We start from the raw sequence: 56,472 nt of genomic DNA on the forward strand, positions 1-56,472 counted from the left end.
ACCGGGTGCGGGTGTCCCGCAAGGCACAGGAGGACGAATGAGCCAGGCTGGTGGTGGGCTCGTGGAGTCCGACCGGGTGCGGGTGTCCCGCAAGGCACAGGAGGACGAATGAGCCAGGCTGGTGGTGGGCTCGTGGAGTCCGACCGGGTTGGGCCCCCGCTGCGGCACACTGGGCTGCCGCAGCAGGGGAGGGTGTCCCGCAAGGCACAGGAGGACGAATGAGCCAGGCGAGGTTCCTCTCGACTCCCTCCCAGACGGTCGGTCCGTACCTGTCCATCGGGCTGCCGTGGGAGGACGGCCCGACGGTGGTGCCGGAGGGCACGGCGGGCGCGGTGTGGCTGCGTGGTGTGGTCACCGACGGCGACGGTGCGCTGGTGCCGGATGCCTTGATCGAGACCTGGCAGGCGGACCCGGAGGGCCGGTTCGATCATCCAGGCGATCCCAGGGGTGCCCGGCCGGGTTTCCGCGGGTTCGGCCGCTGTCCCACGAACGGCGACGGCGAGTACGCGATCCGCACGCTGCTGCCCGGGGCTGTGCCGGGCCAGGCGCCGCACATCGACATGTCGGTGTTCGCGCGCGGGCTGCTGCACCGGGTGGTGACGCGCGTGTACTTCCCGGACTTCGCCGAGGCGAACGCGGCCGACCCGGTGCTGGCGTCGGTGCCGGAGCGGCGCCGCCACACGCTGCTCGCCCGCCGCGCCGACGACGGCTACCGCTTCGACGTGCGCTTGCAGGGCGACGGCGAGACAGTGTTCTTCGATGTCTGAGCCGCCGTCCGAGCCGCACCCCGAACCGGTCCGCGCGTCGGCGCTGTTCGACCCGCTGGTGGCCGCGGGGCCGGTGGCGCGGCAGGTGGGCGACGACACGTGGCTGCGGGGCATGCTCGACTTCGAGTCGGCGCTCGCGGCGGCGCAGGCCGACGTGGGACTGCTGCCCTGGCACCACGCGCGGCACATCGCCCTGTCCTGCGAGGACGACTACGACCTCGCCGAACTGGGAGCCGCCGCCGCGAAGTCCGGCAATCCGGCCGCGCCGCTGGTGCGGGCGCTGACCGAGCGGGTCGCCGGTCGTGACCGCGAGGCCGCCCGGCACGTACACCGGGGCGCGACGAGCCAGGACGTGATGGACACCGCCGCGATGCTGGTGTCGGCGCGGGCGAGGGACCCGCTGCTCGGCGAGCTGCGGGCCACTGCCGACCGGCTCGCGGTGCTGGCCGCCGAACACGCGGCGACGGTCCAGGTGGGACGGACGTTGTCGCAGTACGCGCTGCCCGTCACGTTCGGGGTGACGGCCGCCGGGTGGCTCACGTCGCTGGACGCGGCGGCGGAGGAACTGGCCGCGCTCCGGTTCCCGGTGCAGCTCGGGGGAGCGGCGGGCACGCTCGCGTCCCTGGGCGAGCACGGCACGGCGGTGCTGAGCGCGCTCGCCGCACGGCTGGGGCTGGCCGAGCCCGCGTTGCCGTGGCACTCGGACCGCACGCCGGTGCTGCGGCTCGTGGGTGCCCTGGGCGAGGTCGCGGGCGCGATCTCGGGTGTGGCGCGCTCGGTCGTCGCGCTCGCGCAGAGCGACGTCGGTGAGCTCCGCGAGGAGGGCCCGGCCGGAAGCGGCGGCTCGTCTACCATGCCGCACAAGCGCAACCCGGTGGCGGCGGTGTCGGCGCTGGCGTGTGCCAAGCAGGCGCCGGGGCTGGTGGCCGACCTGTTCGCCGCGGCGGAACACGAGAACCAGCGCGCGGCGGGGGCGTGGCATGCCGAGTGGTGGCCGCTGATCCAGCTGTGGCGGGTGTGCGGTTCGGCCGCGCACTGGTTGCGCACCGGCGTCGACCGGCTCGCGGTCGACGCGGGCCGGATGCGCGAGAACCTCGACCGGGGTGGCGGGGTGCTGCTGGCCGAGCGGGTCACCACCGAACTCGCGCCCGTGCTGGGGCGGCTCGCGGCCCACGACGCGGTCACGGCGTGCTGTCATCGCGCGCTGGAGCACGGGACGCCGCTGGCCGAGGAACTCGCCGCCGACCGGGTGGTGGGTGCCCACCTGTCGCGGGAGGCGGCGCAGCGGCTGCTCGATCCGGCCGGGTATCTGGGCAGCGCGACCGTGTTCGTGCAGCGGGCACTCGCCCGGCACCGGAGCCGGGAGGACGACCAGTGCGGGTGAACCACGTGCTCGACGGCCCCGCCGAGGGCGAGGTGGTGGTGCTGTCCGGCTCCATCGGCAGCGACCTCGGCATGTGGGAGCCGCAGGTGGAGCCGTTGACGTCCCGGGGATTCCGGGTGGTGCGCTACGACCACCGCGGCCACGGCGGGACACCGGTGCCCCCCGAGCCGTGTTCGCTGGCCGAACTCGGCGGCGACGTCGTGGAACTGCTGGACGAGCTGGGCGTGGAGCGGGCTCACGTCGTCGGGCTCTCCCTCGGCGGGATGACGGGGTTGTGGCTGGCGGCCCACCGGCCGGACCGCGTGCGCAGCCTGGTGGCGTGCTGCACGTCCGCCCGGCTCGGCACACCGGACATGTGGCGGCAGCGCGCGCACACCGCGCGCACCGAGGGGATGGCCGCCATCGCCGACGGCAGCGTGCGGCGCTGGTTCACCCCGGGCTGGCTGGCGGCCCACCCGGGGCGGGCCCGCGCGTACCACCGGATGACGGCCTCGGTGCCGCCCGAGGGATACGCGGCGTGCTGCGCGGCCATCGGATCGATGGACCTGCGCCCGGACCTGCCCGCCATCACCGCGCCGACCCTGGTCGTCGCGGGTGCCGACGACCCGGCCACGCCGCCGGCCGAGCACGGCAGGCCGCTGGCCGACGCCATCCCTGCAGCCCGGTTCGAGGTCGTCGCCGACGCCGCCCATCTCGGCACCGTGGAACAACCCGAGCGGTTCTGCGCGCTCATTCTCGACCACCTCACGGGAGGCGAACGTGACCGGCACGATTGACGGCCCCGATCCCTACGAGTCCGGCATGCGGGTGCGCCGCGAGGTGCTGGGCGACGAGCACGTCGACCGCGCGGCGGCGGGCACCACGGAGTTCACCCGGCCGTTCCAGGACTACATCACGCGCTCGGCCTGGGGCGCGGTGTGGACGAGGGAGGGGCTGGACCGCAGGACCCGCAGCTGTGTCACGCTCGCCGTGCTCACCGCGTCGCGGGCCCACAACGAGATCGCCATGCACGTGCGTGCCGCCGTGGGCAACGGCCTCACCCCGGACGAGATCGCCGAGGTGCTCCTGCACACCGGCGTGTACGCGGGAGTGCCCGCCGCCAACGAGGCGTTCGCCATCGCCCAGCGCACGCTGGCCGAGATGGGCGAGATCTGATCACCACGCACTAGGAGCCCCTAACACATTGGTCTGTTCGGCTCGCGACGCCCAGACGACGCCTCGCCGCGCTGGAGGAGGAGCCCACGTACTTCCAGTACGCGGACGCCCCTCCGCCTTGCGACGCACCGCCTGGCCGCCGCTCCCTGATCGAACGCCAATGTGTTAGAGGCTCTAGGTTGGACGGTCATGGAAGCAGGCAGCGAACGTCCCGCGCACCACGTGCAGTCGCTCGAACGCGGGCTCGCGGTGATCAAGGCGTTCGGCTCCGGTGCCGCCCGGCTGACGCTCAGTGACGTGGCGAAGTCGACCGGGCTGACCCGCGCCGCGGCCCGGCGGTTCCTGCTCACGCTGGCCGACCTCGGCTACGTCCGTTCCGACGGGCGGTACTTCACGCTCACCGCCAGGGTGCTGGAACTGGGCTACGCCTACCTGTCGAGCCTGTCGCTGTCGGAGGTCGTGCAGCCGCACCTGGAACGGCTGTCGGCGGAGGTCCACGAGTCGTGCTCGGTGTCGGTGCTCGACGGGACCGACATCGTGTACGTGGCGCGGGTGGCGGTCTCGCGCATCATGACGGTGAGCATCAACGTGGGCACCCGGTTCCCCGCGCACGCCACCTCGATGGGTCACATCCTGCTGGCGGGCCTCGACGAGCCCGCGCTGGAGGCCTACCTGCGCGACGCGGAGTTCGAGCGCCTCACCTCCCACACGCTCACCGCGCCCGAGGCGCTGCGCACCGAACTCGCCGCCGTCCGAGGGCAGGGGTGGGCACTGGTGGACCAGGAGCTGGAGGAGGGCCTGCGGTCGGTGGCCGCTCCGATCCGCGATCCGCACGGGACTGTGGTGGCGGCCGTGAACATCTCCACCCAGGCCCACCGCACCGGTCAGGACGCGGTGCGGACCTCCCTGCTGCCGTCGCTGCTGGCGACCGCCGAGCGGATCGAGGCCGATCTGGCGGTCGCACCCTCGGCCCGGGTCTCGTGAGCACGGCGGGCCTGCTGCTGGCCGCGGGTGCGGGGCGGCGGTTCGGCAGGCCGAAGGCACTGGTCGAGCTCGGCGGGCAGCCGCTGGCGACCCGCGCGGTGCGCGCGCTGTCCGACGGCGGGTGTGAGCCCGTGCTCGTGGTGCTGGGTGCGCGGGCCGACGACGTGCGCACCCTGCTGCCCGGGCGGGTCGGCACGGTGGTGGCGCCGGACTGGGAGCAGGGCATGAGCGCGTCGTTGCGGGCGGGACTGCACGCGCTCACCGAGCGCTCGCCCGTCCCCGACGCGGTGCTGATCCACCTGGTGGATCTGCCGGGTGTCGGGCCCGAGGTCGTGCGGCGCCTGCGCTCGCGGACCGGCGTCGACGCGGTGGCGCGAGCGACCTACGGCGGGATGCCGGGGCATCCGGTCCTGCTCGGCCGCCGGTGGTGGGGCGAGGTCGCCGCCGCCGCGCACGGCGACCGGGGCGCCCGGGAGTGGTTGCGGGGCCGCGACGACGTACGCCTGGTGGAGTGCGGAGACCTCGCCGAGGGCACCGATGTCGACACACCCGCCGACCTGCCCGGCGACGACTCCCGGCCCTGACAGGGGGACCGCGGTGGCCGTCGCGGGCCAGTACCCTCGGCCGTGTGAGCGCCGACAGCACCGTGAACACCGGCCCCTCCGCCGAGGCGCCGTCACCGGACTCGCCCGACGAACTGGCCAAGGTCCTGGAACGCGTGGGCTACCTCGCCGACGAGGGAGTGGCCACGGCCGCCTTCCTCGCGCTGCGCATGCGGCGTCCGCTGTTCTGCGAGGGCGAACCGGGCACGGGCAAGACGGCGCTGGCCGTCGCCCTCGCCGAGGCGCTGGAGCTGCCGCTGATCCGGTTGCAGTGTCACGAGGGCATCGACGCCGGGCAGGCGCTGTACGAGTGGGACTTCCCGCGCCAGCTGCTGCACCTGCGGGCGCTGGAGGCCGCCGAGGGCGGGCGGCTGGACGTGGACACCGCCGAGCAGTCGCTCTACACCGACCGGTTCCTGCTCGCCCGGCCGCTGTTGCGGGCGCTCACTTCGGCACCCTGTGTCCTGCTCGTCGACGAGATCGACCGGGCCGACGACGAGTTCGAGGCGTTCCTGCTCCAGTTGCTCGACGAGAACGCCGTGGCCATCCCCGAGTACGGCGAGGTGCGGGCGCCGACGCCACCGCTGGTGGTGCTCACCTCCAACCGCACCCGCGAGGTCCACGACGCGCTGAAGCGGCGCTGCCTCTACCACTGGGTCGAGCATCCCGGGCTGGACCGCGAGATCGCGATCCTGCACCGCAGGGTGCCCGGCATCGGAGACCGGCTCGCTCGCCAGGTGGCCGAGGCGGTGCAGCGGCTGCGCGCCAGGGAGCTGCTCAAACCACCCGGTGTCGCGGAGGCCCTCGACTGGGCACGGGCGCTGCTGGCGCTGGGCCGCGACGAGCTGGACACGGCCGCTGCCGCGGCGACGCTCGGGGCGGTGCTGAAGTACAGCGAGGACACCGACCGCGTGCGGGCGACGCTCGACTCGCTACTGTCCTGAGCGCGCACGGCGCACAATGGGGATATGAGCACGTCGTCGGTTCTCGATCCGGTGCCCGGCTTCGCCGGGTTCGCCGCCGCGCTGCGGGCCGCCGGGCTGCGGGCCGACGCGCACCGCGTGCAGGCCTACCTCGCCGCCGTGGAGTGCGTGGACGTCGGCGATCCGGGCCAGCTCTACTGGGCGGGCCGGATCGCGCTGTGCTCCGAGCCCGACGACCTGCCGCGCTACGACGAGGCGTTCGCCGCGTGGTTCTCGGGTGAGCCCCCGGTGCGGCGGCGCGACGCCGTGTCGGTGCCCGTCCAGCCGAGGATCGCGGCGCTGGTGTCCTCGCGGGATGCGAGTGAGGGCGCGGGCGGTGACGAGCCGCTCAGCGTCGCCGCCAGTGACGCGGAGATCCTTCGCCACCGCGACCTCGCGGAGCTGACGCCTGCCGAGCGCAGGCACCTGCGGGAGCTGTTCGACACGCTGCGGCCCGTTCCCGCGCCCCGGCCGTCCGCGCGCTACCACGCCGCACGCCGGGGCAGGCTCGACGCCCGGCGCACCCTGCGCGCCATGCTGGCCGACGGCGGGGAGCCGGGCAGGCTCGTGCGCGTCCGCCGCCGCACCCGGCCGAGGCGGACGGTACTGCTGGTGGACGTGTCGGGGTCGATGAAGCCCTACGCCGACGCCCTGCTGCGGTTCGCGCACGTCGTGGTGCGGGGCGCGCCCGGCACGGTGGAGGTGTTCACCCTCGGCACCCGGCTCACGCGCGTCACCCGGCAGCTGCGGCAGCGGGATCCCGAGCGCGCGATGCTCGACGCGGGCGGGGCGGTGGCCGACTTCGCTGGTGGCACGCGGCTGGGCGAGACCCTGCGGGTGTTTCTCGACCGCTGGGGACAACGCGGACTGGCACGGCGGTCGACCGTCGTGGTCTTCTCCGACGGCTGGGAACGGGGCGACGCGACCCTGCTCGGCGAGCAGTCCGCGCGGATGCGCAGGCTCGCTCATCGCGTGTTCTGGGTGAACCCCCACGCGGGCCACGAGGGCTACCAGCCGGTGCAGTCCGGTATCGCCGCGGTGCTGCCGCACGTGGATCACCTGCTCGCGGGACACAGCCTGGCGACGCTGGAACGACTGCTGAGGGAGATGGCGGATGCGTGACGTGCTGGACGAACTCCACCGTCGCTGGCAGGCGGGGGAGACGGTCGGGGTCGGAACCGTGGTGGCCACGTTCTCGTCGGCGCCGCGCGCGCCGGGTGCGGCGATGCTCGTCGGCCCGGACGGTGATGTGGTCGGCAGCGTCTCCGGCGGCTGTGTCGAGGGCGCGGTCTACGAGCTGGCCCAGCAGGTCGTGGCCACCGAGACACCGGTGTTGCAGCGCTACGGGGTCAGCGACGACGACGCCTTCGCCGTGGGGCTGACCTGCGGTGGGCTCATCGACATCTTCGTGGAGCGGGTGGACCGGGAGTCGATGCCCGAGCTGCCCGACCTCGTCGCCTCGGTGCGCGAGGGCAGGCCCGTGGCCGTGGCGACGGTGGTCGAGCATCCCGACACCGCCGTGCTCGGCAGGCGCCTGCTCGTGTGGCGGGACCACACGCGGGGCGGGCTCGGTTCACGGCGCCTCGACGACGCCGTCGCCGACGACGCGCGGGGCCTGCTCGCGGGTGGCCGGTCGGGGACCTTGCACTACGGGCCCGAGGGCCAGCGGCGCGGTGAGGGCATGGCGGTGTTCGTCAACGCGTTCGAGCCGCCGCCGAGGATGCTCGTGTTCGGTGCCATCGACTTCGCCGCCGCGATGGCCCGGCTGGGCGGCTACCTGGGCTACGAGGTGACGGTGTGCGACGCGCGGCCCGTGTTCGCCACCGCGAGCCGTTTCCCGGACGCCGACGAGGTGATCGTGGACTGGCCGCACCGGTACCTGCGCGCGGAGGCCGAGGCGGGCCGGATCGACGGCAGGACGGTCGTCACCGTGCTCACGCACGACCCGAAGTTCGACGTGCCGGTGCTGGAGGTGGCGCTGCGGCTCGATGTGGCCTATGTCGGGGCGATGGGGTCGCGACGGACCCACGACGACCGGTCGCGGCGACTACGCGAGGCGGGGCTCACGGAGGCGGAGCTGAAACGGCTCGCGTCCCCGATCGGGCTCGATCTCGGGGCCCGCACGCCGGAGGAGACGGCGGTGTCGATCGCGGCCGAGATCATCGCGCTGCGCTGGGGTGGCGGCGGGCGGCGACTGTCCGACACCGACGGCCGCATCCACACGGACACGCATCGCTAGAGTCCCGGCGCGATGCGTCACCCGTCCAGGTGAGAGCGACCGCGCATCGTGTCGCACCGCCGGAATCGGGTGCTCGATCGAGCGAGAGCGGCGGTGCGCGGGGGCGCAGGGGTTGTCGCGATCGCGCGGACGTAGCAGGGTTAGCTGTGAGGCCGATCACTCGGGTGATCGGCTACGGCCGTTCCACACGGCCCGCCCCGGCGGGCCGAGCCAGCACAGGAGGCCCCATGCGCATCACCGTCACCGTCGACGGAACCCGCTACACCGACGAGGTCGAGCCGCGCACCCTGCTCGTCCACCACCTGCGCGAGCGGCTGGGCAAGGTCGGCACCGTGGTGGGGTGCGACACCAGCAACTGTGGTGCCTGCACGGTGCATCTGGACGGGCAGAGCGTCAAGGCGTGCTCGGTGCTCGCCGTCCAGGCCGACGGCAGCGAGGTCACCACCATCGAAGGGCTCGCCCGCGACGGCGAACTGCACCCGGTGCAGCGCGCGTTCCAGGACAACCACGCGCTGCAGTGCGGGTTCTGCACGCCCGGGATGATCATGCAGTCGCTCGATCTGCTGTCCGACAACCCCGACCCGGACGACGAGGCCGTCCGGGAGGGCCTGGAGGGCAACCTCTGCCGCTGCACCGGGTACCAGAACATCGTCCGCGCAGTCCGTGAGGCCGCCCAGCACATGCGGCCCGGCGCGGGCCCGAAGGCCGAGCAGCGCGGTGAGAGCACCGCCGCCACGGCGACAGCGCCCTCGCCGAGCACGGCGGGAGGTGTCGAATGACCGCCACGGCCGAACCGGAGATCGGCAGGGCTCGCCGCCGCAAGGAGGACGCCCGCCTGATCACCGGCCGCACCCGCTGGACCGACAACATCACGCTGCCCGGGATGCTGCACCTCGCCGTCCTGCGCAGCCCCGTCGCGCACGCGCGGATCACCGGCATCGACACCTCGGCGGCCAAGGAAATGCCGGGCGTGGTCGACGTGTTCACCGCCGAGGACCTCGACCCCGAGGGCGCCATCGGCATGCCGTGCGCCTGGCCCATCACCCCGGACATGAAGTGGCCCCGCAGGCCCGTTCTCGCCCAGGGGACCGTGAACTACGCGGGCGAGGGACTCGCCGTGGTGGTCGCCCGCAGCGCGGCGGAGGCCGAGGACGCGCTGGCCGAGATCGACGTCGACTTCGACGAACTGCCGGTCGTGCTGGGGCTGGACAACGCGCTGGCCGACGACGCCCCGCTGGTACACGACGACCTCGGCACCAATCGCAGTGCCGTGTGGACGTTCGACTCGGCCGAGGCCGGTACCGGTGAGGACGTCGAGCGGGCCATCACCGGATCGGAGGTCGTCCTGCGCCGCCGGTTCCGGCAGCAGCGGCTCGTGCCCGGGTTCATGGAACCGCGGTCGGTCGTCGTGGACCCGACCGCCCCGCAGCTCACCATGTGGTCGGCCACCCAGATCCCGCACATCCTCAAGACGATGTCCGCGCTCACACTCGGCATCCCGGAGCACCAGCTCCGCGTCATCGCCCCGGACGTCGGGGGAGGGTTCGGCGGCAAGCTCGCGGTCGTTCCCGAGGAGTTCGCCGCCCTGCTGGTGGCCCGCAGGCTCGGCAGGCCGGTGAAGTGGACCGAGTCCCGCTCGGACACCATGGTCGCGGCCCACCACGGGCGCGACCAGGTTCAGGACATCACCATCTGCGCCACCCGGGACGGCACCGTGACCGGGCTCAAGGTCGAGCTGCTCGCCGACATGGGTGCCTACCTGAGCCTCGTGGGGCCGGGGGTGCCCATCCTCGGCGCGTTCATGTTCAACGCGATCTACAAGTTCCCGGCCTACCACTTCACCTGCACCAACGTGTTCACCAACACCACCGTCACCGACGCCTACCGGGGTGCGGGACGGCCCGAGGCGACGTTCGCCATCGAGCGGATCATGGACGAGCTCGCGGCCGAGCTCGGGATGGATCCGATGGCGCTGCGGGAGAAGAACTGGATCTCCCACGACGAGTTCCCCTTCACCACGGTCGCGACGCTGACCTACGACTCGGGCAACTATGAGGCGGCCACCGAGAAGGCCATGCAGCTGTTCGACTACGACGGGCTGCGCCGCGAGCAGGCCGAACGCCGGGAGCGCGGCGATGCCGTGCAGCTCGGGATCGGCATCTCGACCTTCACGGAGATGTGCGGTCTGGCGCCGTCCCGCGTGCTGGGCGCACTCGACTACGGCGCGGGCGGCTGGGAGCACGCCGCCGTGCGGATGCTGCCCACGGGCAAGGTCGAGGTCGTCACCGGGGTGTCGGCCCACGGCCAGGGCCACGAGACGGCGTGGAGCCAGATCGTCGCCGACCAGCTCGGGGTGCCGTTCGAGGACGTCGAGATCCTGCACGGCGACACCCAATCGTCGCACAAGGGCCTCGACACCTACGGCTCGCGTTCACTGGCCGTCGGCGGCATCGCGGTCGTGAAGGCAGCGGACAAGGTGGTGGCCAAGGCCCGCACGATCGCCGCGCACATGATGGAGTGCTCCGAGGACGACCTCGACTTCTCGGGCGGGACGTTCAAGGTCAGGGGCACCGACCGGTCCACCGCCATCCAGGACGTGGCGCTGCGGGTGTTCGCGGCTCACGACCTTCCCGACGGGGTCGAGCCCTCGCTGGACTCCGAGGCCACGTTCGACCCGGAGAACTTCTCGTTCCCGCACGGCACTCACCTCTGCGCCGTCGAGGTGGACACCGAGACCGGGCGGGTGTCGATCCGCTCGTACGTCTGCGTGGATGACGTGGGTGCGGTGGTCAACCCGCTGATCGTCGAGGGCCAGATCCACGGCGGGCTCGCGCAGGGGATCGCGCAGGCGCTGTTCGAGGAGGCCGTGTTCGACGAGAGCGGCACGCTCATGTCGGGCACGTTCGCCGACTACCTGCTGCCTTCGGCGGCGGACCTGCCGGAGTTCACCACCGACCGGACCGAGACGCGCTCCACCACCAACCCGCTCGGCGTCAAGGGCGTGGGTGAGGCCGGCACCATCGCCTCCACTCCCGCCGTGGTGAACGCCGTCGTGGACGCCGTGCGCCACTTCGGTGTCCAGGACATCGAGATGCCGTGTACGCCGATGCGGGTGTGGCGTGCCGTGCATGCCGGGGAACAGGCGGCGGGCGGAACGGGCACCGAGGCGGGCGGCGGCCTCGGCTCCATGGACGCGGAACGCGGAGGTGCGCAGTGATCCCGGCACAGTTCGAGTACCTTGCTCCGACCACAGTGGACGATGCCGTGCGGGCGCTGACCGAGGCGGGTGAGGACGCCAAGGTCATCGCGGGCGGGCAGAGCCTGCTGCCGGTGCTGCGGCTGCGCATGGCCGCACCCACGGTGCTGGTGGACCTCGGCCGGATCAGTGCTCTGCGGGGCGTGCGTGACGAGGGCGACGCCGTCGTCATCGGGTCGATGACCACCCACCACGAGGTGCTGCGTGATCCGCTGGTGGCGGACCACGCCAGGCTGCTCGCCGAGGCGACCGCCACGGTGGCCGATCCGCAGGTGCGGCACCGGGGCACGTTCGGCGGCTCGCTGGCCCACGCGGACCCGGCGGGCGACCTGCTGGCTCCGGCGCTCGCGCTCGACGCGGAACTGGTGGTGCGCGGCATGGACGGCTCCCGCACCGTGCCCGCGGCGGAGTTCTTCGCCGACTTCTTCACCACCGCCCTGCGGCCGAACGAGATCCTCGTCGAGGTCCGGGTGCCCAAGCACACCGGCTGGCACGCGCGGTACGAGAAGTTCAACCGCGTGGCGCAGGCGTGGTCGATCGTCGCCGTGGCCGCCACCGTCCGTACCGAGGGCGGCACGATCGCCGAGGCCAGGGTCGGGCTGACCAACATGGCGTCGGTGCCGATGCGGGCGCACGCCGTGGAGTCGGCCCTGGTCGGGCAACCCGCGACCGCCGAGGTCGTGCGCTCGGCCGCCCAGCACGCTGCGGACGGCACGAGCCCGACGGCCGACGGCAACGCCGACGTCGAGTATCGACGGCACCTCGCGCGGGTACTCACGGGCAGGGCGATCACGACCGCCGTCGCGGGCTGAGCACCGGCAGGGCCGCGTCCCCGAGGACACGCTCCGTAGCGAAATATGGCTACAGTGGCCTCGGGGACAGCCATGGCGACCAGGGCCCCGGCACACGAGAAGACCCGAGGAAGGAGGTCGGCCCGTGCGGCTCGACCACGCATTCACCGTTCCGGCGCCCATCGACGAGGTGTGGCAGGCAGTGCTGGACCCCGAGCGGGTCGCGCCCTGCATGCCCGGGGCCACCCTCACCTCCGTGGAGGGTGACACGTTCAAGGGCACGGTGAAGGTCAAGCTCGGGCCCGTCTCACTGCTGTACAAGGGCTCGGGCGAGTTTCTCGAGAAGAACGCCGACACGCGCACCATCGTCATCAAGGCGGCGGGCAAGGACGCGCGCGGTGCCGGGACGGCGTCGGCCACGGTCACCGTCACCCTCACTGCCGAGGGCGGTGCCACCAAGGGTGCCGTGGGTACCGACCTCAGCGTCACCGGCAAGCCGGCCCAGTTCGGCCGCGGCATGATCTCCGAGGTCGGAGGCAAGATCCTCGACGACTTCGCGGCCAACCTCGCGCGGACGCTCGGAACACCGGAACCCGAGAAGGGCGAGGACACCACGCCCGGCCGGGCCGAGGCCGAGCCCCCCGCCGCGGCGACGGCCGAACAGACCGGAGCCCCCGCGGCGGCCACGGCCGCGCAGGCCGAGAAGCCGACCCTGGAGAGCGTGCCCCGCGACGCGGAGGCTCTGGACCTGTTCGACTACGCGGGTGCGTCGGTGGCCCGGCGGCTCGCTCCGGCGCTCGCGGGCCTGGCGGCCGTGGTCGCCTTCCTCGCGGTGCGGCGACTGCTGCGCCGCCGCTGACGCCGTGTCCGCAGCCTGCGTAGCCGTGTCCGCAGGCTGCGTAGCCGTGTCCGCGGTCGCGGTAGCCGGGCCGGGGAAGCGGGAGGCAACCGTCGGCGTTGCACCCGGCATGCGGGCTGATCACGAGACCGACGTCGTCGTCATCGGCGCGGGGCAGGCGGGGCTCTCGGCCGCCTACTTCCTGCGCCGAGCCGGGTTGCCGGCCGACACGGGTTTCGTCGTTCTCGACCACGGCCGACGAGCGGGCGGGGCGTGGCAGCACCGGTGGCCGACGCTGCGCATGGATCGGGTCCACGGCGTGTACGACCTGCCGGGGGCCCGGCTCGCCGACGCCCCCGGTGGGGGCGATGCGACCCGTCCGGCCGCCGAGGTCATGCCGGAGTACTTCGAGAGCTACGAGCGCGAGTTCACACTGCCGATACACCGGCCGGTGACCGTGAGTGCGGTGTACCGGGCGCCCGACGGGCGCTTCCGGGTCATGGACACGCGCGGGCGAACCTGGCTGGCCCGGGGCGTGATCAATGCGACGGGCACGTGGGACAAGCCCTTCTGGCCGCACTATCCCGGCCGGGGTGACTTCCTGGGCAGGCAGCTGCACACAGCCGACTACCCCGGGCCCGAACCGTTCGCCGACGCGCGGGTCATGGTGGTCGGCGGGGGCACGTCCGCCGTGCAGTTGCTCACCGAGATCGCGGGTGTCGCCCGGAGCACCACCTGGGTCACCCGGCGTCCGCCCGTCTTCCACGAGGGCGCGTTCACACCGGAGTTCGGGCGGGAGGTCGTGGCGCGGGTGGAGCGAACGGTGCGCGAGGGCAGGCCCCCTGACAGTGTCGTCGGTGTCACCGGACTGACGCTCACCCCGGACGTCCGCGCCGCGCGGGACGCCGGGGTGCTGGCGCGGCGGCCGATGTTCGAGCGCATCACCCCGAGCGGCGTCCGGTGGGCCGATGGCCACGAGATCGACGTCGACGTGATCCTCTGGGCGACCGGATTCCGCGCGGCGCTCGACCACCTCGCGCCGCTGCGGCTGCGCGAGCCTGGCGGCGGTGTTCGGATGGCGGGTACTCGGGTCGTCGGCCAGCCGCGGCTGCACCTGGTGGGCTACGGGCCCTCGGCGAGCACGATCGGGGCGAACCGGGCGGGTCGCGCGGCGGTGCGCGAGCTGTTGGCCGAGTTCGACGACTGACGGGAGCTGCGGACACGGCTACGCAGGCTGCGGACACGGCTACGCAGCCTGCGGACACGGCTACGGGAGCTGCGGACACGGCGTCAGCGGAGGTCGAAGTTCGCCATCATCATCATGTCCTCGTGTTCGAGGTTGTGGCAGTGGAAGACGTACCGGCCCGCGTAGGACGGGTCTTCGGGGAACCGCACCAGGAGGTCGGCCTGTCCGCCGCTGTCGAGGTCGACGGTGTCCTTCCAGCCCGCGGTCGTGGGGCCGCCGTCGAGTACCTGGAACGGAACGAGGTGCAGGTGGACGGGGTGCGCCACGTTCTGCACCCTGATCCGCCACAGCTCGACGGACCCGGGCCGCACCTCGGCCGCGACGTGGTCGGGGGAGAACGGTTCGCCGTTCACGGTCCACAGGGTCGTCCCGTGGTGTTCGGCGCCGCCCCGCGCGAACACGAAGTCGCGCTCCACCCGCGCCTGGTCCCGGGAGAGCGGCTCCAGCTCCGCGAGCCGCGAGGGCACGCGACTGTCGTCGCGCCCGCGGCGGGTGACGACGAAGCGCAGGACGTCGCGGGTACCGCCGCGCCCCAGCGTGTTGATCAACGTGACCTCCTGGCCGGGCCGGTAGGCCGAGAAGTCGACCACCACGTCGAAACGTTCGGCCTGGGCGATCGGCAGCCGCTCGTGTTCGACCGGCGCGGCGAGGAGCCCCTGGTCGCCACCCACCTGCGTGAACGCCACTCCGCCGGGCGGCGGTGGGTCGAGTGCGAGGTGGTACCGGCGTGCGTTTGATCCGTTGAGCAGGCGGAACCGGTACCGCGCTCCCTCGACCTCCAGCACCGGCCACGGAACACCGTTGACCAGTACGCAGTCACCCAGCACACCGCTCATGAAGTCGTCCGTCACACCCGGTTCGCCTCGCAGTGACGGGTCGCGGGAGGGGTAGCGAAAGGAACCGTCCTCGTGGAACGCGCGATCGGTGATCAGTAGTGGAATATCGCGGTCACCCGAGGGCAGTCCGAGCCGGTCTTCCTCGTCGTCGTGAACCAGGTGAAAGCCCGCCAGCCCGCGGTAGACCTGCGGACCGGTGAAGTCCATCCGGTGGTCGTGGTACCAGAGCGTGGCCGCGGGCTGGTCCAGCGGGTACACGTACTCCCGTCGCGCTCCGGGCTGAACGAGGTCGGTGGGATAACCGTCGTGTTCGGCCGGGGTCTTGCCGCCGTGGAGGTGTACCACGGTGGGCACCGGCAGCGCGTTGTGGTGGCGCACCACGGTCTGGCGTCCGCGACGGGACACCAGCGTCGGCCCGGGGAAGCGGCCTTCGTAGCCCCACACTGCCGTCTTGAGGCCGGGCAGGATCTCCTGCCGCTCCTCGCGTTGGGTGATGTCGCAGTAATCGGTGCCGTCGTGGGTCGAGGTGGGCCGCAGCACGTCGGGGATGCGCAGGGGAAGCGTGAACGGCCGGGGGAGTGGCGCCGCCGAGCGGAGGACCGCGCCTGCGCTGCCCTGTGTCTCGACGTTGCCCCCGCCGCGGACTGCCAGTTCCGAACACGCCGATGCCAGCGGAATCGTGGCCAGACCGCCCGCCGCGAGTCGCAGGGCGGTACGCCGGTTCATCGGGGCGGCCATCACTGCCGCTCCTGGCGACGGCGCACCCGATTGTCGATCACCACGGCGAGGATGCCGCCGACGACCGCGGTCAGTTGCGGGCCGAAGCCGATGACGAATGTCCAGGGCGCTTCCACCTCGCCGTTGTCGACCACCAGCCGTCCGAGTAGTTCGCTGAATACTGTGAATCCGACCGCGAGCCCGGCGAAGATTCCGAGCACGGCCACTCCGAGAGTGCGCATGACGGTGACGCTAGGTCGGCACGCCGCCGTCGTCGCCCGTCTCAACTCGGCTTTCCCGGTCGTGGGATGTCGTCGTCAGGCGACACCACATCGTCCGGAGACTCGACTGCGGACGACATCGCCAGGCGGGTACCCCCGCTACGCTCGACGGCGTGCGCACGTACGGACGCCTCAGCGGACGCGTCGTCGACGCGTTGCTGGCGGCGACGGTGTTCGGGGTGGTGGCAATGGCCATCGCGGCGGATCTCGGGGGTACGCGGGGACCCGAACCCGCCGCGTTCCTGTTCGCGGGCGGCCTCGGTGCCCTGATGTTCGTGCGCCGCGCCCACCCGGTGTTGACGCTGGCGGCCACGGTGGCCGGGATCATCGCCTACTACATGGCCGACTATCCGCCGATCGGGCTCGCGGTCCCGGTGGCCGCCGCGTTGTACTCGACGGCGGAGGCGGGGCGGGCGCGGGTGGCGTTGCTGGTCGCGGCCGCTCTGCTGGTGGTGACCACGTCCTTCCGGCTCGCCGAGGGCGACGATCCGGCGTATCTGTTCGGGTTCGAGTTCGCCACCACGATCGGGCTGATGGCGGCGGCGATCGCGTTGGGCGACGGTGTGCGGTCCCGTGCCCTGCTCGCGGTGGAGCAGGAGGCACGGGCAAGGCGGCGCATGGAGCAGGAGCGGTTGCGCATCGCGAGGGAGGTTCACGACGTGCTGGGCCACACCGTCGCCGTCATCTCGGTGCAGGCGAGCGTCGCGGCCGAGGCGGTGGACGACGACCCCGAGGTGGTGCGGTCGGCGCTCGGGGTCATCCGGGAGTCGGCGGACGGAGCGGTGCGGGAGCTGCGCGCGACGGTGGGTTTGCTGCGCTCGCCCGCCGACCAGGGCGAGTCCCGCGCGCCCGCAGGCAGCCTGAGGCAGCTGCCGTCTCTGGTCGAAGCGACGTCCGAGAGCGGCCTGCCGGTGACGATCGAGACGGAGGGGACCGCGGTGCCCCTGCCGTCCGCGGTGGACACCAGTGCCTACCGGATCGTGCAGGAGGCTCTGGCGAACAGCCTGCGGCATGCGAACGCGACGTGGGCGAAGGTGGTGTTGCGCTACGGCGGCGACACGGTCACCGTGAGCGTGTCGGACGACGGGCGCGGTTGGGACGCCGCGACGGCCGACGCCGCAGGTGCGGGACTGCGCGGGATGCGGGAGCGCGCCGAGTTGCTGGGAGGTTCCGTGTCGGTCGCGTCGCCACCCGGTGCGGGGTTCCGGGTGGACGCCGTGTTTCCCGTGGAGTTGCGATGATCGCAGTGGTGGTGGCCGACGACCAGCAGCTCGTGCGTGCGGGGTTGTGTTCCCTGCTGGAGCGCGCCGAGGACATCACGGTGGTCGGGGAGGCGTCCGACGGCGCGAGCGCGCTGGCGGCGGTGCGCTCGCTGCGGCCGGACGTGGTGCTCATGGACATCCGCATGCCCGGAATGGACGGCATCGAAGCGACGCGCCGGATCACGGCCGACGACGCACTGCGTGACGTGCGCGTGGTCGTGTTGACGACGTTCGACACCGACGAGCACATCGTGGACGCGGTGCGGGCGGGTGCGGCGGGGTTTCTGCTGAAGAACACCGCTCCCGACGAACTGCGGGCGGCCGTGCGGACGGTCGTGGAAGGGGAGGCCCTGCTGTCGCCGTCGGTGACGCGCCGGGTGATGGCCGTGGTGGCGGCCGATCGCGGTGTGGTGGAGCCCCGGCTGCTCGCTGACCTGACCGTCAGGGAGCGGGAGGTGCTGGCCGAGATCGCCGCTGGGCTGTCGAACACCGAGATCGGGTCGGCGCTGTTCATCAGTCCCGCGACCGCACGCACCTATGTCAGCAGGCTGCTCAGCAAGCTCGGCGCGCGCGACCGTGCTCAGCTCGTGCATCTCGCGTACGAGGCGGGGCTGGTGCGGCCTGGTTCGCGTCAGCGGTCCCGGTGAGTGGCCGCTCCGGCGTTCAGTCGCTCCGTGTAGCGCGCGCGTGCCTCGTCGAGCAGCTCCGGGTCGAGCCACGCGACCGGGCGGATGTCGACGAGCAGCGGCTCGTTGTCGGGACCGACATCCACCTGACGACCGGACAACACCCACGGCCGTGCGCCCTCGTCGAGTTCGTGGAGGTACTGGCACACCCGCCGGGCCAGCCAGTCCTCCAACGGCAGGGTCCACCAGGCCGGGGGCGCGAGCGGGTTCGCCGACAGGCCCGGCAGTGCCAGCCCGCTCTCGTGGTCGGTGCTGGAGTGCCGCGCGTCCGACGCCGGTCCGGGTGAGTACCGCAGGTACGGCGCCCGGCCGGACCGAGTGATCTCCGCCAGCTCCGCCAGCGTGCGCACCGTGACCATGTCCGCTGCCATCACCCACAGCGGTACCCGGGCTGGCGCCCGGTCAATCGCTCTTGGTCGCGCTGCCGTTCCGTCGCGAGTGGACGGATCTGGCGACTGACGGTGGGCGGTTCGTCACTCACGCGGATGGAACGCGCGGCGGAAAGGATTGGCGACCTCCGCTGCTGCGCACACTGTAGCCATACGGGCGCGGAGCGTACTGGGTAGCGCACCGTTGTTCTGATCCGAATACGGCAACCCGAGGAGTAGTTACACCATGGCAATTCGCAGAGCTGCTGTCGTCGTCGCCATCGCGGCGGGTGCCGCGCTGGCCGTTGCGGGCACCACGAACGCCTCGACCGAGGACGACTGCGCCACTACCGGTACGTCCGTGCAGTCGTGGTCGGACGCCGAGTGCTCCGACTACGAGTTCGCCCGCAGCGGCCAGGACCACGACGAGAAGGACTGGGACCACGGCGACAAGGACCACCGCGACAAGGACCACGGCGACAAGCACCACGACAAGGACTGGGACAAGGACAAGGACTGGGACAAGGACCACGGCGACAAGCACGGGGACAAGCACCACGACAAGGACTGGGACCACAAGCACGGCGACAAGCACCACGACAAGGACCACAAGCACCACGACAAGGACAAGAAGCACAAGCACCACAAGAAGCAGGTGCACAAGAAGCCGCACGGTGGTGTCGAGACCGGTGACGGGTCGCTGGCGGCCTTGCTCTGAGTCGGTTTCCCATGCGTGATGTGACACGCGGCCGTCCCCGCCTCCCGGTCCGCCGGTGGGCGGGGACGGCGGCGTTGGCCTTTCTCCTGCTGCTCACCGGCTGCGGCGGCACCGACCGGTCGATCGCCGGGCACGCCGAGGCCGGTGCCGTGCCGCAGGCCGACGACGTCCGGACCGTGCTGGGGCCTTCCCCGGCGACGCGGCTGCGCATCCCGGAGATCGGGGTGGACACCGGCACCTTCGTGGACCTCGGGCTGAAACCGGACAACACGATGGAGGTCCCCGAGGGAGCCGAGACCGTGGGGTGGTACGACGCCTCGCCGACTCCGGGTGAGCGGGGGCCGTCCATCCTGGCGGCACACGTCGACTGGCAGAACCAGAAGGGCGTGTTCTTCGACCTGCGCACGTTGCGGTCCGGTGCCGACGTGCTCGTGGACCGGGCCGACGGCACCGAGGTGCGCTTCGAGGTGACCGAGGTGGAGCAGTACTCGAAGGACGACTTCCCCACGGAGAAGGTGTACGGCGATGTGAGCGGAGCCGAGCTCCGTCTCATCACGTGCGGCGGTGACTTCGACCGCGGCGCGCAGAGCTACCGCGACAACGTCGTCGCCTACGCGACGATGATCTCTTCCGACGGGTAGTGGCAGGCCACCGGGTGATCGGTGCCGCGGTGGACGAGTTCCGGCTCGTCGCCCCGGCACCGATCCCGTGCCTTCCAGCACCGGGTGTGGAAGCGGCACCCGGAGGGCGGATCGAGCGGCGACGGCGGGTCACCGCGCAGCACGATCTCCTCCCGGTCGTCGCCGCGCCAGTCGTCGAGACTGGGAGCCGCCGACAGCAGCGCCTGCGTGTAGGGGTGTGCCGGGCGCTCGTAGATCTGTTCGGTGTCGCCGGTCTCCACGACGGTGCCGAGGTGCATCACCGCGACGCGGTCGGCGAAGTGCCGGACGACGCCGAGGTCGTGGGTAATGAACAGGTACGCCACGCCCAACTCGTCCTGCAACCGCTTGAGCAGGGCGAGGATCTGTGCCTGGATGGACACGTCGAGCGCCGACACCGCCTCGTCGCAGACGATGAGCCGGGGTCGTACGGACAGCGCCCTGGCGATCGAGATGCGCTGCCGCTGCCCGCCGGAGAACTGGTGCGGGTAGCGCGAGGCATGGCCCGGGTTCAGCCCGACCCGCTCCAGCAGGGCCGCGACCTCGGAGTCCCACCGGTCGCGCTCGACGATGCCGGGGTGGATGCGCCAGGCCTCGCTGACCAGGTCGTGGACGGTCATGGTCGGGTTGAGCGAGGCGTACGGGTCCTGGAAGACCAGCTGGATCTGCCGGCGAAGCGCCTTGCGCTCCGGGCGGGTCAGTGTGGTGAGGGCCCTTCCGTCGAAGCGTACCTCGCCCGACAGGGGCGTCAGCAGGTCGAGCACCGTTCTGGCCACGGTGGACTTACCGCATCCGGACTCGCCGACCAGGCAGACCGTCTGCCCGGCATGCACGGTCAGGTTCACGCCCGCGACGGCTCGCACGTCTCGCCGCCTGCCCAGCAGGCCCTGCCGCGACCGGTAACCCGCGACAAGATCGACGAGCTCAAGCACGGGCGTCGGTGGTTGTTCCGGCACGGGTGAGCACCTCCTCGGCGAAGTGACAGGCGCTGGTCCGCCCCGGGGCGACCGTGCGCAGCTCGGGTTCGGTGGTCCGGCAGCGCTCTCGCGCGAGCGGGCAGCGCGGGTGGAACGCGCACCCGCCGGGAGGCGCGGTGATGTCGGGTGGGAGACCGTCGATGGGACGCGGCGGCCGGTCCGGGTCGTGCGCCGAAGGGCTGGCCGCCATGAGGCCCACGGTGTACGGGTGCGCGGGGCGGTCGTAGAGTTCGGCGACCGTGCCGGACTCGACGGCCCTGCCCGCGTAGAGGACGACGACCCGGCGGGCGGTGCGGGCCACCACGCCGAGGTCGTGACTGATGATGATCATCGCGAGGCCCTGCTGCTGCCGCGTGCGCAGCAGTCGCAGGATCTGCGCCTGCACCGTGACGTCGAGCGCGGTCGTCGGTTCGTCGGCGATCAGCAGTCGCGGTTCCAGCGCGAGTGCCATCGCGATCATCACGCGCTGGCGCATGCCGCCGGAGAACTCGTGCGGGTACTGGCCCGCGCGCCGCCCGGCGTCGGGGATGCCGACCTCGGCCATGGCCTCGACCGCGCGGCGCCGCGCCTCCTCCCGGCTCGCGCCGCGACGCCGCCGGAACATCTCTCCGATCTGGTAGCCCACGGTCAGCGACGGGTTCAGCGCGCTGAGCGGGTCCTGGAAGATGATGGCCAGTTCCTCGCCCCGTAACCGGCGCAGCTCGTCGTCGGGCATCGTCAGCAGGTCCCTGCCGTCCCAGCGGACGGTGCCGCCCGCCACCCGAGCCTGCGCGGGAAGGAGCCCGAGCACGGCCAGCGAGCTGAGGCTCTTGCCGCTGCCGGACTCACCGACGATCGCGAGCGTCTCGCCCTCGTCGAGGTCGAACGACACGCCCCGCACGGCGCGCACGTCGCCGAACGCCACCGCGAGCTCGGATACTTCCAGAAGCGTGTTCATCGGACCACCGCCGTCGTCGACTGCCGGTTCTTGGTGTGGGGGTCGGAACGGTCGCGGAACGCGTCTCCGAGCACGCCGACGCAGATCACCACGAGGGTGAGCGCGATCCCGGGCACGGCCGCGATCCACCACGCGGAGTCCAGGTAGTCGCGTCCGTTGGAGATCGTCGAACCCCACGACGCCTGGTCCAGCGGGACGCCCAGCCCCAGAAAGGACAGCGCGGCCTCGGCCACCATCGTGAGCCCGACCTGCATGGTGGCGGCCACCACCAGCGGCTGCACGCACGACGGGAAGATGTAGCGGGTCATGATCCGGACGTCACTCGCGCCCATCACCCTGGCCGAGTCGACGAACTCGCGGTTGCGGGCCGCCAGCGCGGACCCCCGTACCACCCTGGCGAAGATCACCCACCGGGTGACGGCCAGCGCGATGATCACGTTGAGCAGGCTCGGGCCGAGCACGCCCGCGAGCAGGATCGCCAGCAGGATGCTCGGAAACGCCAGCTGCATGTCGCCGACGCGTGAGATGAGCGAGTCGACCCAGCCGCCGTAGTACCCGGCGAGCAGTCCGAGTGCCAGGCCGGCGAGCCCGCCCACGGCGACCACCGCGAGCGCCACCAGCAGCGAGACCCGTGAACCCGCGATGAACTGGGCGAGCACGTCCCTGCCGTCCTGGTCGGTCCCCAGCAGTGCGAGAGCGCCGTCCGAGGTCGTGCTGCCGGGCGGCAGCAACCGGTCGGCGACGCGCGTGGCGACGCTGTCGTAGGGCACCAGCCACGGTCCGAACACCGCGACGAGCGCGAACAGGGCCAGCACCGTGAGCGCGATCTTGGCTGCCGTGGACCTCATACGGTCTCCAGGGTGATTCTCGGGTCGAGTGCGAAGTACAGCATGTCGACCAGCAAGTTCAGTCCGATGTAGAAGACGGCGATGAGCACGATCGCCGCTTCGGCGACGGCATAGTCGCGGTGCACGATCGAGTCGATCATCAGTGTGCCGATGCCCTGCCAGGCGAAGACCTGCTCGATGATCACCGCGTCGGCGATGAAGTTGCCGAGCACGAGGCCGAGCACCGTCACCACCGGGGTGAGCGTGTTGCGCAGGACGTGGACTCCGAACACGGCTCGTTCGGTCAGCCCCTTCGACCGCGCGGTGCGGACGTAGTCCCGGCCCAGTTCCTCCAGCGTGCCGTTGCGCACCAGCCGCGCGAGCCAGCCCAGAAACGGCAGCGCGAGCGTGAACGCGGGCAGGATCAGTGACGCGGGGGTGCCGTCCGCGGTGCCGGGCAGCACGCCCAGCGTTCTGGCGAAGATCAGCACGAGCATGATGCCGACCCAGAAGGACGGCAGCGCCTGACCTGCCAGCGACAGTGACGACACCAGCCGGTCCACGAGCTTGCCCGTGTTCCGTGCGGCGTGGATGCCCAGCGGGAAGCCGATCACGATCGTGAGCAGCAGCGCGTAGCCCGCCAGCGTCAGGGTGGCGGGCAGCCGCTCCAGCACGTTGGCCAGCGCGTCACCGCCGAGCCGCCAGGACTCGCCGAAGTCCAGTGTCACCACGTCGCCCAGGTGGCGTACGTACTGTTCCCACAAAGGATCGTTGAGGCCGAGTTGCTCCCGGGCCGTGGCCAGCTCGGCCTCGGTGGCCTGCGCGCCCAGCATCAGCGTGGCCGGGTCGCCGGAGATGACCCGCAGCACCAGGAACACGATGGTGATCGCGCCGAAGACCAGGAACACCGACTGGCCGAGTCTGCGCGCGAGATAGGTGATCATGTCGAGTTGCCCTCACTGGTGTGCTCGAGGACGCGGCTGGACGCCCGAACCACGAGGTCACACCGTTCGTGCCGCTTCTCGGCCTCGGTCCCGGTTTCGTCGCCGTGAATCCGCCGTAGCAGCACGTCGACGGCGGTGGCGCCGATCTCCGCTGCGGGCAGCCGGACCGTGGTCAGCGCGGGGCTGAGATACGGGGCGAACGGGTGGTCGCCGAAGCCACCGACCAGCACGTCGTCGCCGACGCGCAGGCCAGCCTCGGCGAGTGCCCGGTACACGCCCAGCGCGAAGTAGTCGTTGCCGACCATGATGGCGTCCGGAAGGTCGTCGCCCCGGACGATGTCCTGTGCGAGCCGGTAGGCGTCGGCGGGTTCCCACGGCAGGGCGAGTGACTCCCTGCGCCGGGTGGGGACCGAGAGCACCGGGTCACGGCGCGTCTCGGCACCCGAGTCGGCCAGTGCCCGCTGGAAGCCGGCCGTCCGGTCCGCCACGGGCGAGATCGGCAGGTCCTCCTCCAGCAGGCACAGCGACCGCGCCCCCTGTTCGACCAGGTGGCGGGTGGCCTCGTAGGCGCCGTGTTCGTAGTCGACGCCCACGAAGTCCAGTTCCAGCGAGGGAAAGTCACGGTTGAGGCACACCAGCGGGACACCGGACTCGTCGAGCCGTTCCCAGTGCTCGCCGTCGCCCTGCACGGGCACCACGAGTGCGCCGTCGACGCCCCAGCGCAGGAGCGTCTCCGCCGCGTCGCGGTCGAGGCCCTGGCTCTCCTCCGTGACCAGCAGCATGAGCGAGTAGCCGTGGATCCGGCCGCGTTGCTCGACGGTGCTGATCAGCCGCGAGTAGAACGGGTTCGACGGGTTGGTGATCACCAGGCCCAGCGTCATCGCCGAGCCGAGCACGAGGGACCGCGCCATCGAGTTCGGCACGTACCCGAGGCGGGTGGCCTCGGCCTTGATGCGTGCCCGCGTCCGCTCCCCGACGCTGTCCTTGTCGGACAGCGCCCGGGAGACCGTGTTGACGGACACTCCGAGCGACTTCGCGATGTCCTTCAGAGTCACCCGCCGTGACTCACCCATGTGCTTCCCCTCAGGTTTCGAGCGTCACGCCGCGCAGGTCCGGCTGGTTACTCGGGACGGGTTCGAACCCCTTGACCGAACTGCGCAGCCCGTAGGTACTGATCAACGCGGCCGGGAAGATCCCGACGGCGTCGTCCCAGATGATCCTGCACGCGTCGGCGTACAGCTCACCGCGCCGGTCCTGGTCCGACACCGAGTGGGCCTCCCGCAGGATCGTGTCCAGTTCGGGGTTGGCGTAGCCCATCCGGTCGGCCGCGGAGTCGTAGAGCCTGCCGAGCGTGAAGTCGGCGTCGCCGGTGGTGACCGTGTTGATCTGCAGCTCCAGATCGAAGTCCTTCGCGTTGAGCCGCTGCAGCCACTCCGCCTTCTCGATGTTCTGCGGCTCCACCGTGATCCCGACCTTCGCCCAGTCGGAGATCATCGCCTGGGCGAGCCCGTCGGCGAGGGGCCCGGTGCCGGAGAACCACATCAGCGACGTGCGGAGACCGTCCCCGAACCCGGCCTCGGCCAGGTCCCGCCGGGCCGCGTCGGGGTCGTAGGCGTAGGGCTCCTGTTCGGCGTGCCCGAACACGGTCGACGGAATCGGTGCGGTCATCCGCTCCGCGCCGTCACCGAACAGGTTCTTCACGATCGTGGCGATGTCGACGGCCCGCCACATCGCCCTGCGTACGCGGGGGTCGGTGAACGGCTCACGCCCGCAGTTGAACCACGTGAAGTAGTACGCGTAGCTCGGAACGGTCTCCAGCCGCACACCGTCGGCGCCCTCCAGTTCCCGCACCTGGTCCGGCGGCACGGGCCACAGCACGCTGAGGTCGCCGGTGCGCAGCGCGGTGATCTGGCTGGAGGTCTCCGGCAGGTAGGGCAGCGTGGCCTTCGGCAGTGCGGGCTTGCCCGACCAGTGCTCGGTCGCCACCAGTTCGAGCACGTCGGAGGGAGTGAAGGACTCCACGGCGAACGGTCCGCTGCCGACGGGTTTGCGGAAGAAGCCGTCGGCGTTCATCTTGTCGGCGGGCAGGATGAACAGCAGCGTGAGGTTCACGGGGACGGTGCCGAGCGGCTCGTCGGTGACCAGGCGCAGTTCGTGGTCGCCGGTGACCTCGACGTCGGTGACGGACGTCCACAGCGCGGACTGCGCCGTGCCCGCGTCCCGCACCCGCTCCAGCGACGCCTTGACGTCCCGCGCGGTGAGCGGGGTTCCGTCGTGGAAGGTGACGTCGTCGCGCAACGTGAGGACCCACGTGGTCGGCTCGGATTGCTCCCAGGCCGTCGCGACGCTCGGCACCAGCCGGTCGCCGTCGCGCCGGACCAGGGTGTCGTAGATGAGCCTGCCCGCCAGCAGCGTGCTCTCGTCCACACTGCTCGGTCCGTGCGGATCGAGGTCGTTGATGGGCTGGCTGAACGCCGCCCGCAGGGCTTGTTCGGCCTCGCTCTGCCCGCCGCCTCCGACGCTGCACGACGCGAGATAGGCACCCGCGAGGCTCATGCTGCTGATTCTGAGGAAGTTACGCCGGGTGAAGGTGCTCGCCATGATGGTCTCCAATGCTCATTCTTTGAGCGTGAGATAGATCTGGACCTTGGCCGATCCCTCGTCTTCGACGGTCCCCCTGATCCGGAGCCACTGCCCGAACTCCCGGACGGGCCAGGTGAGGATCGTCGTGCCCTCGGCCACCTGGGTCTCGACCTCCGCGTCGCACCAGTGCAGTCCGTCGGGGGACAGCTGCGTGGTGACGACCAGCCTGGTCGAGGGCTGAGAGGTCTCCAGTACCTGGACGAACCAGCGGGCCTCGCCAGCCCATCCCGCTTCGAACGGCTCGGTGGTGAAGTCGCCCCGCAGGACCCGGTAACGTTCGAGTACCGCTGCCTGTGACTGTCGCATGAGGACCTACCAATCCACCGAGATCAGAACGGAGTCCAGGAACAGGAAGTTCCGGACGTTCGTGTGGGTACGGGCGCTGACGTAGAAGTTGAGCAGGTTGTCCAGCGAGTCGTAGGTGTCCTCGTACGCGGGCACCGGAACGTCGCGCAGGTCGTAGACCCGGTCGTTGACCTGCAACTCGACGTTGCGCTGTGTCTCGGTGTCGAGCTGCCAGCGCAGGTAGTGCCAGTTGACCTTGGTGGGAACCTCGTTGTAGCAGAACGACTGCGGCTCCCCGACGGACTGCCAGTCCTCGGGGTTCGGCGCGGTGAAGTCGGCGGTCGGGCCGAGTTTCACCTTGCCCTCCAGGTGCTCCCGGGGCGTTGGCTCGGGCACTACCGGGTACATCCAGCGCCGCGTGAACTGGTTGTCCAGATCGGTGTTCTGGTAGCGCATCACGGTGTGGTAGCGCACGCCCCGGTCGTCGCAGATGTCGGTGGCCACGGTGAACGCGCCGAACTGCTGCTCGGACGGGTGGATGTTGCCGTCCCACTCACCGGAGCCTGCCTGGCTCGACGCCTGGTTCTCCTCGGACGACGCCTCGGCCTTGTAGGTGAAGTACGTTTCGAACTGGACGCGGCCCTTCTTGGCCATGGTGAGCCTGCGGATCGCGACCCCGGTGTGCCCGGTGACCGGCCGGGTGGACACCTTGAGCGCGTAGGTTCCCGTCATGGCGCCGTGCGTGCCGACGTCGAAGAACGTGCACGAGCTGAGCTGCGGTGGGCGGAAGTCGCGCATGTGGTCGTCGACGGTGTCGAGGTTGCTCTCGCCGTCGTGGTTGCCGATCAGTTCGGTCCAGCCGTGGGTGCCGGTGTTGAACTGGTCGAACACGAGGATGCGGGACAGCGGGTTGTAGCGCGACAACGCCGGGTCGGCGTCGAGCAGGGCCCGCCGCAGCGATGCGGACAGGTCCGGATCTGTGGTGTGCAAGGTGTGTCAGCTCCTGGGGACGGAGGGGACAGCGCTCAGTAGTGAGGATGAACGTTAACGTGAGCGCTCATTCGGGGTGATGCAGGGAAGTTAACCCGTCGTTCCCGCCGAGTCAACGGGTTCGCTGCGTGAAACGACAAGGTTGACGGTCGTGGTGCGGACCTCTAGCGTGAGCGCTCCCGTTAACGTTCATGTTTCGGTGACACCGTCGGGCCACCCGCGTTCGCCCACTGCCAGGGCGGCGTTGCCCGAGTTCGCGTTTCTCGCTCCACGTCGGCACCACCCGCCATTCCCGGGCAGTGGCCCGGGTGCGACCCCTCACCAAGGAGAGCCATGCGTGTCAGAGCAGTACTCGCCGCCGCCGTGGTCACGGCGGCGCTCAGCGCGTCAGTCCCGGCCGCCGCGGCGGCGCCGGAGGCCAGGCCGTGCCGCGACGCCCCCACCGCGCCGGTGACCACGGGCGCGGCGTTCAACGATCCGGCAGGCGGTGATCCCACCGGTGTCGTCCGGCAGATCTGCTCGCTCGTGAAGCAGGCCGAGCCGGGATCGAGTATCCGCCTCGCCCACTTCGTCATCTCGGGCGAGGCTGGCGCGGACTTCGCGGGGGAGCTGGTCGCCGCACACCGCCGTGGCGTCGACGTGCGGATCGTCCTCGACGGGTGGCAGGTGGACAACCCCGCGGTGGACGCCCTGCGTGCCGAGATCGGCACCGATCCCGCACGAGACTCCTGGCTGCACGTCTGCGGAAACCGCTCGCCGGAAGGCAACACGTCGTCGTGCATCGGCACCAAGGGCCAGCACAACAAGTTCTACCTGTTCTCCCGCACCGGCGGGCGCTCCGACGTCGTGGTGCAGTCCTCGGCGAACTTCACCGACCTCAACTCGGCCACATACTGGAACAACGCGACCACCCTCGTCGGAAACTCGCGCCTCTACGAGGCTTACGATTCGTACTTCGCGGATCTCGCGGCCGAACAGCAGGACGCCGACTACGACCGCACCGTGACCACGGGCATGCCGGGCGGCACGGTGCGAGCACACTTCTTTCCCCGCGCGACCGGCGATCCCATCGTGGAGTACCTCTCCGGTGTCGGATGTTCGGAGGACACGACCATCCGCATCGGAATGTCCGAGTGGGACAGCTACCGGATCGGGATCGCCGAGCGGATCGTCCAGCTCGCCGACCGGGGATGCGAGGTCCGCATCGTGGGCGGTGTGCTGGACGACGAGGTCGCCGCGCTGCTGACGGGCCACGAGAACATCGCCGTGCGCACCCTGGCCGACGCGGACGAGCTGCCCGGCCGCGTGCACTCCAAGTACCTGCTCGTGGAGGGTGAGGTCGACGGGGACACCGACGCGCGGTGGGTGCTCACCGGAAGCCCCAACTTCAACCACACCTCGTTGCGCCGCAACGACGAGGCGATGATCCGCACCAACCTCGGCGGGTTGTACGAGCAGTACCGCGACAACTTCGAGCGGATGTACGCGGCCGCGCTGTGACGGGTCGGGGCCGGGCGCGGGTCAGCGCCCGGCCCCGACCGGTTCCGGCGGGATGTTGTACTCCAGCAGCGCCGCCGCCCCGGTCCCGTTCCAGCGCACCGTCGTGATCGCGCAGTTGCGGAACACCGGGAAGGTACGGCGGTAGCCGCTCAGCGGGAGCCCCAGCAGGTGACACAGCAGCAGCCGGTGCGCGGTCGAGTGCCCGACGAGCAGGACCCGGCCCTCGGGGTGTGCCCGCACGACGTCGCTGGCGCAGCGCAGCATGCGGTCGGTGGCGGCCACCGGGTCCTCGCCGCCGGGCAGCGGGTGGGCGACCGGGTCGTCGGCGAACGCCGCCCTCGCCTCGGGAAACGCCCGGTTCATCTCCTCGGCGGTCAGTCCCTCGCCCTTGCCGAAGTCCAGTTCGACGAGCCGGTCGTCCATTCGCGCGGTCAGGCCGGTGGCCTCGGTGACGGCGGCGGCGGTGTCGCGGGCGCGCGACAGCGTCGAGGCCCACAGCGCGTCCGGTCTCGCGTGCCGCGCCCACCGGCCGAGCGCGCCGGCCTGGTCGCGGCCGTGGTCGGTCAGTGGCACGTCGGTGCGGCCGGTGTAGCGGTTGCCGTCGTGCCAGACGGTCTGTCCGTGCCGGACGAGGACGAGTTCGGTCAACGGGTGCTCCTCTCCCGCGCGTGCGCGGCCAGTTCGGTGGGCAGCCAGCCCCGGTCGTGCCAGGCGTCGACCAGGGCCAGGTAGCCCTCGGTCAGCACGTCCGCGGCGTCGGGGTCCGGGTCGACGACGTGCGCGTCCCGCGCCGTCCGCGCGGCGGCGTCGGCGAGCGAGGACTCGTGGGCGCGCGCGAGCAACGCCATTCCCGCGGCCGGGTCGGCGTCGTGCGGCACGGTGACGGGCCTGCCGAGCAGTGTGGCCCGCAGCCGGGTCCAGTAGGTGTTGCGGGCTCCGCCACCGGTGGTCGTGAGGGTTCCCCCGGTCGGTGCGCCGAGCAGGTCGAGGTAGTCGAAGCAGAGCCGCTCCACGCACGCGACACCGCGCAGCAGGGCGGCGTAGGCGTCGACGTCGTCGGCGGGCGTGCCGAGCGTGAAGCGTTCGGCCTCCGGCGCGACGAACGGGAACCGCTCGCCGCGCGAGAACAGCGGGTACGTCACGACGGGGCGGTGCGGCCTGGCCTCGGCCAGCGTCGTGAGCCGGTCGAGGTCGGCGAGACCGCCGAGTTCGCTCAGCACGCCGGCGCCCGAGCTGGAGGCGCCGCCGGGCAGCCAGTTGCCGTCGGGCGCGCGGTGGGAGTAGACGACGCCGAGCGGGTCGTGCAGCCGGTGGTCCGTGACGCCCTTGAGCACGAGCGTCGTGCCGAGCACGCTGTTCCACGAGCCGACCGCGAACGTGCCCGAGCCGAGCACCGACGCGCAGCCGTCGGTCATCCCCGCGATGATCGGAGTGCCCGCCGGGATGCCGGTCTCGGTGGCCGCGTCGGGGCCCACCTCCGCGATCGCCGTGCCGGGGCGGACGACGTCGGGCAGGACGGCGGCGGGGATGCCGAGCGCGTCGGTGACGTCCCACGGCCAGTGCTCGGTATCGAGGTCGTAGCCCGCCTTGAGCGCGTGGCTGGAGTCCACGGCCGTCGGCGTCCCGGCGAGCCTGCCGGTGAGGTAGTCGGCCTGATGCACCAGCCGCACACCGTCACCGTCACCGTCACCGTGGCGGTCGAGCAGCCACAGCAGCGTGGGCAGCGCCCACGACGCCTGCGGCCGGTACCCGAGCCTGGCCCACAGCCGCTCACCCGCGTCGGCCACCCGCCGCGCCTCGTCCGCCGCCCGGGCGTCGTCGTACATCAGACCCGGAGTCACCGGTCTCAGCCCGGAATCGGTGAGCAGGATCGTGCCGGACGTCGCGCACAGCGCGAGGCCCCGCACCGGCCGGGTGCCCACGCCCGACATGGCGGAGCGGCAGGCCGAGGACAGCGCGGTCCACCACTGCCGGGGGTCCTGCTCGTGCCGGACGCCGTCGCGGGTACCGCGCAGCGGGTGCGCCCCGCTCGCGACGGTGCCGCCCGTACGGTCCGTGGCCACGCAGCGAACCCCTTGTGTGCCGACGTCGAGCCCGAGCCACACCGGCTCGGCTGTGCGTGGTGTCATCCGGCGTCCTTTCGTCCGTCGACGCGCTCGCGTCGGGGTGTCGCGATGTGCCATCCCGTCGCCGCGACGTCGCGCAGGGCGAGAAACCGGGCGTAGCCGTCGGCGTAGTGCCGCCGGAGCTCCGGCGTGGGTTCGTCGGTGCGGTCCACGCGGACGTGTCGTCGCGCGGCCTCGGCCACGGTCGGTTCGGCGCCGGTCGCCACGAGTCCCGTCAGGAACGCGCCCTTCGCGCCGACCTCCGTGTCGGTGGGACGCACCACCGGCACGCCCACGACGTCCGCGATGAGCCCGCACCACAGTGCGCTGTTCGCGCCGCCGCCGCACACCCGTAGCTCCGTCAGGGGCGAGGCCGTCCCGGAGCCCGTGGTCGCGGCCCGGACACAGTCCTCGATCACCATCGTGAGTCCTTCGAGGACGGCCCGCGCCACGGCTTCCCTGCCGTGTTCCAGGCTCAGGCCCCAGAAGGTGCCCCTGGCCTTCGTGTCGAGGAACGGTACCCGTTCCCCGGCGGGGGACAGGTAGGGCAGGAACACCAGACCGTCGGCGCCGGGACGGGCACGGGCCGCCAGGTCGCTGAGATCGGCCACCCGCCGCATCCCACGCAGCCCCAGCAGTTCGCTCGCCCAGCTCAGCACCTCGGTCCCCGCCAGCGTCGGGAACGCGCGCAGGTATCCGGGGCCGGAGCCGGGGACCAGCGTGAGCCCGGCCGCCGCACCGGTGGTGTCGACCGTCGGCCGGACCACCGTGGTACACAGCGTGGTGCCGAGGATCGTGCATGCCTGTCCCGGGTCGGTGGCGCCGGCTCCGCGTGCCGTGGCGGCCACGTCGTAGGGCGCGAGGACGACGGGGGTGCCCTCGGGCAGACCCAGCTCCTCGGCGGCACGCCGGGTCAGCGGCGCCGTGGTGTCGGCTCCGCCCAGCACCTCGGGCAGCAGGTGCCGTGCCCACTCCAGGCCGAACAGGGACAGCAATTCCGGCGAGTACTCCCGGGTCCGGGGATCGAGCAGCGGCACGGAGGCGTCGGAGAGTTCCGCGCCGAGAACGCCGGTGAGGCGGGAGAAGACCCAGCCACCGCAGGTCAGGGCCGTTGCCGAGTGCGCGAGGCGGTCGGGGTCGTGCTCGCGCAGCCAGGTCAGCACGGCGTGCGGCAGTCCGGCGAAGCCGAGCGAGCCGTTGATGCGGAAGGCGTCCTCCGCGACGCCGTTGCGCCACCACGTGTCCACCAGGGACGCGGCGCGGCCGTCCGACCACAGCACGGCGGGGCCGGTCGGCTCACCCCGCTCGTCGACGAGCCAGCAGCCGTCGCCCTGCGCGGTCAGGGCCAGGAAGCGCACGCCGTCCGGCGGCAGCACGTCGCGGACCGCGGCGGTCACCGCGTCCCAGACCGCCGCCATGTCCTGCTCGGCCCAGCCTGCCCGGGGCCGGTGGACCTCGGCCGCACGGCGCGCCACGGCGACCTCGCGGCCGGAGTCGTCGAACACGACAGCCTTGATCACCGACGTTCCGGCGTCCACCGCGATCGCCGACATGCCTGCCTCCTCGCCTGCGTCCTGCTCCGCCTCTCAAGCACAGCCTCGGGAGCGGTGCCGGGCAATGGCCCCCGGGAAGCACACGGCGGTCTGTGTGGTCGTCGTGTGAAGAGTGCGCCACCGGAGCAGCTGTTGCCGCTGGTAGAGTGCGTGACGCCCGGCCCGTCCCGGCGGGTAGTTCACATTTCTTCACACCGGGAGTCGCCATGGACGGCACCATCCGGTCGCGGCGGAGGGCGCTGATCCGCGACCGAGTGCGCGCCGACGGTGCCGTCCGCGCCTCGGCGCTGGCCGCCGAGTTCGGCGTCAGCGTGATGACCGTGCACCGCGACCTGGACGCGCTCCAGGCACAGGGGTGGCTCGTGCGCGTTCGCGGCGGAGCCACCGCGGCACCCTCGCCCGCGTTCCACGGCGACATCGCCCAGCGCAGGGCGACGATGGTGCAGGCGAAGCGCGCACTGGCCCGCGCGGCGCTCGAGCTGGTGCGTCCCGGCGACACGGTGATGCTCGACGAGAGCACCACCTGCCTGGCACTGGCAGAGCGGCTGGCGGAACGGACGCCGCTGACCGTCATCACCTACTTCCAGCCGGTCGTCACTCTGCTGGCCGGAATGCCCGGGATCACGCTCATCTCGCTCGGTGGCGAGTACTTCCCCGCCTACGACGCCTTCCTCGGCCTCTACACCGCCGAGGGCGTGGCCAAGGTGCGAGCCGACACCGTCTTCGTGTCCACCACGGCCGTGGCCCACGGGCGCTGCTACCACCACTCGCAGGCAACGGTGCAGGTCAAGCGCGCGATGCTGGCGTCGGCGTCGCGGCGGGTGCTGGTGGTCGACCACACCAAGTTCGCCCGCCAGGGGCTCTACGCACTGGCCCCGTTGACGGACTTCGACCTCGTGCTCGCCGACGACGGCCTGCCCGCCGCCGAGCGGCGTGCGGTGCGCGACGGTGGTGCCACGCTGCGGGTCGTCCCGGAGCGCCCGTGAGCACGATCTCCGTCACCGTTGCGCCGCACGCTGTGGACGCCCCGGGCCGGGGTGGGTACGGTCAGCTTCCGACAACAGAAACACACAACCGGATATCGCGGCTGATCGAGCCGGAGCGGGAGAGCCCCCGTGTTGGCGGCGGGGCACCGAAGGAGTAAACACCCCACAATCTCTCAGGTACCGCTACCGCTTACGGCGAGGCCACTCTGGAAAGCAGGCCCTCGGGCCTCACCCAAGGTGTAAGCCGTGCCTCGCGCGCGGTGAAACTCTCAGGTGCCCATGACAGAGGGGGAGTTCCCAGCACAGGGCGGGTATGCCTTGTGGTACGGCGAGAAGGAGCTCCCATGTCCGTGTCTGGTGTTTCCCCGGTGTCCCCGGCGTCGTCGGGATTTGCCTCCCGGCACATCGGCCCTGGACCGTCCGAGCAGGCCAAGATGCTGGCCGAGTGCGGGTTCGGCAGTCTCGACGCGCTGCTGGCCGCCGCCGTGCCGAGCGCCATTCGCAGTTCCGGCGAGCTGCGGCTTCCCCCGGCAGCCTCCGAGGAACAGGCGCTGGCCGAACTGCGGGAGCTGTCGCGCCGCAATCGTGTCCGCACCCAGATGATCGGCCTCGGCTACCACGACACCGTGACCCCGGCGGTGATCCGCCGCAACGTGCTGGAGAACCCGGCCTGGTACACCGCCTACACGCCCTACCAGCCGGAGATCTCGCAGGGGCGGCTGGAGGCCCTGCTCAACTTCCAGACGATGGTGTCCGACCTGACCGGGCTGACCACGGCGAACGCCTCGCTGCTCGACGAGGGCACCGCCGTGGCGGAGGCCGTGATGCTCATGCGGCGCGCGTCGAAGGCGAAGTCCGGCACGGTCGTGGTGGACGCCGAGTGCCTGCCGCAGACGATCGCGGTGGTGCGCACGCGCGCCGAGGCCGTCGGCGTCGAGGTCGACGTACGCGATCTGTCGCGGGAGCTGCCCGAGGAGTTCTTCGGCGTGGTCGTGCAGTACCCGGGCGTGTCCGGCGTGCTGCGAGAGCCGGACTTCTATCACCGCATCTCGCAGGCCGCCCAGGCCGCCGGCGCGCTGTACTGCATGGCGGCCGACCTGCTGGCGCTGACCCTGCTCACCCCGCCCGGCGAGTTCGGCGCCGACCTCGCGGCGGGCACCTCGCAGCGGTTCGGTGTGCCGCTGGGCTACGGCGGGCCGCACGCGGGCTACCTCGCCGTGCGCAAGGGCCTGGAGCGCTCCCTGCCCGGCAGGCTCGTCGGAGTGTCGGTCGACACGGCGGGCGCGCCCGCCTACCGGCTCGCGTTGCAGACCCGGGAGCAGCACATCCGCCGCGAGAAGGCCACGAGCAACATCTGCACGGCTCAGGTGCTGCTGGCGGTCATGGCGTCGATGTACGCCGTGTACCACGGCCCCGGCGGGCTGCGTGCCATCGCCGAACGGGTCCACGGCCACGCCGCGGGCCTGGCCGCCGCCCTGCGCTCGGGTGGGGTCGAGGTCGTGCACCAGCACTTCTTCGACACGGTGCTGGCGCGCGTTCCCGGCCGCGCGGACGCCGTGCTCGCCGCCGCGGCCGGCGCGGGCATCAACCTCGGCAGGGTCGACGCCGACCACGTGCGGGTGGCCTGCGACGAGGTCACGACCCCGGAGGTGCTCCAGGCCGTGCTCGCCGCGTTCGGCGTGCCGCCCGGCACCGGGCAGCCGCCCGGCGCCACCGTGCCCGCCGGGCTGGAGCGCACGAGCGACTACCTGGGCCACGAGGTGTTCCACGCCCACCGCTCGGAAACCGCCATGTTGCGGTACCTGCGCGGGCTCGCCGACTCCGACTACGCCCTCGACCGGGGCATGATCCCGCTGGGCTCCTGCACGATGAAGCTCAACGCGACCACCGAGATGGAACCCGTCACGTGGCCGGAGTTCGCCGGCATTCACCCGTTCGCGCCCGTCGGGGACGCCGAGGGCTACACCGAGCTCGTCGGGCAGCTCTCGCGGTGGCTGGCGGAGGTCACCGGCTACGACAGTGTCTCGCTGCAACCCAACGCGGGCAGCCAGGGCGAGCTGGCGGGACTGCTGGCCATCCGCGCCTACCACCGCGCGAACGGCCAGCCCGAGCGCGACGTCTGCCTCATCCCCTCGTCGGCCCACGGCACCAACGCGGCCTCCGCCGTACTGGCGGGGATGCGGGTGGTCGTGGTGGCCTGCACCGCCGACGGTGACGTGGACCTCGACGACCTGCGCGCCAAGGCCGACACCCACCGCGACACCCTCGCCGCGATCATGGTCACCTACCCGTCCACACACGGCGTCTACGAGACGGGGATCTCCGAGCTGGCCTCCGTGGTCCACGACGCGGGCGGCCAGGTCTACGTCGACGGCGCGAACCTCAACGCACTGCTCGGGCTGGCCAAACCCGGCGAGTTCGGCGGCGACGTCTCGCACCTCAACCTGCACAAGACGTTCTGCATCCCGCACGGCGGCGGTGGGCCCGGCGTGGGCCCGGTCGCGGTGCGCGCCCACCTCGCGCCCTACCTGCCCAACCACCCGCTCGCGCCCGAGGCGGGCCCGGAGACCGGTGTCGGCCCGATCGCGGCGGCGCCGTACGGTTCGGCGTCGATCCTGCCGATCTCGTGGGCGTACGTGCGCATGATGGGCGCCGCAGGGCTCACCGACGCCACCAAGGTCGCCGTGCTCAACGCGAACTACGTCGCCGCCCGGCTGGCCCCGCACTACCCGGTGCTCTACACCGGGCAGGCCGGGCTCGTGGCGCACGAGTGCATCATCGACCTGCGGGACCTGACGAAGCAGACCGGCGTCACCGTCGACGACGTCGCCAAGCGGCTCATCGACTACGGCTTCCACGCGCCCACCATGTCGTTCCCGGTGGCGGGCACGTTCATGGTGGAGCCCACCGAGAGTGAGGACCTCGCCGAGCTCGACCGCTTCTGCGACGCGATGATCGCCATCCGCCGGGAGATCGACGAGGTCGCCCACGGCACGTGGGACGTCGAGGACAGCCCGCTGCGCCACGCGCCCCACACCGCCGAGCAGCTGGCGGGCGAGTGGACGCTGCCCTACGACCGCCGCACCGCCGTCTACCCGGGCCGCACGGCACCGAAGAACAAGTACTTCTCGCCGGTGCGGCGCATCGAGGGCGCCTACGGCGACCGCAACCTCGTCTGTTCCTGCCCGCCCGTGTCCTCCTACGAAAGCGCAGGTGTGCCGTCGTGACCAAGACGACCCCGCTGCACGACGTCCACGCCGAACTCGGCGCGTCGTTCACCGACTTCGCGGGCTGGACGATGCCCGTGCGCTACACGAGCGAGCTCGCCGAGCACCGCGCCGTGCGCGAGGCCGCGGGCCAGTTCGACCTCTCGCACATGGGCGAGATCGAGGTGAGCGGACCCGAGGCGGGCGACGCGCTGGACTACGCGCTGGTCGGCAAGCTCTCGGCGGTGAAGGTGGGCCGGGCGCGCTACACGATGCTGTGTGACGAGCACGGCGGCGTGCTCGACGACCTCGTCGTCTACCGGCCCGGCGAGCAGCGCTACCTCGTCGTCGCCAACGCGGGCAACGCCGACGTCGTGGCCGCCGCCCTGCGCGAGCGGGTCGAGGGCTTCGACGCGCGGGCCACCGACATCGGCGAGCGCACCGCGCTCATCGCCGTGCAGGGCCCCACCTCGGCGGCGATCGTGGCCGAGGCGACGGACGCGGAGCTCGACGGTCTCCGCTACTACGCGAGCATGCCCGCCGTCGTCAGCGGTGTCCCCGGCGCCGAGATCCTGCTCGCCCGCACCGGCTACACGGGCGAGGACGGCTTCGAGTTGTTCGTCGACGCCGACGTGGCTGTGGCCGTGTGGCGGCGCCTCGCCGCCGTCGGCGAGGCCCACGGTCTGCGCCCGGCCGGGCTCGCGTGCCGCGACACCCTGCGGCTGGAGGCGGGGATGCCGCTCTACGGCAACGAACTCGGCACCGGCCTGACCCCGCACCAGGCGGGACTCGGCCGGGTCGTGAAGCTCGACAAGCCCGGCGACTTCGTGGGCCGTGCCGCGCTGGAGAAGGCGGCTCTGGTCGCACAGCCCGAGCGGGTGCTGGTCGGGCTGCGTGGCGAGGGCCGCCGCGCCCCCCGCCACGGCTACCGTGTCCTCGACGGCGAGCGTGAGGTCGGCGAGATCACCAGCGGCGCGCTCTCGCCCACACTCGGATACCCCATCGCGATGGCCTACGTCGCTCCCGACGTCGCCGAGCCCGGCACCGCCCTCTCGGTGGACGTCCGGGGCCGCCCCACTCCTGCCGAAGTCGTCTCCCCGCCGTTCTACCAGCGCCCCTCCACCACGAAAGGCTGAGACTTGTCGACGAACATCCCCCAGGACCTCCGCTACACCGCCGAGCACGAATGGGTGCGCGCGGGTGACGCCGACGGTGTCGTGACCGTGGGTGTCACCGACTTCGCCGCCGAGTCGCTCGGTGACGTGGTCTTCGTCCAGCTCCCCGAGGCGGGTAGTACCGTCACAGCGGGTGAGGTGTGCGGCGAGATCGAGTCGACCAAGTCCGTCAGCGAGCTGTACTCGCCGGTGAGCGGGGAGGTCGTCGAGCTCAACGAATCCGTCGTGGATTCGCCCGAGACCGTCAACTCCGATCCCTACGACGGGGGCTGGCTTTTCCGGATCCGCACCGACTCGGTGCCGGAGCTGCTGGACGCCGACGCCTATGCCGCACTGATTCGAAAGGGCTGACATGAACTCGTTCGACGCCGACCTTTCCACTGTGGACCCCGAGGTCGCCGACGCGGTCGCAGCCGAGCTGCACCGGCAGCAGTCGACGCTGGAGATGATCGCGTCGGAGAACTTCGCGCCTGCGGGTGTGCTCGAGGCACAGGGATCGGTGCTGACCAACAAGTACGCCGAGGGCTACCCCGGCAGGCGGTACTACGGCGGCTGCGAGCACGTGGACGTCGTCGAGAACCTGGCCATCGAGCGGGCCAAATCGCTCTTCGGCGCCGAGCACGCCAACGTGCAGCCGCACTCGGGCGCGCAGGCCAACGCCGCCGCGATGGTCGCGCTGCTGGAGCCCGGTGACACCATCCTGGGTCTCGACCTGGCCCACGGCGGGCACCTGACCCACGGCATGAAGCTCAACTTCTCGGGCAAGCTCTACAACGTCGTCGCCTACCACGTCGACCGCGACACCGGCCTGCTCGACATGGCCGAGGTCGAGCGTCTCGCCGCGGAGCACAAGCCGAAGCTGATCATCGCGGGCTGGTCGGCGTATCCCCGGCAGCTCGACTTCGCCGAGTTCCGGCGCATCGCCGACACCGTCGGCGCCAAGCTGATGGTCGACATGGCGCACTTCGCGGGGCTCGTGGCCGCGGGCCTGCACCCGAACCCGGTGCCGCACGCCGACGTCGTCACCACCACCACGCACAAGACGCTGGGTGGCCCGCGTGGCGGCATCGTCCTGTCGCGGCAGGAGTACGCCAAGAAGATCAATTCGGCGGTGTTCCCCGGTCAGCAGGGCGGGCCGCTGGAGCACGTCATCGCGGGCAAGGCGGTGGCGCTGCGGATCGCCGCGAGCGACGAGTTCCGCGAGCGGCAGCAGCGCGTGCTCGACGGCGCGCGGATTCTGGCCGAGCGGCTGTCGGCCGCCGACTGCGCCGCGGCGGGCGTGCGCGTGCTGACCGGCGGCACCGACGTGCATCTGGTGCTGGTGGACCTGGTGAACTCGGAGCTCGACGGCAAGCAGGCCGAGGACCGGTTGCACGAGATCGGCATCACGGTCAACCGCAACGCGGTGCCGTTCGACCCGCGCCCTCCGATGGTGACCTCGGGCCTGCGCATCGGCACCCCGGCCCTGGCCACCCGTGGCTTCGGCTCCGACGACTTCGCCGAGGTCGCCGACGTCATCGCGAGCGCGTTGCGGGCGGACTTCGACGACGCCACGCGGCGGGAACTGCGCTCCCGCGTGACGGTGCTGGCGGAGAAGCACCCGCTCTACGCCGAGCGTTCCTGACGGCCGCCGCCAGGTGCGGCGCCGTGTCCGCACCTGGCGTAGCCGTGTCCGTAGTTCCCGTAGCCGTGTCAGGGCGTCACGACGAGGGCGACCGCGAGGCCGTCGTAGCCCTTCGTCCCCACCGTCTGGATCGCGGTGGCGTCCAGGCGGGGCTCGGTGCGCAGCAGGTCGAGCATCTCGCGTGTGCCCCGTACCGAGGGATCGTCGCTGTCGGCGTCGGCGACCGCGCCGCCGCGCACGACGTTGTCGACCACGATGACCGTGCCGGGCCTGCCGAGCTCCAGTGCCCAGCGCACGTAGTGCGGGTTGTTCACCTTGTCCGCGTCGATGAACGCGAAGTCGAACGGTGCGGCACCGGCATCGCGTTGCTCGTCGCGCAGCGCGGGCAGCACGTCGAGCGCCCGTCCCACCCGGACGTCGACGACCTCGGCCAGTCCCGCGCGGTCGAGGTTGTCGCGCGCGATCTCCGCGTGCGCGGGCTCGGCCTCCAGCGTGGTCAGCCTCCCGCCGGGGAGCAGGGCTCGGGCGAGCCAGATCGTGGAGTACCCGCCGAGCGTGCCGATCTCCAGAATGCGCCGGGCACCGGCCAGCCGGGCGAGCAGCTGCAGGAACTTGCCCTGGTTGGCGGCCACCGCGATGTCGGGCAGGCCCGCCTGCGCACTCGCCCGCAGCGCATGGTCGAGCGCGTCGTCGTGCGGGGCGAGTTGCCGGTCGAGGTAGTCGTCGACGGTGCTCCACTGCTCCTGGTTCATGCCCGGAGCGTAGGCCAGCATCGTGCTACGCGAAGTGCGAACACGGCTACGCAGCCTGCGGACACGGCTACACAGGTTGCGGACACGGCTACCGGAGCTGCGGACACGGTTGCGTTCAGTCGGTGAGGCCGGGATCGGGGTCCTCGTCGGGCAGGTCACCGGCGCTCATCACGGCGTCGCGCAGCGCCGAGCGGAGCCTGCCGACGTCCAGTGAGGTGAGCACCGCCGTCTCGCCCGGCGGTGCGATGAGCACGACCCGTCCCGCGTTGACGAACACGGTCAGGTCGCGGCGCCGTCCGGCCAGGTCCCGGCAGGGGACGGCCCACTCGTCTCGTGCGCTCACGATCCCCCTTCCTCGCGTGAGACAGACTGTAGCGCTCACACGGGCGCGAGGTGATCGATTCGGGCGAATTCGACCCCTCTGCCGGGCGGAGGGTTCCGTCAGAAGTCCCGCGCGGTCTCGGCGGGCGCCGACGGGCCGAAGCGGCGCAGGTGCACGCGCCGCCGCAACCGGATGGCGGGCCGGCCCGCGAGCTGGAGGCTGCCGAGCACGAACAGCCAGGTCCCGGCGGTGGCGGTGCTCTCCCAGAAGAACAGCACGCTGCCCGCCAGGAACCAGAGCGCGATGAGCAGGTCGTTGCCGATGCTGAGGACCTCGTAACGGTGCCGGACGACCAGTTCCTCGCGGCCGAGCGTGAGCACCAGCGTGCCGGGGCGGTCCTCGGGCTCGTCGATCCGTGGCATCACTCCACGGTGTCAGCCCGCACGGACCTCCGCAGTGTCGCGCGGGTCAGCACGGTGAACGTGGCCAGCGCCGCCGTGGTGCCCGTCGCCATGACGAGCGCCATCGGCAGGGCCGCGCCCCCGCCGCCGAGCAGCCCGACGAGGGGCGACGTGCCGCCGCCGACGAGGAACTGGATCAGCCCCAGCAGCGCCGACGCCGAACCGGCGGTGCGCGGGTGATCGGCCAGGGCGAGTGTCGTGGTGTTCGGCGCGATCATCCCGACCGAGGACACGGTGACGAACAGCGGGACGAGCAACACGGGCAGCGCGACCTCGGCCGTGGCGGCGGCCACGAGCACCGCCGCGCCGCCGACGGCGATGAACAGGCCCGTGCGCAGCAGGGTCCGGGGCGCGAAGTGGCTCACGAGCCTGCCGTTGAGCTGGCCGACGGCCACCAGCCCCACGCCGTTGAGCGCGAACACCATGCCGTACTCGGTGGGGGAGAGCCCGTAGGTGTGCTGGAGCACGAACGACGAGCCGGAGATGTAGCTGAACATCGCCGAGAACGCCAGACCGAGGGTCAGCGCGTAGCCCACGAACACCCGGTTGCGCAGCAGCCCGGCGTAGGTGCGGGCGATGCCGCGTGGCCCGGCGGGCCTGCGGCGGTGCGCGGGCAGGGTCTCCGGGAGGGCGAGCGCGGCGACACCGAGCAGCACGACGCCGAACGCGCTGAGCACCACGAAGATCCCCCGCCAGGAGGTCCACTGCAACAGCTGCCCGCCGATCATCGGCGCGAGCACGGGGGCGACGCCGGTCACGAGCATGAGGGTGGAGAAGAACCGCGCCATGGCGACCCCGGAGAACAGGTCGCGGACCGCGGCGCGGGCGACCACCATGCCGGTGGCCGCGCCCAGCGCCTGTACCCCGCGTGCCGCGATGAGCACCTCGATGGTGGGGCTGAGCGCGGCGGCGGCCGAGGCGAGCGCGAACACCACGACGCCGACGAGCATCGGAGTCCGCCTGCCGAACGCGTCGGACAGCGGGCCCGCCACCAGCTGCCCGACGCCGAGCCCGACGAGGAACACCGCGAGCGTCAGCTGGAGCTGCGCGTCCGTCGAGCCGAGGTCGCCCGCCATGACCGGCAGCGCGGGCAGGTACATGTCGATCGACAGCGGGCCGAACGCCGTCAGCCCGCCGAGGAGCAGCGCGTACCGGGCGGTGCGGTGTCGCCGGGGCACGGCCCCGACGGTGGTCCCGGCCACGGACATGCTCGCGGTGGTCACACAACCTCCTCTGGGTGGTCCCTGGTCCCGACCACCCAGAACTGCTTAGGAGGGCTAAATATTCCGGCGGTCGGGTGACGTGTGATCTCGTCGAGAACCGGGCGAACCCGACAACACGTCGATGGCGTCCTCAAGCTGCTCGCGCGCCGGGTCGGACAGCCGGGCCTCGGCGTGCAGTTGCCGTGCGGCCAGTGCCAGCCGTTCGTGATCGGCGGCGGTGCCGACGTGACCGACGTACGCGGGAAGTAGCAGCGCGAGCGATCGGAGGTCCCGGCAGTCGCAGAGCTGTGCCAGCACGGCGGCGACCCGGTGTTCGCCGGTGGTGCGCACCACCGCGCCCGTGTCGCGCAGACCTTCGGCGACAGCATAACGCAGCCAGTCGGCGTACGGGCCGGGTGGCAGTGTGGCGAGGTGCTCGGCGGCGAGGCGGAAGTGCCGGGCCGCGCTGGTGTCGTCGCCCAGTTCGCGGTGGCACCGGCCGAGGTTCGCGTGCAGGGACGGGTAGAACGCGGCCACGCGCTCGTCGCCCACGGCGTCCGCGCGGTCGAGGCAGACGCTGTTCCAGTGCAGGCGGTCTCGCGGGGTCGGCTGGTGCCGGGCGAGGTAGTGGGCCGCGACACACGCCTCGTAGTCGTCGTTCGCGCGTTGCCAGGCCTGGTCGAACAGGCGCACCGCCCGCTCGGTCTCGCCCGCGGCCTCGGCGCTCATGCCGTCGGCGCACAGACGGATGACGGGGTTCTCGGTATCCATGGCTCTGCCCCTCAGTCGCTTTCCGCGTGGACCGGCATCACGAGCGTGGTGAAACTGCCCTGGTCGGCGGAGCGCACGACCACGGGCCGGTCGGGTGCGGTGATCTCCAGCAGCACGTCGGGCCCGACACCGGCCGCCACCACGGGCGCGAGTACGGCCGGGTCGAAGGCCAGCCGGATCGGCTCGGAACACACGGCGGGCACCACCACGTCACCGACGTGCAGCGTGTCCCGCCCGGTTGTCACCACCACGGTGCCGTCGGCGGCGCTGAGCGCGTCGTACAGGGCGGTCCGGTCGGTCACGACCCGGCTGCGCGCGTCGCCGAGCGCGTCGAGCACCGCCCGGTAGTCGGGGTAGTCGTCGTCGCACACGGGGAGGTCCACCACGTCGTCCGCCGCCCGGGCCTCGCCCGCGAGCAGGCGGAGGCCCTCGTCGCCGGCCACCAGCCGTACCACCGGGTGCCGCACCGCCCACCCCGCGGCCTCCACCAGCGGCGCGACCGGGACGAGGACGTGGGCCGGGGTGCCGACGACGGCCTGCGGCACCAGGTCGCGCACCGCCAGCCGGTAGCGGTCGGTGGCCGCGAGCCGCACGGCCTCGGGTGAACACTCGATGAGGACGCACCCCAGCGCGGCCACGGTGCCGGAGCGTGCCGCCGCGGGGTGGACCTGCCGGATGGCGCTGGCCAGCTCGGCGCCGCCGATGGTCACCTCCACGTGACGTTCGCCGCTGACCAGCCGCAATGCCGCGCGCACGGCGGTGTGGGCGGCCTCCGCCCGGTCGCGTAACCGGTGGGCGTGGGCGGTGAGCGCGTCGCGGGCCTGCGACGCCGGGCCGGTGAGCACCGAGGGGACGTCGGCGAGCGGGAACTCGGCCTCCCGCAGGGTGCGCAACAGCGCGGCGTCCCGTTCCTGCTCGGAGCTGTAGTAGCGGTAGCCCGAGCCGGGATCGACCCTGGCGGGGCGCAGCACCCCGCAGTCGTCGTAGAAGCGCAGTGCGCTCGGGGTGAGGCCCACTCTCCGGGCGAACGTGCTGATCGTGTCCATGGCCGGAGAGTCTGGAGGTTCGAGCGGCACGAAGGTCAACCGTAGGATGCCGGGCACGGCCGTCGGACGGCGACACGGTGCGGGAGGCGCGGATGAACGAGCGGTTCGGTTCCTACCAGAGCGAGATCTACCTGCAGGGTTACGGCGGCACCAGCCCGGCCTTCACGACCGACCTCACCCGCGTGGAGGCCGCGGCCGAGCAGGTGCTGGAGCCGGGCCCGTTCTCCTACGTCGCGGGCGGCGCGGGCTCGGGCTCCACGGCCCGCGCGAACCGCGAGGCGTTCGACCGCTGGCGGATCGTGCCGCGCATGCTCACCGGCGCCACCGAGCGCGACACCTCCGTCACGGTGCTGGGCGAGACGTTGCCCGCGCCGGTGGCGCTCGCGCCCGTCGGAGTGCAGTCCATCGTGCATGCCGACGCCGAAGCCGCCACCGCGCGGGCCGCCGCGGGACTGCGACTGCCGATGGTGCTGTCCACCGCGTCGTCGACCAGCATCGAGGAGGTCGCCGCCGAGTCGGGTGCCGGTCCCCGCTGGTTCCAGTTGTACTGGCCGAACGATCCGGACGTGTGCGGCAGCATCCTCGCGCGGGCCCGTGCGGCGGGCTACTCGGTGCTGGTGGTCACACTCGACACCTGGTCGCTGGGCTGGCGACCGTGCGACCTCGACAACGGGTATCTCCCCTTCCTGCGGGGCGAGGGCACCGCCGTGCCGTTCAGCGACCCGGTGTTCCGCTCCCGGCTCGACGCCGCACCGGAGGACGACCTGCCGATGGCGGTGCTCCGGTGGATCTCGATGATCACAGGCACGGACCGGGACTGGGACGCGCTGCCGTTCCTGCGGGAGCACTGGGACGGGCCGATCGTGCTCAAGGGCATCCAGCACGTGGACGACGCGCGCCGCGCGGCGCGGGCGGGCGTGGACGGCATCGTGGTGTCCAACCACGGCGGGCGGCAGGTGGACGGCGCGGTCGCGGCGCTGGACGTGCTGCCCGAGATCGCCGCCGCGGTCGGCGACCGCCTGGACGTGCTGTTCGACTCCGGGGTGCGGACCGGGGCCGACGTGGTCAAGGCGCTGGCTCTCGGTGCCAAGGCGGTGCTGCTCGGGCGTCCCTGGGTCTACGGGCTGGCCCTGGGCGGCGAGGACGGCGTGCGCCACGTGCTGCGCGGGCTGCTCGCCGACCTCGACCTCACCCTGGGGCTCGCGGGCCACCGCTCCGTCACCGGCCTCACCCCGGCGGCGCTCACCCGCGCCGGGCGTTAAGTGGGAGGCAGTCCCGGACCGCGCCGGGGGCCGACGAGAGTACCCACGAGCACCGCGACCGATCCGCCGAGGACGACCCACGGCCCCGCTCCCGCTATGCTCCAGTGCCGTGCGAACAGGCTCTCGATGCCCTGTACGTGAAGGATCAGCCCGCCGAGGCCGGTCGAGCCGAACAGCAGGCGGTATCGCCACATCCGGGCGCGCGTGAGCCTGCTGCCGGGCAGGCTCGTCGCCCACCGCACCATGCGCTGCGAGCGCACCCCGCCCAGCGTCCAGAGCAGGCCGTAGAGCGACGTGAGCGCCACGGCGACGAACGCGAGGAACACCACGTAGAGCTGGGGCAGCAGGAAGCCCTCATACTCCGTGACCTCCCAGATGTCGAGGAAGCTCGCCTGCCGGTTCTCGCCGCTCAGCCACGGCAGCGCGAACAGGCCGATCACGGTCGCGAGCACCCCCGGCACGGCGAACAGCGCGCCCCAGCCGGGCAGCGTGAGTGGCCCCGTCGGGGCGGCCTGCGGCGGCCCCCACTGCTGCCCCGGTGGTGGCCCCCACTGCGCCCCTGGTGGTGGTCCCCACTGTGCTTCCGGTGGTGGTCCGGTGTGGGGCTGGGCGGGATACGGTCCTGCGGGGTACGGCGCACTCGGCTGGTTCGGCGGGTACGGCGAGCCTCCCGGAGGCGGCTGCCAGGGTTGGTTCATGGCGACGCACGGTACCGCTCGCGGCCCCCCGGTGTGATCGAGTCGGGTGAAAACAGGTGGCCACCGCCGGGAGCCTCGCGGTTAAGCTGGGGCCCGTATGTCCTCTTCCCGTCCTTCCTCGCCTGTCGACGAGCTGCGCTCGCGCCTGCCCGGCCTCATGCTGCGCGACGAGCACCGGCTGCGCCGCAGGCTCGACGGGCTGAGCCGGTCCCGCCGGTCCGGCTCCCCGAAGCCGGGGATCGTCGACCGGATCGCCGCCGACGTGGCGCGGGCGGAGGAACGGGTCCGGCGCCGCCGGGAGTCGCTGCCGACGCTGACCTATCCGGACGAGCTGCCCGTCAGCAGGAGCAGGGACGAGCTCGCCGAGGCGATCCGCGAGCACCAGGTCGTGATCGTCGCGGGGGAGACGGGGTCGGGCAAGACCACCCAGCTTCCCAAGATCTGCCTCGAACTGGGGCTCGGGGTGCGGGGCCAGATCGGACACACCCAGCCCCGCAGGATCGCCGCCAGGACGGTGGCCGAGCGCATCGCGAGCGAACTCGGCACCGAGCCCGGCACCACGGTCGGCTACAAGGTGCGCTTCACCGACACCTCGGGCGACGACACGCTGGTCAAGCTGATGACCGACGGCATCCTGCTCGCGGAGATGCAGCACGACCGGCTGCTGCGGCAGTACGACACGATCATCATCGACGAGGCGCACGAGCGCAGCCTCAACATCGACTTCCTGCTCGGGTATCTCAAGCGCATCCTGCCCCGCAGGCCCGATCTCAAGGTCGTCATCACCTCGGCCACCATCGACCCCGAGCGGTTCTCGCGGCACTTCGACGACGCGCCCATCGTGGAGGTCTCCGGGCGCACCTACCCCGTCGAGGTGCGGTACCGGCCGGTCGTCGACCCGGACGACCCCGACGCCGACCCGGAACGCGACCAGGTCCAGGCCATCTGCGACGCCGTCACGGAGCTGACGCGGGAGGGGCCGGGCGACGTGCTCGTCTTCCTCTCGGGCGAGCGGGAGATCCGCGACACCGACGAGGCGCTGACGGCGCTCGACCTGCCCGGGACCGAGATCCTTCCGCTGTACGCGCGGCTGTCGGCCGCCGACCAGCACCGGGTGTTCCGCCCGCACCGGGGGCGCCGGATCGTGCTCGCCACCAACGTCGCGGAGACCTCGCTCACCGTGCCCGGCATCAAGTACGTCATCGATCCGGGCACCGCCCGCATCTCGCGCTACAGCCACCGCACGAAGGTGCAGCGACTGCCCATCGAGCCCGTCTCGCAGGCGTCGGCGAACCAGCGCAAGGGCCGTTGTGGTCGCACGTCCGACGGCATCTGCGTGCGGCTGTACTCGGAGGACGACTTCGACGCCCGGCCCGAGTTCACCGACCCGGAGATCCTGCGCACCAACCTCGCGTCGGTCATCCTGCAGATGATCTCGCTGGGACTCGGTGACATCGGGGCGTTCCCGTTCGTGGACCCGCCGGACCGCAGGCAGATCACGGCGGGGCTCCAGCTGCTGACCGAACTCGGTGCCCTCGACGGCAGCGGTGGGGCGCTGACCGACGTCGGGAAGCGGCTGGCGCAGCTGCCCGTCGATCCCCGGCTGGGGCGCATGATCGTCGAGGCCGCCGCCAACGGCTGCGTGCGCGAGGTCATGATCATCGCGTCCGCTCTGTCCATCCAGGACCCACGGGAGCGGCCCGCCGAGAACAGGCAGCACGCGGACCAGCTGCACGCGCGCTTCGCGGACCCGAACTCCGACTTCCTCGCCTACCTCAACCTCTGGGAGCACGTGCGGGAGCAGCAGCGGGCGCTGTCGAACAACCAGTTCCGCAAGCTCTGCCGTGCCGAGTACCTCAACTACCTGCGCATCCGCGAGTGGCAGGACGTCCACGGCCAGCTTCGCCAGCTCGCGAAGCCGCTCGGCATCACGCTGAACAGCGTGCCCGCCGACCCACAGCGGATTCACACCGCACTGCTGGCAGGCCTGCTGTCGCACATCGGGTTGAAGGACCCGGCCAAGGGCGACTACCTGGGAGCCAGGGGAGCGCGCTTCGCCGTGTTCCCCGGCTCGTCGCTGTTCAAGAAGCAACCACGCTGGATCGCCTCGGCCGAGCTGGTGGAGACCTCGCGCCTGTGGGCACGGGTCAACGCCAGGGTGGAGCCCGAGTGGATCGAGCCCCTGGCGCAGCACCTCGTCAAGCGCCAGTACTCGGAGCCGCACTGGGAACGCAGGCGCGGTGCGGTGATGGCGGTCGAGCGGGTCACGCTCTACGGCGTTCCGCTGGTGGTCGACCGTAAGGTCAACTACGGGCGCATCGACCCGGAGACGTCGCGGGAGCTGTTCATCCGGCACGCCCTCGTGGAGGGCGACTGGCAGACCGGCCACCGGTTCTTCCACGACAACCGCGCGTTGCTGGAGGAGGTCGCCGACCTGGAGAACCGGGCGCGCCGGCGCGACATCCTCACCGACGACGAGACCCTGTTCGATTTCTACGACCAGCGCGTCGGCGCGGAGGTCGTGTCGGCCCGCCACTTCGACACCTGGTGGAAGCGCACTCGTCGGGAGCAGCCGGACCTGCTCAACTTCGAGAAGGCCATGCTCGTCAACGCGGGCGCCGACGAGGTGAGCGAGAGCGACTATCCCGACACCTGGCAGCAGGGTGGTCTGCGGTTCCCGCTGACCTACCAGTTCGAGCCCGGCACCGACGCCGACGGTGTGACCGTGCGGATTCCGCTGGCCGTGCTCAACCAGGTCAGCGGTCACGAGTTCGCCTGGCAGGTTCCCGGCCTCCGGCAGGACCTCGTCACGGCCCTGATCAAGTCGCTGCCGAAGCCGCTGCGGCGCTCGCTGGTGCCCGCGCCGGACACCGCCGCGCAGGTCCTGGCCGCCGTGAGCCCGGCCGACGGGCCCCTGCTCCCCGTGCTCGGTCGCGAGCTGGCGGCGCTGCGGGGAGTGGACGTCCCGGACGAGGCGTGGCAGTGGCAGGCCGTGCCGGATCACCTCAGGGTCACCTTCCGGATCGTCGACGAGCGCGACCGTCCCCTCGGCGAGGGCAAGGACCTGGAGGCACTGCGGGAGCGCCTCGGCGACCGGCTGCGTGAGACGATCTCCGAAGCGGCCGACGAACTGGAACGCTCCGGCCTGCGCTCGCCCGAGTTCGGTTCCCTGCCCCGCGAGTTCTCGGCGCGGCGACGCGGGCACGAGGTGAAGGCGTATCCGGCGCTGGTCGACGAGCGCGACAGCGTGGCCGTGCGCATGCTCGACACGCCGGGACAGCAGCGCGCGGCGATGTGGCGGGGCACGCGCCGCCTGCTGCGGCTCAACGTCCCGTCGCCCGCGAAGTACGTCAACCGGCACCTCGGCAACCAGTCGAAGCTGGTGCTCACGCGCAACCCGCACGGTGGGGTGGCCGCGCTGGTGGACGACTGTGTGGACTGCGCGGTGGACAAGCTCATGGCGCTCGCGGGGGGACCGGCCTGGGACGACACCGGTTTCGCCGCACTGCTGGAGCGCGTGCGGGCAGGGTTGAACGGCACCGCGCTCAACGCGCTGCGGGCCGTGGAGGACGTGCTGCGGGCGGCGCACGACGTGGAGGCGCGGCTGGAGTCCGTGCGGGGCGACGCGCTGGCGGAGTCGCTGACCGACGCACGGGCGCACCTCAAAAGCCTGGTTCATGCCGGGTTCGTGACCGAGTCCGGGTACGACCGGCTTGGCGACCTCGAACGGTACGTGCGCGGTATCGGCCGCAGGCTCGACAAGCTGCCCAGCGACCCGGCGCGCGACCGCGAGCGGCTGCGCGACGTGGCGTGGCTGCGCGGGGAGTACCACAGCGCCCTGGCTGCGTTGCCGCCCCGGACCGATCCGAGCCCGGAGCTGGCCGAGATCCCGTGGATGATCGAGGAACTGCGGGTGAGCCTGTTCGCGCAGACCCTGGGCACCGCCTACCCGGTCTCGGTGAAACGAGTCCTCAAAGCACTGGACGCCGCGTCCCCCTGACGCCGTGTCCGCAGCCCACGTAGCCGTGTCCGCAGTCTGTGTAGCTGTGTCCGCAGCCCACGTAGCCGTGTCCGCACCTCACGACGGATCGCTTGACCTCGACCTTACTTGAGGTTGCACGCTGACCATGGACGATGAACGAGTGGTCAGGGGAAGATGATGACGACAACCGGCGGCACACCGGGCGCTGGCTCGGTGACCGTAATCGGTCTCGGCGACATGGGATCGGCGATCGCCAGGACGTTCGTGGACCGTGGCTTTCGCACGACGGTATGGAACCGGACCGCGAGCAAGACCCGGCCGCTGGTCGACGCCGGCGCCACGGCTGCCGCGACGGCGGCGGAGGCGGTGGCGGCAAGCCCGCTCGTCGTGGTCTGCCTGCTCGACAGCACGGCGGTGGACGAGGTGCTGGGTACCGTCGACACCGCGGTCGCGGGCACGGTGCTGGTGAACGTGACGAGTGGTTCGCCCAGCCAGGCACGGTCGAACGAGCGCTGGGCTCATGAGCGTGGCGCCGAATACCTCGACGGCAAAATCATGGGAGATCCGCCGTACGTGGGTACGCCGGACATCATGTTCCCGTTCAGCGGCTCCCGCGGTGCGTTCGACGCGCACGAGTCAACCCTTCGGGTTCTGGGCGGTATCGAGTACCACGGCGAGGACGCCGGCGGGGCAGCCGTGGAGTTCATGGCCCAGGTCGCTGTGTCCTACGAACTGCTGATCGGGTACCTGCACACGCTCAGGCTGGTTCAGGCGGAAGGGTTCGATCTGGTGAAGTTCACCGAGCGCGTCGCAGGCTCGATAGCCGCGCATCCGCCGCTGCTGACCTCGATGGCAAAGGCGGTCAAGAGCGGCGAATACGGGCCCGATCTCGGTTCGCTCGACGTCCAGGCCGCGCTGATGGACGACATGATCAGCCACCGGGAATCTCTCGGTGTGGAAGCCGTGCGCATGCGGGAGGTCAAGAAGCTGATGGATCGCCGGATTGCCGACGGCCACGGGGATCAGGGCTTCTCGAGCCTGTTCGAGCTGCTGAAGACGCAATGACGCCGTGTCCGCAGCTCCCGTAGCCGTGTCCGCAGCCTGCGTAGCGGTGTCCGCAGCTCACGATGTGTCGCCGTAGACCTCGACCGCGTTGGCGGGCATCGGGAACCGCACCGGGCACGACGGCCCGAACACCAGCGCGGTGGTCTCCCGTACCGCCTCGGCCAGCTCCGCCACTACGCGATCCGCCAGCTCGGCGGGACAGTGGACGAGCACCTCGTCGTGCTGGAAGAACACCAGGTGGGCGGGCGGGGGAAGGCGCAGGCGCAGGGTCGCGAGCAGCACGGCCGTCCAGTCGGCGGCGCTGGCCTGCACCACGAAGTTCCGCGTGAAGCGGCCCCAGTCCCGGGCGGCCCGGCGGGCGCCCTCACCGTCGGCCCCGCCGGTGAGGGCGCGCCACGCCTCGGACGGTGGCGGCGAGGTACGGCCCAGCCGGGAGCGGACCACCTCGCCGCGCTCACCGGCGTGGGCGGCCTGCTCCACAGTAGACACCGCGCGCGGGAAACGCCGCCGCAGCAGTGACAGCAGCGCGGTCGCCTCGCCCGCCGTGCCGCCGTACATCGCGGACAGCATCGCGATCTTGGCCCGAGCCCGGTCGTCGTCCGACGGCTGCCGTCCCAGCAGTTCGCGCGCGAGGCTGGTGTAGAGGTCGCGTTCGGACGTCAGCGCGGCGAGTTCCCGGTCGCCCGAGAGCGCGGCCAGGACGCGCGGTTCGAGCGCCGCGGCGTCGGCCACCACGAGCCGCCACCCGGAGTCGGCTCGCACGCACCGGCGCAGCACCTTGGGAATCTGCAGTGCCGCGCCGCCCCGGCTGGCCCACCGGCCCGACACCACCCCGCCCACGACGTACACGGGACGGAACCGGTCGTCGCGGACCCACTGGTCGAGCCAGGACCAGCCGTGCGCGGAGTGCAGCCGGGCGAGTTCCTTGTACTCCAGCAGCGGCGCCACCGCGGGGTGGTCGAGGCGACGCAGTACGTGCGCCCGCGCGGAGTCCACGGCCACGCCCGCGTGGCGCAGGGCCCGCACGATGCTGCCGGGATGGTCGGGGTTCACTTCCGTGCCGCCGAACGCGTCGGTGATCCGCTCGGCGAGCTCGGCCAGTTTGCGGGGCCGCTGGCCCGGGGCCACCCGGTCTCCGAGCAACTCGGCCAGCAGAGCGCGGTGGACGTCGGCGCGCCACGGCAGGCCGTCGGCGGACATCTCGGCCGCGGCGAGTGCGCTGGCCGACTCCGCGGCGGTGAGCAGGCGCAGCCGCTCCGGGTGAGGCACCGTCCGCAGCCGTCGCTCCTGGTCGTCGGCGACCGCCTCGGCCGCCTCCCCGGCATCGACCTCCGGTGGCAGTCCCGAGTCGTGCAGTTCGAACAGCGTGGGTGCGTCGTCGGCCTCGGCCGGGTCGCCGACCTCGGCCGGAGGCGGCAGACCCCGCGTCCGCGCGTACGCCGCCGCGAGGTGACGGGGCTCGCCGTGCCTGCCCTGCTGGGCCAGCAGCAGCCCCTCGGTGAGCGCGAGGTCGAGACAGCGGCGGACCCGCACACCGTGGGCGAGCAGGGCCGGATAGTCGTGCCGCACGGAGGCGAAGATCCAGCGCGGCGCCAGCGCGTGCTCCTTCTCGCGCACCAGCTCGGCCGCCCGATGCGCGGACAGATCCGCGACGGCCCCGGACCCGGGCTCGCGGATCAGGTACCGGCCGTCGGGCTGCCGTGCCACGATGATGCGCACAGGACACAGTCTGGTGCCGAGCACCGACGTTCCCGACTCGACGCCGTAACCTACTTGCGGGTAGGTTTAGTTCGACGCGGACGAGGAGGTGCCGATGGGACGGCCGACTGTGGCGAGTGTCGTGAACCGCGTGGCCCAGCGAGCGCGTGGCCTCATGGTCCTCTACCGCGCCGGATTGGCGCCCGTGCCCCGACTGGACGAGGGAATCCGCTCGCTGATCGCGACCCGGCGTTACGGCCCGCTGGCCGGTTCGGTGCGGATCGCCGCGCGGCGGGACCCGCAGGCCGTCGGCCTGGTCGACGAGACCGGCCCGCTGACGTTCACCCAGCTCGACCTGCGTTCCAACGCACTGGCCCGCGCGTGGTCCGCTCGTGGAGTGCGCTCCGGTGACACCGTGGCCGTCCTGTGCCGCGATCATCGCAACCTCGTGCTCACCCTGCTCGCCGCGGGCAAGCTCGGCGCTCCCGTGCTGCTGCTCAACACGGGTTTCGCCAAACCGCAGCTCACCGACGTCGCCGTGCGGGAGCGGGTGCGGGTGCTGGTGCACGACGACGAGTTCACCGACCTGCTCGGCGACATCACCGGCGTCGACCGGTACCGCGCGTGGCAGGAACCCGGCAGGCCCGACCCGCAGCCGGACACGCCGACGCTCGAGGACGTGATCGCGGGAAGCGACGACCATCCGCTGCCCGCGCCGCCGAAGCCGGGAGGGCTGGTCCTGCTCACCAGCGGGACCACCGGTACGCCGAAAGGAGCGCCGCGCCCGGCCATCTCACCGTTGGACTCCGCCCAGTTCCTTGACCGCATCCCGTTGCGGGTCGGCGAGGCGACGTTCCTGGGCGCGCCCCTGTTCCACGCCACGGGGCTGTCCCAGTTCATCCTGTCGTGCGCGCTCGGCTGCACCGTGGTGGTGCGCCGCAAGTTCGATCCGGAGGAAACCCTGCGCGGCGTGGCCGAGCACCGCTGCACCGCGCTGGTACTGGTGCCCACCATGCTGGAGCGGGTGCTCGACCTCGACCCGGAGGTGCGGGCCCGCTACGACACGTCGAGCCTGCGCATCCTGTTCCTCGCGGGCTCGGCGCTCTCGCCCGAGGTCGGCAACCGCGCCACCGAGGTCTTCGGCGACGTCGTCCACAACCTGTACGGCTCCACGGAGGTCGCGGTCGCGACAGTGGCGACACCCGAGGACTGGCGCCGCGCGCCGGGCACCGTGGGGCGTCCGCCGGTCGGCTGCCGCGTGGAGCTGTACGACGACGAGGGGCGGCGCATCACGGCACCCGACGTCACGGGGCGGGTGTTCGTCGGCAGCGGGCTGGCGTTCACCGGATACACCGACGGCAGGAGCAGGGACACCATCGACGGCCTGATCGCGACCGGCGACGTCGGTCACCGCGACGCCGACGGGCTGTTGTTCATCGACGGCAGGGACGACGAGATGATCGTCTCCGGCGGGGAGAACGTGTATCCCGTCGAGGTGGAGAACGTGCTCGTGGAGCATCCCGAGGTGCGGGAGGCGGCGGTCATCGGGGTGCCGGACGAGCGGTTCGGGCAGCGGTTGAAGGCGTTCGTGGTGCTGCGGCCGGGATCGGTGCTGGACGCGGAGGCCGTGCGGGAACACGTCCGGGGCACGCTGGCGCGGTACAAGGTGCCGCGTGACGTCGAGTTCCTCGACCTCCTTCCGCGCAACGCCACGGGCAAGGTCCTGCGCCACACGCTCGCCTGACGCGGTGTCAGCAGACCTCGCGGCGGGAGGCGATGCCGCGCGGGCGCGGGGGTGGCAGCAGGCTGAGCAGGGAGCCGGTGGGCACGTCCAGGATCTGTTCCAGTGCGAGAACCGCGTGCAGTGACCGCTGCCGTTCGGGCTGCCGCTTGCCGGACTGCCAGTAGCTGAGCGCCGTGACGCTCACCGGGACGCCGCGTTCCTGGAGCCGCACCTGGATCCGGTCCAGGCTGAGCCCGCTCGTGAAGATCGCCGACCGGAGCGTGTCGGCGAACACCGTCGCGCTACTCATAGTATCCCCTCGCCTGCGTTGCATAACGATCTGGGCACACGTTAGCAGCATGTGTAACGCCTGGTGAGGAAGTCGCGCGGCTCGTTGTAGGCCGAACGGGCTATCGGTCGCTCGGCCGGATGGTTCAGAACTGGTAAATGTGAATCATTGCCCAACTTCCACGGCCGACGTTTCGATGTTCACACCACGTTGTCGGGGACAGGGAAGGAATCCGATGGGCACATCCAGGAAAACGACACGGGCGGCGCTGACCGGCGCGGTCGCGATGGGCGTGACCGGGCTGTTCGCCGCCGGGATGGCTCCCGCGCACGCCGAGGTGGGCGAGGTGGTCCACACCGAGTCGGCGCGGGCGGTCGACGGCAGCTACATCGTCGTCCTGAACGAGGACACCGCCGGGATGTCCGCTTCGGCCGTGACGGCCAAGGCCGGCACGATGGCCTCGGACTACGGCGTCACGGTCAACCGGACGTTCGACAGCGCGCTGAACGGCTTCACCATGCGGGCCGACGAGGCGGCGGCAGAGCGGCTCGCGGCCGATGCCGACGTCGCGTTCGTCAGCCAGAACCAGCGTTTCCAGATCACGGACACGCAGTCGCAGGCGGCCGTCGCGTCGTGGGGGCTGGACCGGATCGATCAGCGTGACCTGCCGCTCGACGACACCTACACCGCACCGGGCAGCGCCTCGGACGTCACGGCCTACGTGATCGACACGGGGGTCTCGGAGCACAGCACCTTCGGTGACCGCCTTCAGCCGGGCGCCGACTTCGTCGACAACGACGACGACGCCACCGACGAGAACGGGCACGGAACCCACGTCGCGGGCACGATCGGCGGCGCGGAGTACGGCGTGGCCCCCGACGTCTCGATCGTCGGCGTCCGGGTGCTCGACGCCAACGGCAGCGGCACGACCGCCGGCGTGATCTCGGGCATCGACTGGGTCGCGGAGAACGCGTCCGGTCCTTCGGTGGCCAACATGAGCCTCGGCGGCCTCGCCGACACCGCTCTCGACGAGGCGGTGCGCGGCGCGATCGACGCGGGCATCACCTTCGGCGTCGCCGCGGGCAACGAGTCGTCCGACGCGAGCGGTTCCTCCCCCGCCAGGGTGGAGGAGGCGATCACGGTCGCGGCCAGTGACCAGAACGACGCCGAGGCGACGTTCTCCAACTACGGCGACGTGGTTGACCTGTACGCGCCCGGAGTGAACATCACGTCCGCCTGGCACGACGGCAGCGAGAACACGATCAGCGGCACCTCGATGGCGACGCCGCACGTCGTGGGCGCCGCCGCCCTGCACCTGGGTGCCAACCCGGGAGCCTCGCCCGCCGAGGTCGCGGACGCGATCGACTCGAACGCGACCGCCGACGCCATCTCCGACCCCACGGGGTCGACGCCCAACCGCCTGCTCCACGTGGGCGGCTGAGCCGCGCGGCGGCGATCGCCCGTCAAACACACTCCTCCTCCGGCCGGCCCGGCGCACAGTGCGCTGGGCCGGTCTTGTTACTGCTGGGTAAGTAGCGGGTAGGGTCGCGGCATGCCCGTACGGAAGAACATCGTGATCACCGGAGCCAGCTCGGGGCTCGGCGAAGGCATGGCGCGCAGGTTCGCCGCGCGGGGCCACGACCTCGCCCTCTGCGCCCGCCGCCGCGACCGGCTCGACGCGCTGGCGGCCGAACTCAC

General features: G+C 71.8%; 53 protein-coding genes and 1 riboswitch (1 of these 54 running past the window's edge). Of the genes, 30 read left to right on the top strand and 23 right to left on the bottom strand.

All coding sequences use genetic code 11. The features are described from left to right. Positions 1–218: 218 nt before the first annotated feature. The 14 genes from pcaG (at position 219) to FFT09_RS18520 (ending at position 14,185) form a co-directional block, all read left to right on the top strand. The gene (pcaG, locus tag FFT09_RS18455) at positions 219–767 is read left to right on the top strand and encodes a protocatechuate 3,4-dioxygenase subunit alpha (protein ID WP_024875806.1); all 549 of its coding nucleotides are present in this window, start codon (positions 219–221) and stop codon (positions 765–767) included. Next, the gene (locus FFT09_RS18460) at positions 760–2,151 is read left to right on the top strand and encodes a class-II fumarase/aspartase family protein (protein ID WP_138383453.1); all 1,392 of its coding nucleotides are present in this window, start codon (positions 760–762) and stop codon (positions 2,149–2,151) included. The genes pcaG and FFT09_RS18460 overlap by 8 nt, the downstream gene beginning before the upstream one ends. Beyond that, the gene (gene pcaD, locus FFT09_RS18465) at positions 2,142–2,927 is read left to right on the top strand and encodes a 3-oxoadipate enol-lactonase (RefSeq protein WP_138383454.1); all 786 of its coding nucleotides are present in this window, start codon (positions 2,142–2,144) and stop codon (positions 2,925–2,927) included. Before FFT09_RS18460 ends, pcaD begins: the two co-directional genes overlap by 10 nt. Then, a complete protein-coding gene (gene pcaC, locus FFT09_RS18470; RefSeq protein WP_279631022.1) occupies positions 2,911–3,306 on the top strand; it encodes a 4-carboxymuconolactone decarboxylase in 396 nt (131 codons plus the stop codon). The genes pcaD and pcaC overlap by 17 nt, the downstream gene beginning before the upstream one ends. A 189-nt stretch (positions 3,307–3,495) precedes the next feature. Next, positions 3,496–4,290 (top strand): IclR family transcriptional regulator domain-containing protein, encoded by a 795-nt coding sequence (locus tag FFT09_RS18475; protein WP_138383455.1) that lies wholly within the window; start codon positions 3,496–3,498, stop codon positions 4,288–4,290. Then, the gene (locus FFT09_RS18480; RefSeq protein WP_081195088.1) at positions 4,287–4,874 is read left to right on the top strand and encodes a nucleotidyltransferase family protein; all 588 of its coding nucleotides are present in this window, start codon (positions 4,287–4,289) and stop codon (positions 4,872–4,874) included. Before FFT09_RS18475 ends, FFT09_RS18480 begins: the two co-directional genes overlap by 4 nt. A 44-nt stretch (positions 4,875–4,918) precedes the next feature. Next, positions 4,919–5,836 (top strand): AAA family ATPase, encoded by a 918-nt coding sequence (locus FFT09_RS18485; RefSeq protein WP_138383456.1) that lies wholly within the window; start codon positions 4,919–4,921, stop codon positions 5,834–5,836. Between the two features lie 24 nt (positions 5,837–5,860). After that, positions 5,861–6,976 (top strand): vWA domain-containing protein, encoded by a 1,116-nt coding sequence (locus FFT09_RS18490; protein ID WP_138383457.1) that lies wholly within the window; start codon positions 5,861–5,863, stop codon positions 6,974–6,976. Further along, a complete protein-coding gene (locus tag FFT09_RS18495) occupies positions 6,969–8,093 on the top strand; it encodes an XdhC family protein (protein WP_138383458.1) in 1,125 nt (374 codons plus the stop codon). Before FFT09_RS18490 ends, FFT09_RS18495 begins: the two co-directional genes overlap by 8 nt. 227 nt (positions 8,094–8,320) lie before the next feature. After that, positions 8,321–8,872 (top strand): (2Fe-2S)-binding protein, encoded by a 552-nt coding sequence (locus FFT09_RS18500; protein ID WP_138383459.1) that lies wholly within the window; start codon positions 8,321–8,323, stop codon positions 8,870–8,872. Further along, positions 8,869–11,310 (top strand): xanthine dehydrogenase family protein molybdopterin-binding subunit, encoded by a 2,442-nt coding sequence (locus FFT09_RS18505; protein WP_138383460.1) that lies wholly within the window; start codon positions 8,869–8,871, stop codon positions 11,308–11,310. The genes FFT09_RS18500 and FFT09_RS18505 overlap by 4 nt, the downstream gene beginning before the upstream one ends. After that, the gene (locus tag FFT09_RS18510; protein ID WP_024875793.1) at positions 11,307–12,161 is read left to right on the top strand and encodes an FAD binding domain-containing protein; all 855 of its coding nucleotides are present in this window, start codon (positions 11,307–11,309) and stop codon (positions 12,159–12,161) included. The genes FFT09_RS18505 and FFT09_RS18510 overlap by 4 nt, the downstream gene beginning before the upstream one ends. Before the next feature lie 124 nt (positions 12,162–12,285). Beyond that, positions 12,286–12,999: an SRPBCC family protein gene (locus tag FFT09_RS18515; RefSeq protein ID WP_081195102.1), complete on the top strand. Its 714-nt coding sequence runs from the start codon at positions 12,286–12,288 to the stop codon at positions 12,997–12,999. 109 nt (positions 13,000–13,108) lie between these two features. After that, positions 13,109–14,185 (top strand): NAD(P)-binding domain-containing protein, encoded by a 1,077-nt coding sequence (locus FFT09_RS18520; RefSeq protein WP_138383461.1) that lies wholly within the window; start codon positions 13,109–13,111, stop codon positions 14,183–14,185. 83 nt (positions 14,186–14,268) lie between these two features. On the opposite strand, the gene FFT09_RS18525 is transcribed toward FFT09_RS18520, so the two are convergent. Together FFT09_RS18525 and FFT09_RS18530 are read right to left on the bottom strand one after the other, a co-directional pair. Further along, positions 14,269–15,798, bottom strand: coding sequence for a multicopper oxidase family protein (locus FFT09_RS18525; protein WP_138383462.1), 1,530 nt, complete (start codon positions 15,796–15,798; stop codon positions 14,269–14,271). Then, on the bottom strand, positions 15,798–16,019 hold the full coding sequence (locus FFT09_RS18530) for a DUF5957 family protein (RefSeq protein WP_081195108.1): 222 nt from the start codon (positions 16,017–16,019) through the stop codon (positions 15,798–15,800). The genes FFT09_RS18525 and FFT09_RS18530 overlap by 1 nt, the downstream gene beginning before the upstream one ends. A 152-nt stretch (positions 16,020–16,171) precedes the next feature. On the opposite strand from FFT09_RS18530, the gene FFT09_RS18535 reads away from it, so the two are divergent. Next, positions 16,172–17,299, top strand: coding sequence for a sensor histidine kinase (locus tag FFT09_RS18535; protein ID WP_138383463.1), 1,128 nt, complete (start codon positions 16,172–16,174; stop codon positions 17,297–17,299). After that, on the top strand, positions 17,296–17,967 hold the full coding sequence (locus tag FFT09_RS18540) for a response regulator transcription factor (RefSeq protein ID WP_081195112.1): 672 nt from the start codon (positions 17,296–17,298) through the stop codon (positions 17,965–17,967). Before FFT09_RS18535 ends, FFT09_RS18540 begins: the two co-directional genes overlap by 4 nt. Here FFT09_RS18540 and FFT09_RS18545 read toward each other — a convergent pair. Next, entirely contained in the window at positions 17,952–18,377 is a 426-nt protein-coding gene (locus tag FFT09_RS18545) for a DUF6098 family protein (protein ID WP_176218357.1), read from the bottom strand. The genes FFT09_RS18540 and FFT09_RS18545 overlap by 16 nt on opposite strands. 244 nt (positions 18,378–18,621) lie before the next feature. Here FFT09_RS18545 and FFT09_RS18550 point away from each other — a divergent pair, with 244 nt between their 5' ends. Then, positions 18,622–19,092 (top strand): hypothetical protein, encoded by a 471-nt coding sequence (locus FFT09_RS18550; RefSeq protein ID WP_138383464.1) that lies wholly within the window; start codon positions 18,622–18,624, stop codon positions 19,090–19,092. An 11-nt stretch (positions 19,093–19,103) separates the two neighbouring features. Then, on the top strand, positions 19,104–19,733 hold the full coding sequence (locus tag FFT09_RS18555) for a class F sortase (protein ID WP_176218358.1): 630 nt from the start codon (positions 19,104–19,106) through the stop codon (positions 19,731–19,733). Here FFT09_RS18555 and FFT09_RS18560 read toward each other — a convergent pair. From FFT09_RS18560 to FFT09_RS18595, 8 genes are read right to left on the bottom strand one after another with little or no spacing between them, the layout of a single operon-like run. After that, on the bottom strand, positions 19,703–20,707 hold the full coding sequence (locus tag FFT09_RS18560) for an ABC transporter ATP-binding protein (protein ID WP_138383465.1): 1,005 nt from the start codon (positions 20,705–20,707) through the stop codon (positions 19,703–19,705). The two genes, FFT09_RS18555 and FFT09_RS18560, sit on opposite strands and share 31 nt — an antisense overlap. Beyond that, a complete protein-coding gene (locus FFT09_RS18565) occupies positions 20,676–21,665 on the bottom strand; it encodes an ABC transporter ATP-binding protein (protein ID WP_138383466.1) in 990 nt (329 codons plus the stop codon). The genes FFT09_RS18560 and FFT09_RS18565 overlap by 32 nt, the downstream gene beginning before the upstream one ends. Further along, positions 21,662–22,513: an ABC transporter permease gene (locus tag FFT09_RS18570; RefSeq protein ID WP_081195122.1), complete on the bottom strand. Its 852-nt coding sequence runs from the start codon at positions 22,511–22,513 to the stop codon at positions 21,662–21,664. The genes FFT09_RS18565 and FFT09_RS18570 overlap by 4 nt, the downstream gene beginning before the upstream one ends. Then, positions 22,510–23,436: an ABC transporter permease gene (locus FFT09_RS18575; protein ID WP_081195124.1), complete on the bottom strand. Its 927-nt coding sequence runs from the start codon at positions 23,434–23,436 to the stop codon at positions 22,510–22,512. The genes FFT09_RS18570 and FFT09_RS18575 overlap by 4 nt, the downstream gene beginning before the upstream one ends. After that, on the bottom strand, positions 23,433–24,509 hold the full coding sequence (locus FFT09_RS18580; protein WP_138383467.1) for a LacI family DNA-binding transcriptional regulator: 1,077 nt from the start codon (positions 24,507–24,509) through the stop codon (positions 23,433–23,435). Before FFT09_RS18580 ends, FFT09_RS18575 begins: the two co-directional genes overlap by 4 nt. Before the next feature lie 10 nt (positions 24,510–24,519). Then, positions 24,520–25,992: an ABC transporter substrate-binding protein gene (locus tag FFT09_RS18585; protein WP_244231412.1), complete on the bottom strand. Its 1,473-nt coding sequence runs from the start codon at positions 25,990–25,992 to the stop codon at positions 24,520–24,522. A 60-nt stretch (positions 25,993–26,052) separates the two neighbouring features. Further along, positions 26,053–26,385, bottom strand: coding sequence for a DUF6385 domain-containing protein (locus FFT09_RS18590; protein WP_024875777.1), 333 nt, complete (start codon positions 26,383–26,385; stop codon positions 26,053–26,055). Between the two features lie 6 nt (positions 26,386–26,391). Beyond that, positions 26,392–27,354 carry a DUF6772 family protein gene (locus tag FFT09_RS18595; protein WP_024875776.1) on the bottom strand — a complete coding sequence of 321 codons (963 nt, stop codon included), beginning with the start codon at positions 27,352–27,354 and terminating at the stop codon, positions 26,392–26,394. 333 nt (positions 27,355–27,687) lie between these two features. On the opposite strand from FFT09_RS18595, the gene FFT09_RS18600 reads away from it, so the two are divergent. Beyond that, the gene (locus FFT09_RS18600) at positions 27,688–28,854 is read left to right on the top strand and encodes a phospholipase D-like domain-containing protein (protein ID WP_138383469.1); all 1,167 of its coding nucleotides are present in this window, start codon (positions 27,688–27,690) and stop codon (positions 28,852–28,854) included. Positions 28,855–28,875: 21 nt separating this feature from the next. On the opposite strand, the gene FFT09_RS18605 is transcribed toward FFT09_RS18600, so the two are convergent. Genes FFT09_RS18605 through FFT09_RS18615 form a run of 3 tightly spaced genes read right to left on the bottom strand, consistent with a single transcriptional unit; the run spans position 28,876 to position 32,512 of the window. Further along, on the bottom strand, positions 28,876–29,502 hold the full coding sequence (locus tag FFT09_RS18605) for a histidine phosphatase family protein (RefSeq protein ID WP_138383470.1): 627 nt from the start codon (positions 29,500–29,502) through the stop codon (positions 28,876–28,878). Then, positions 29,499–30,983: an FGGY-family carbohydrate kinase gene (locus FFT09_RS18610; protein ID WP_138383471.1), complete on the bottom strand. Its 1,485-nt coding sequence runs from the start codon at positions 30,981–30,983 to the stop codon at positions 29,499–29,501. The genes FFT09_RS18605 and FFT09_RS18610 overlap by 4 nt, the downstream gene beginning before the upstream one ends. After that, positions 30,980–32,512 carry an FGGY-family carbohydrate kinase gene (locus FFT09_RS18615; RefSeq protein ID WP_138383472.1) on the bottom strand — a complete coding sequence of 511 codons (1,533 nt, stop codon included), beginning with the start codon at positions 32,510–32,512 and terminating at the stop codon, positions 30,980–30,982. Before FFT09_RS18615 ends, FFT09_RS18610 begins: the two co-directional genes overlap by 4 nt. Before the next feature lie 206 nt (positions 32,513–32,718). Here FFT09_RS18615 and FFT09_RS18620 point away from each other — a divergent pair, with 206 nt between their 5' ends. The 5 genes from FFT09_RS18620 to glyA all read left to right on the top strand — a co-directional run bounded on the left by FFT09_RS18620 (position 32,719) and on the right by glyA (position 39,503). After that, positions 32,719–33,498: a DeoR/GlpR family DNA-binding transcription regulator gene (locus tag FFT09_RS18620; protein ID WP_138383473.1), complete on the top strand. Its 780-nt coding sequence runs from the start codon at positions 32,719–32,721 to the stop codon at positions 33,496–33,498. A 196-nt stretch (positions 33,499–33,694) separates the two neighbouring features. Beyond that, positions 33,695–33,794: riboswitch (glycine riboswitch) on the top strand. Positions 33,795–33,842: 48 nt separating this feature from the next. After that, the gene (gcvP, locus tag FFT09_RS18625; protein WP_138383474.1) at positions 33,843–36,725 is read left to right on the top strand and encodes an aminomethyl-transferring glycine dehydrogenase; all 2,883 of its coding nucleotides are present in this window, start codon (positions 33,843–33,845) and stop codon (positions 36,723–36,725) included. Then, positions 36,722–37,840: a glycine cleavage system aminomethyltransferase GcvT gene (gcvT, locus tag FFT09_RS18630; RefSeq protein WP_244231413.1), complete on the top strand. Its 1,119-nt coding sequence runs from the start codon at positions 36,722–36,724 to the stop codon at positions 37,838–37,840. The genes gcvP and gcvT overlap by 4 nt, the downstream gene beginning before the upstream one ends. A gap of 3 nt (positions 37,841–37,843) precedes the next feature. Then, positions 37,844–38,230, top strand: coding sequence for a glycine cleavage system protein GcvH (gene gcvH, locus FFT09_RS18635; RefSeq protein ID WP_024875768.1), 387 nt, complete (start codon positions 37,844–37,846; stop codon positions 38,228–38,230). Between the two features lies 1 nt (position 38,231). Then, positions 38,232–39,503: a serine hydroxymethyltransferase gene (gene glyA, locus FFT09_RS18640; RefSeq protein WP_081195142.1), complete on the top strand. Its 1,272-nt coding sequence runs from the start codon at positions 38,232–38,234 to the stop codon at positions 39,501–39,503. A 68-nt stretch (positions 39,504–39,571) separates the two neighbouring features. Here glyA and FFT09_RS18645 read toward each other — a convergent pair whose 3' ends face one another. From FFT09_RS18645 to FFT09_RS18670, 6 genes are all read right to left on the bottom strand, one after another. Further along, on the bottom strand, positions 39,572–40,255 hold the full coding sequence (locus tag FFT09_RS18645) for an O-methyltransferase (RefSeq protein WP_138383475.1): 684 nt from the start codon (positions 40,253–40,255) through the stop codon (positions 39,572–39,574). 115 nt (positions 40,256–40,370) lie between these two features. Then, positions 40,371–40,598, bottom strand: coding sequence for a hypothetical protein (locus tag FFT09_RS18650; protein ID WP_081195144.1), 228 nt, complete (start codon positions 40,596–40,598; stop codon positions 40,371–40,373). Between the two features lie 98 nt (positions 40,599–40,696). Then, entirely contained in the window at positions 40,697–40,999 is a 303-nt protein-coding gene (locus FFT09_RS18655; RefSeq protein WP_024875764.1) for a YrhK family protein, read from the bottom strand. Further along, positions 40,999–42,246 carry a Bcr/CflA family multidrug efflux MFS transporter gene (locus FFT09_RS18660; protein ID WP_081195454.1) on the bottom strand — a complete coding sequence of 416 codons (1,248 nt, stop codon included), beginning with the start codon at positions 42,244–42,246 and terminating at the stop codon, positions 40,999–41,001. The genes FFT09_RS18655 and FFT09_RS18660 overlap by 1 nt, the downstream gene beginning before the upstream one ends. A gap of 69 nt (positions 42,247–42,315) precedes the next feature. Next, positions 42,316–43,011 (bottom strand): hypothetical protein, encoded by a 696-nt coding sequence (locus tag FFT09_RS18665; protein WP_138383476.1) that lies wholly within the window; start codon positions 43,009–43,011, stop codon positions 42,316–42,318. A gap of 11 nt (positions 43,012–43,022) precedes the next feature. Next, positions 43,023–44,057 (bottom strand): DNA polymerase III subunit beta family protein, encoded by a 1,035-nt coding sequence (locus FFT09_RS18670; protein WP_138383477.1) that lies wholly within the window; start codon positions 44,055–44,057, stop codon positions 43,023–43,025. Positions 44,058–44,149: 92 nt separating this feature from the next. Here FFT09_RS18670 and FFT09_RS18675 point away from each other — a divergent pair, with 92 nt between their 5' ends. Next, a complete protein-coding gene (locus FFT09_RS18675; RefSeq protein ID WP_138383478.1) occupies positions 44,150–45,319 on the top strand; it encodes a lactate 2-monooxygenase in 1,170 nt (389 codons plus the stop codon). On the opposite strand, the gene FFT09_RS18680 is transcribed toward FFT09_RS18675, so the two are convergent. Continuing rightward, positions 45,316–46,017, bottom strand: a complete 702-nt coding sequence (locus FFT09_RS18680; protein ID WP_244231414.1) for a hypothetical protein — start codon at positions 46,015–46,017, stop codon at positions 45,316–45,318. The two genes, FFT09_RS18675 and FFT09_RS18680, sit on opposite strands and share 4 nt — an antisense overlap. Before the next feature lie 97 nt (positions 46,018–46,114). On the opposite strand from FFT09_RS18680, the gene hrpA reads away from it, so the two are divergent. Further along, on the top strand, positions 46,115–50,017 hold the full coding sequence (hrpA, locus tag FFT09_RS18685) for an ATP-dependent RNA helicase HrpA (protein ID WP_138383479.1): 3,903 nt from the start codon (positions 46,115–46,117) through the stop codon (positions 50,015–50,017). A 156-nt stretch (positions 50,018–50,173) separates the two neighbouring features. Next, the gene (locus FFT09_RS18690; RefSeq protein WP_208544452.1) at positions 50,174–51,064 is read left to right on the top strand and encodes an NAD(P)-dependent oxidoreductase; all 891 of its coding nucleotides are present in this window, start codon (positions 50,174–50,176) and stop codon (positions 51,062–51,064) included. Positions 51,065–51,121: 57 nt separating this feature from the next. Here the strand turns inward: FFT09_RS18690 and FFT09_RS18695 are convergent, their stop codons facing one another. Next, positions 51,122–52,783: a bifunctional 3'-5' exonuclease/DNA polymerase gene (locus FFT09_RS18695; protein ID WP_138383480.1), complete on the bottom strand. Its 1,662-nt coding sequence runs from the start codon at positions 52,781–52,783 to the stop codon at positions 51,122–51,124. A 94-nt stretch (positions 52,784–52,877) separates the two neighbouring features. Between FFT09_RS18695 and FFT09_RS18700 the strand changes: the two genes are divergently transcribed. Beyond that, complete coding sequence (locus FFT09_RS18700; RefSeq protein WP_081195156.1) at positions 52,878–54,506, top strand: acyl-CoA synthetase; 1,629 nt, start codon at positions 52,878–52,880, stop codon at positions 54,504–54,506. A gap of 7 nt (positions 54,507–54,513) precedes the next feature. On the opposite strand, the gene FFT09_RS18705 is transcribed toward FFT09_RS18700, so the two are convergent. Then, positions 54,514–54,795 (bottom strand): hypothetical protein, encoded by a 282-nt coding sequence (locus FFT09_RS18705; RefSeq protein WP_037334638.1) that lies wholly within the window; start codon positions 54,793–54,795, stop codon positions 54,514–54,516. Positions 54,796–55,009: 214 nt separating this feature from the next. Here FFT09_RS18705 and FFT09_RS18710 point away from each other — a divergent pair, with 214 nt between their 5' ends. Together FFT09_RS18710 and FFT09_RS18715 are read left to right on the top strand one after the other, a co-directional pair. Then, entirely contained in the window at positions 55,010–56,215 is a 1,206-nt protein-coding gene (locus FFT09_RS18710; protein WP_138383481.1) for a S8 family peptidase, read from the top strand. Positions 56,216–56,326: 111 nt separating this feature from the next. Further along, a protein-coding gene (locus FFT09_RS18715) for an SDR family oxidoreductase (protein ID WP_138383482.1) crosses the window boundary here: on the top strand, positions 56,327–56,472 show its beginning. 610 nt of this gene lie beyond the right edge of the window; the window shows 146 of its 756 coding nt (coding positions 1–146); its start codon is at positions 56,327–56,329; its stop codon lies beyond the right edge, outside the window.

The sequence above is a fragment of the Saccharomonospora piscinae genome, from assembly GCF_005862235.1.
Classification (GTDB): Bacteria; Actinomycetota; Actinomycetes; order Mycobacteriales; family Pseudonocardiaceae; genus Saccharomonospora; species Saccharomonospora piscinae.

Excerpts from the sequence above, each read along its gene's own strand:
- FFT09_RS18565 (WP_138383466.1), bottom strand. The coding sequence starts at position 21,665 with ATGAACACGCTTCTGGAAGTATCCGAGCTCGCGGTGGCGTTCGGCGAC.
- FFT09_RS18555 (WP_176218358.1), top strand. The coding sequence starts at position 19,104 with ATGCGTGATGTGACACGCGGCCGTCCCCGCCTCCCGGTCCGCCGGTGG.
- FFT09_RS18500 (WP_138383459.1), top strand. The coding sequence starts at position 8,321 with ATGCGCATCACCGTCACCGTCGACGGAACCCGCTACACCGACGAGGTC.
- gcvP (WP_138383474.1), top strand. The coding sequence starts at position 33,843 with ATGTCCGTGTCTGGTGTTTCCCCGGTGTCCCCGGCGTCGTCGGGATTT.
- pcaG (WP_024875806.1), top strand. The coding sequence starts at position 219 with ATGAGCCAGGCGAGGTTCCTCTCGACTCCCTCCCAGACGGTCGGTCCG.
- FFT09_RS18490 (WP_138383457.1), top strand. The coding sequence starts at position 5,861 with ATGAGCACGTCGTCGGTTCTCGATCCGGTGCCCGGCTTCGCCGGGTTC.
- FFT09_RS18660 (WP_081195454.1), bottom strand. The coding sequence starts at position 42,246 with ATGTCCGTGGCCGGGACCACCGTCGGGGCCGTGCCCCGGCGACACCGC.
- FFT09_RS18680 (WP_244231414.1), bottom strand. The coding sequence starts at position 46,017 with ATGAACCAACCCTGGCAGCCGCCTCCGGGAGGCTCGCCGTACCCGCCG.
- FFT09_RS18670 (WP_138383477.1), bottom strand. The coding sequence starts at position 44,057 with ATGGACACGATCAGCACGTTCGCCCGGAGAGTGGGCCTCACCCCGAGC.
- glyA (WP_081195142.1), top strand. The coding sequence starts at position 38,232 with ATGAACTCGTTCGACGCCGACCTTTCCACTGTGGACCCCGAGGTCGCC.
- FFT09_RS18585 (WP_244231412.1), bottom strand. The coding sequence starts at position 25,992 with ATGAGCCTCGCGGGTGCCTATCTCGCGTCGTGCAGCGTCGGAGGCGGC.
- FFT09_RS18655 (WP_024875764.1), bottom strand. The coding sequence starts at position 40,999 with ATGCCACGGATCGACGAGCCCGAGGACCGCCCCGGCACGCTGGTGCTC.
- FFT09_RS18570 (WP_081195122.1), bottom strand. The coding sequence starts at position 22,513 with ATGAGGTCCACGGCAGCCAAGATCGCGCTCACGGTGCTGGCCCTGTTC.
- FFT09_RS18615 (WP_138383472.1), bottom strand. The coding sequence starts at position 32,512 with ATGTCGGCGATCGCGGTGGACGCCGGAACGTCGGTGATCAAGGCTGTC.
- FFT09_RS18460 (WP_138383453.1), top strand. The coding sequence starts at position 760 with ATGTCTGAGCCGCCGTCCGAGCCGCACCCCGAACCGGTCCGCGCGTCG.
- FFT09_RS18620 (WP_138383473.1), top strand. The coding sequence starts at position 32,719 with ATGGACGGCACCATCCGGTCGCGGCGGAGGGCGCTGATCCGCGACCGA.
- FFT09_RS18645 (WP_138383475.1), bottom strand. The coding sequence starts at position 40,255 with ATGAACCAGGAGCAGTGGAGCACCGTCGACGACTACCTCGACCGGCAA.
- FFT09_RS18475 (WP_138383455.1), top strand. The coding sequence starts at position 3,496 with ATGGAAGCAGGCAGCGAACGTCCCGCGCACCACGTGCAGTCGCTCGAA.
- FFT09_RS18530 (WP_081195108.1), bottom strand. The coding sequence starts at position 16,019 with ATGCGCACTCTCGGAGTGGCCGTGCTCGGAATCTTCGCCGGGCTCGCG.
- FFT09_RS18600 (WP_138383469.1), top strand. The coding sequence starts at position 27,688 with ATGCGTGTCAGAGCAGTACTCGCCGCCGCCGTGGTCACGGCGGCGCTC.
- FFT09_RS18610 (WP_138383471.1), bottom strand. The coding sequence starts at position 30,983 with ATGACACCACGCACAGCCGAGCCGGTGTGGCTCGGGCTCGACGTCGGC.
- FFT09_RS18590 (WP_024875777.1), bottom strand. The coding sequence starts at position 26,385 with ATGCGACAGTCACAGGCAGCGGTACTCGAACGTTACCGGGTCCTGCGG.
- FFT09_RS18550 (WP_138383464.1), top strand. The coding sequence starts at position 18,622 with ATGGCAATTCGCAGAGCTGCTGTCGTCGTCGCCATCGCGGCGGGTGCC.
- FFT09_RS18700 (WP_081195156.1), top strand. The coding sequence starts at position 52,878 with ATGGGACGGCCGACTGTGGCGAGTGTCGTGAACCGCGTGGCCCAGCGA.
- FFT09_RS18580 (WP_138383467.1), bottom strand. The coding sequence starts at position 24,509 with ATGGGTGAGTCACGGCGGGTGACTCTGAAGGACATCGCGAAGTCGCTC.
- FFT09_RS18575 (WP_081195124.1), bottom strand. The coding sequence starts at position 23,436 with ATGATCACCTATCTCGCGCGCAGACTCGGCCAGTCGGTGTTCCTGGTC.
- FFT09_RS18495 (WP_138383458.1), top strand. The coding sequence starts at position 6,969 with ATGCGTGACGTGCTGGACGAACTCCACCGTCGCTGGCAGGCGGGGGAG.
- FFT09_RS18520 (WP_138383461.1), top strand. The coding sequence starts at position 13,109 with ATGCGGGCTGATCACGAGACCGACGTCGTCGTCATCGGCGCGGGGCAG.
- FFT09_RS18675 (WP_138383478.1), top strand. The coding sequence starts at position 44,150 with ATGAACGAGCGGTTCGGTTCCTACCAGAGCGAGATCTACCTGCAGGGT.
- FFT09_RS18710 (WP_138383481.1), top strand. The coding sequence starts at position 55,010 with ATGGGCACATCCAGGAAAACGACACGGGCGGCGCTGACCGGCGCGGTC.
- FFT09_RS18690 (WP_208544452.1), top strand. The coding sequence starts at position 50,174 with ATGATGACGACAACCGGCGGCACACCGGGCGCTGGCTCGGTGACCGTA.
- hrpA (WP_138383479.1), top strand. The coding sequence starts at position 46,115 with ATGTCCTCTTCCCGTCCTTCCTCGCCTGTCGACGAGCTGCGCTCGCGC.
- FFT09_RS18705 (WP_037334638.1), bottom strand. The coding sequence starts at position 54,795 with ATGAGTAGCGCGACGGTGTTCGCCGACACGCTCCGGTCGGCGATCTTC.
- FFT09_RS18525 (WP_138383462.1), bottom strand. The coding sequence starts at position 15,798 with ATGGCCGCCCCGATGAACCGGCGTACCGCCCTGCGACTCGCGGCGGGC.
- FFT09_RS18545 (WP_176218357.1), bottom strand. The coding sequence starts at position 18,377 with ATGGCAGCGGACATGGTCACGGTGCGCACGCTGGCGGAGCTGGCGGAG.
- FFT09_RS18665 (WP_138383476.1), bottom strand. The coding sequence starts at position 43,011 with ATGGATACCGAGAACCCCGTCATCCGTCTGTGCGCCGACGGCATGAGC.
- FFT09_RS18505 (WP_138383460.1), top strand. The coding sequence starts at position 8,869 with ATGACCGCCACGGCCGAACCGGAGATCGGCAGGGCTCGCCGCCGCAAG.
- FFT09_RS18540 (WP_081195112.1), top strand. The coding sequence starts at position 17,296 with ATGATCGCAGTGGTGGTGGCCGACGACCAGCAGCTCGTGCGTGCGGGG.